This is a genomic window from Donghicola eburneus (genome assembly GCF_900115865.1).
GTDB classification, from domain to species: Bacteria; Pseudomonadota; Alphaproteobacteria; order Rhodobacterales; family Rhodobacteraceae; genus Donghicola; species Donghicola eburneus.
In genome coordinates this window covers 280,288-337,153 of the sequence record NZ_FOXY01000005.1, presented here as the reverse complement: position 1 = coordinate 337,153, position 56,866 = coordinate 280,288, and the positions used below count along the sequence as shown (strand labels likewise).

54 protein-coding genes and 1 tRNA gene (2 of these 55 running past the window's edge) are annotated in these 56,866 nt (G+C 59.4%); 33 read left to right on the top strand and 22 right to left on the bottom strand.

Going from position 1 to position 56,866, the window contains the following annotated elements:
• The 10 genes from BM225_RS11405 to BM225_RS11360 form a co-directional block, all read left to right on the top strand.
• A protein-coding gene (locus BM225_RS11405; RefSeq protein WP_072706516.1) for a hypothetical protein crosses the window boundary here: on the top strand, window positions 1-215 show its 3' end. The gene continues 1,048 nt to the left of window position 1, outside the view; only the last 215 of its 1,263 coding nucleotides appear in the window; its start codon lies off the left edge, out of view; it ends in the stop codon at window positions 213-215.
• 179 nt (window positions 216-394) lie between these two features.
• Window positions 395-1,045, top strand: coding sequence for a YdcF family protein (locus BM225_RS11400; protein ID WP_072706517.1), 651 nt, complete (start codon window positions 395-397; stop codon window positions 1,043-1,045).
• Between the two features lie 82 nt (window positions 1,046-1,127).
• Window positions 1,128-1,988, top strand: coding sequence for a DMT family transporter (locus BM225_RS11395; RefSeq protein ID WP_245780463.1), 861 nt, complete (start codon window positions 1,128-1,130; stop codon window positions 1,986-1,988).
• A gap of 117 nt (window positions 1,989-2,105) precedes the next feature.
• Window positions 2,106-3,284 (top strand): OmpP1/FadL family transporter, encoded by a 1,179-nt coding sequence (locus BM225_RS11390; RefSeq protein ID WP_072706518.1) that lies wholly within the window; start codon window positions 2,106-2,108, stop codon window positions 3,282-3,284.
• Between the two features lie 137 nt (window positions 3,285-3,421).
• Window positions 3,422-4,282, top strand: coding sequence for an ATPase (locus BM225_RS11385; RefSeq protein ID WP_092464396.1), 861 nt, complete (start codon window positions 3,422-3,424; stop codon window positions 4,280-4,282).
• 57 nt (window positions 4,283-4,339) lie between these two features.
• A complete protein-coding gene (metA, locus tag BM225_RS11380; protein WP_072706520.1) occupies window positions 4,340-5,263 on the top strand; it encodes a homoserine O-acetyltransferase MetA in 924 nt (307 codons plus the stop codon).
• Window positions 5,238-6,242, top strand: a complete 1,005-nt coding sequence (locus tag BM225_RS11375) for an alpha/beta fold hydrolase (RefSeq protein ID WP_245780462.1) — start codon at window positions 5,238-5,240, stop codon at window positions 6,240-6,242. Before metA ends, BM225_RS11375 begins: the two co-directional genes overlap by 26 nt.
• A gap of 32 nt (window positions 6,243-6,274) precedes the next feature.
• On the top strand, window positions 6,275-7,141 hold the full coding sequence (gene ppk2 / locus BM225_RS11370) for a polyphosphate kinase 2 (protein ID WP_072706522.1): 867 nt from the start codon (window positions 6,275-6,277) through the stop codon (window positions 7,139-7,141).
• Window positions 7,134-7,748 carry a TetR/AcrR family transcriptional regulator gene (locus BM225_RS11365; protein WP_072706523.1) on the top strand — a complete coding sequence of 205 codons (615 nt, stop codon included), beginning with the start codon at window positions 7,134-7,136 and terminating at the stop codon, window positions 7,746-7,748. Before ppk2 ends, BM225_RS11365 begins: the two co-directional genes overlap by 8 nt.
• Before the next feature lie 418 nt (window positions 7,749-8,166).
• Complete coding sequence (locus BM225_RS11360; RefSeq protein ID WP_072706524.1) at window positions 8,167-8,466, top strand: hypothetical protein; 300 nt, start codon at window positions 8,167-8,169, stop codon at window positions 8,464-8,466.
• Between the two features lie 571 nt (window positions 8,467-9,037).
• Here BM225_RS11360 and rpsI read toward each other — a convergent pair.
• The 3 genes from rpsI to BM225_RS11340 all read right to left on the bottom strand — a co-directional run bounded on the left by rpsI (window position 9,038) and on the right by BM225_RS11340 (window position 10,635).
• The gene (rpsI, locus tag BM225_RS11350; RefSeq protein ID WP_072706526.1) at window positions 9,038-9,523 is read right to left on the bottom strand and encodes a 30S ribosomal protein S9; all 486 of its coding nucleotides are present in this window, start codon (window positions 9,521-9,523) and stop codon (window positions 9,038-9,040) included.
• Complete coding sequence (rplM, locus tag BM225_RS11345) at window positions 9,523-9,987, bottom strand: 50S ribosomal protein L13 (RefSeq protein ID WP_072706527.1); 465 nt, start codon at window positions 9,985-9,987, stop codon at window positions 9,523-9,525. The genes rpsI and rplM overlap by 1 nt, the downstream gene beginning before the upstream one ends.
• A gap of 225 nt (window positions 9,988-10,212) precedes the next feature.
• A complete protein-coding gene (locus tag BM225_RS11340; protein WP_072706528.1) occupies window positions 10,213-10,635 on the bottom strand; it encodes a PaaI family thioesterase in 423 nt (140 codons plus the stop codon).
• A 136-nt stretch (window positions 10,636-10,771) separates the two neighbouring features.
• On the opposite strand from BM225_RS11340, the gene trmFO reads away from it, so the two are divergent.
• Together trmFO and gluQRS are read left to right on the top strand one after the other, a co-directional pair.
• On the top strand, window positions 10,772-12,115 hold the full coding sequence (gene trmFO, locus BM225_RS11335; RefSeq protein WP_072706529.1) for a methylenetetrahydrofolate--tRNA-(uracil(54)-C(5))-methyltransferase (FADH(2)-oxidizing) TrmFO: 1,344 nt from the start codon (window positions 10,772-10,774) through the stop codon (window positions 12,113-12,115).
• Window positions 12,094-12,981 (top strand): tRNA glutamyl-Q(34) synthetase GluQRS, encoded by an 888-nt coding sequence (gene gluQRS, locus BM225_RS11330; protein ID WP_245780461.1) that lies wholly within the window; start codon window positions 12,094-12,096, stop codon window positions 12,979-12,981. The genes trmFO and gluQRS overlap by 22 nt, the downstream gene beginning before the upstream one ends.
• A gap of 55 nt (window positions 12,982-13,036) precedes the next feature.
• Here gluQRS and hisI read toward each other — a convergent pair whose 3' ends face one another.
• On the bottom strand, window positions 13,037-13,405 hold the full coding sequence (gene hisI / locus BM225_RS11325) for a phosphoribosyl-AMP cyclohydrolase (RefSeq protein ID WP_072706531.1): 369 nt from the start codon (window positions 13,403-13,405) through the stop codon (window positions 13,037-13,039).
• 77 nt (window positions 13,406-13,482) lie between these two features.
• On the opposite strand from hisI, the gene BM225_RS11320 reads away from it, so the two are divergent.
• A complete protein-coding gene (locus BM225_RS11320) occupies window positions 13,483-13,935 on the top strand; it encodes an iron-sulfur cluster assembly scaffold protein (RefSeq protein WP_072706532.1) in 453 nt (150 codons plus the stop codon).
• Window positions 13,936-14,220: 285 nt separating this feature from the next.
• Here BM225_RS11320 and BM225_RS22300 read toward each other — a convergent pair whose 3' ends face one another.
• The 5 genes from BM225_RS22300 to sciP all read right to left on the bottom strand — a co-directional run bounded on the left by BM225_RS22300 (window position 14,221) and on the right by sciP (window position 19,845).
• Window positions 14,221-14,343, bottom strand: a complete 123-nt coding sequence (locus BM225_RS22300; protein ID WP_276326945.1) for a hypothetical protein — start codon at window positions 14,341-14,343, stop codon at window positions 14,221-14,223.
• 120 nt (window positions 14,344-14,463) lie between these two features.
• Complete coding sequence (gene recG, locus BM225_RS11315) at window positions 14,464-16,551, bottom strand: ATP-dependent DNA helicase RecG (protein ID WP_072706533.1); 2,088 nt, start codon at window positions 16,549-16,551, stop codon at window positions 14,464-14,466.
• 3 nt (window positions 16,552-16,554) lie between these two features.
• Complete coding sequence (gene ligA / locus BM225_RS11310; RefSeq protein WP_072706534.1) at window positions 16,555-18,681, bottom strand: NAD-dependent DNA ligase LigA; 2,127 nt, start codon at window positions 18,679-18,681, stop codon at window positions 16,555-16,557.
• A 68-nt stretch (window positions 18,682-18,749) separates the two neighbouring features.
• Window positions 18,750-19,469 carry a response regulator transcription factor CtrA gene (gene ctrA, locus BM225_RS11305; RefSeq protein WP_072706535.1) on the bottom strand — a complete coding sequence of 240 codons (720 nt, stop codon included), beginning with the start codon at window positions 19,467-19,469 and terminating at the stop codon, window positions 18,750-18,752.
• Window positions 19,470-19,542: 73 nt separating this feature from the next.
• Complete coding sequence (sciP, locus tag BM225_RS11300; protein ID WP_072706707.1) at window positions 19,543-19,845, bottom strand: CtrA inhibitor SciP; 303 nt, start codon at window positions 19,843-19,845, stop codon at window positions 19,543-19,545.
• Between the two features lie 130 nt (window positions 19,846-19,975).
• Between sciP and mnmA the strand changes: the two genes are divergently transcribed.
• Both mnmA and BM225_RS11290 read left to right on the top strand, forming a co-directional pair.
• Window positions 19,976-21,121 carry a tRNA 2-thiouridine(34) synthase MnmA gene (gene mnmA, locus BM225_RS11295; protein WP_072706536.1) on the top strand — a complete coding sequence of 382 codons (1,146 nt, stop codon included), beginning with the start codon at window positions 19,976-19,978 and terminating at the stop codon, window positions 21,119-21,121.
• 37 nt (window positions 21,122-21,158) lie between these two features.
• Window positions 21,159-21,788 carry a nucleotidyltransferase family protein gene (locus BM225_RS11290; RefSeq protein ID WP_072706537.1) on the top strand — a complete coding sequence of 210 codons (630 nt, stop codon included), beginning with the start codon at window positions 21,159-21,161 and terminating at the stop codon, window positions 21,786-21,788.
• Here the strand turns inward: BM225_RS11290 and BM225_RS11285 are convergent.
• From BM225_RS11285 to BM225_RS11275, 3 genes are all read right to left on the bottom strand, one after another.
• On the bottom strand, window positions 21,740-22,414 hold the full coding sequence (locus tag BM225_RS11285) for a Hint domain-containing protein (RefSeq protein ID WP_177218607.1): 675 nt from the start codon (window positions 22,412-22,414) through the stop codon (window positions 21,740-21,742). The two genes, BM225_RS11290 and BM225_RS11285, sit on opposite strands and share 49 nt — an antisense overlap.
• Window positions 22,415-22,622: 208 nt before the next feature.
• The gene (locus BM225_RS22295) at window positions 22,623-26,138 is read right to left on the bottom strand and encodes a Hint domain-containing protein (RefSeq protein ID WP_143095372.1); all 3,516 of its coding nucleotides are present in this window, start codon (window positions 26,136-26,138) and stop codon (window positions 22,623-22,625) included.
• A 770-nt stretch (window positions 26,139-26,908) separates the two neighbouring features.
• A tRNA-Leu gene (locus BM225_RS11275) sits at window positions 26,909-26,994 on the bottom strand.
• Between the two features lie 152 nt (window positions 26,995-27,146).
• Between BM225_RS11275 and BM225_RS11270 the strand changes: the two genes are divergently transcribed.
• Window positions 27,147-27,725, top strand: a complete 579-nt coding sequence (locus tag BM225_RS11270) for a YqaA family protein (protein ID WP_092464418.1) — start codon at window positions 27,147-27,149, stop codon at window positions 27,723-27,725.
• A complete protein-coding gene (locus BM225_RS11265) occupies window positions 27,722-28,189 on the top strand; it encodes a disulfide bond formation protein B (protein ID WP_072706539.1) in 468 nt (155 codons plus the stop codon). Before BM225_RS11270 ends, BM225_RS11265 begins: the two co-directional genes overlap by 4 nt.
• A 55-nt stretch (window positions 28,190-28,244) precedes the next feature.
• Here BM225_RS11265 and BM225_RS11260 read toward each other — a convergent pair whose 3' ends face one another.
• Entirely contained in the window at window positions 28,245-28,514 is a 270-nt protein-coding gene (locus BM225_RS11260; protein WP_072706540.1) for an usg protein, read from the bottom strand.
• A 195-nt stretch (window positions 28,515-28,709) separates the two neighbouring features.
• On the opposite strand from BM225_RS11260, the gene gyrA reads away from it, so the two are divergent.
• The 3 genes from gyrA to BM225_RS11245 all read left to right on the top strand — a co-directional run bounded on the left by gyrA (window position 28,710) and on the right by BM225_RS11245 (window position 34,739).
• Window positions 28,710-31,475, top strand: coding sequence for a DNA gyrase subunit A (gyrA, locus tag BM225_RS11255; protein WP_177218606.1), 2,766 nt, complete (start codon window positions 28,710-28,712; stop codon window positions 31,473-31,475).
• 111 nt (window positions 31,476-31,586) lie between these two features.
• Window positions 31,587-32,438, top strand: coding sequence for a LysR family transcriptional regulator (locus BM225_RS11250; protein WP_092464392.1), 852 nt, complete (start codon window positions 31,587-31,589; stop codon window positions 32,436-32,438).
• 540 nt (window positions 32,439-32,978) lie between these two features.
• On the top strand, window positions 32,979-34,739 hold the full coding sequence (locus BM225_RS11245; RefSeq protein WP_072706543.1) for a hypothetical protein: 1,761 nt from the start codon (window positions 32,979-32,981) through the stop codon (window positions 34,737-34,739).
• Window positions 34,740-35,002: 263 nt separating this feature from the next.
• On the opposite strand, the gene BM225_RS11240 is transcribed toward BM225_RS11245, so the two are convergent.
• From BM225_RS11240 to BM225_RS11215, 6 genes are all read right to left on the bottom strand, one after another.
• Window positions 35,003-36,460, bottom strand: a complete 1,458-nt coding sequence (locus BM225_RS11240; RefSeq protein ID WP_072706544.1) for a carboxypeptidase M32 — start codon at window positions 36,458-36,460, stop codon at window positions 35,003-35,005.
• The gene (ctaA, locus tag BM225_RS11235; protein WP_072706545.1) at window positions 36,460-37,602 is read right to left on the bottom strand and encodes a heme A synthase; all 1,143 of its coding nucleotides are present in this window, start codon (window positions 37,600-37,602) and stop codon (window positions 36,460-36,462) included. The genes BM225_RS11240 and ctaA overlap by 1 nt, the downstream gene beginning before the upstream one ends.
• Before the next feature lie 214 nt (window positions 37,603-37,816).
• On the bottom strand, window positions 37,817-38,914 hold the full coding sequence (locus BM225_RS11230) for an ABC transporter ATP-binding protein (RefSeq protein WP_092464390.1): 1,098 nt from the start codon (window positions 38,912-38,914) through the stop codon (window positions 37,817-37,819).
• A gap of 4 nt (window positions 38,915-38,918) precedes the next feature.
• A complete protein-coding gene (locus tag BM225_RS11225; protein WP_072706547.1) occupies window positions 38,919-39,809 on the bottom strand; it encodes a carbohydrate ABC transporter permease in 891 nt (296 codons plus the stop codon).
• Window positions 39,802-40,674, bottom strand: coding sequence for a carbohydrate ABC transporter permease (locus BM225_RS11220; protein WP_072706548.1), 873 nt, complete (start codon window positions 40,672-40,674; stop codon window positions 39,802-39,804). The genes BM225_RS11225 and BM225_RS11220 overlap by 8 nt, the downstream gene beginning before the upstream one ends.
• Window positions 40,675-40,740: 66 nt before the next feature.
• Window positions 40,741-41,985 (bottom strand): ABC transporter substrate-binding protein, encoded by a 1,245-nt coding sequence (locus tag BM225_RS11215; protein ID WP_072706549.1) that lies wholly within the window; start codon window positions 41,983-41,985, stop codon window positions 40,741-40,743.
• 244 nt (window positions 41,986-42,229) lie between these two features.
• Between BM225_RS11215 and BM225_RS11210 the strand changes: the two genes are divergently transcribed.
• The 10 genes from BM225_RS11210 to BM225_RS11165 all read left to right on the top strand — a co-directional run bounded on the left by BM225_RS11210 (window position 42,230) and on the right by BM225_RS11165 (window position 51,908).
• A complete protein-coding gene (locus BM225_RS11210; protein WP_072706550.1) occupies window positions 42,230-42,964 on the top strand; it encodes a response regulator transcription factor in 735 nt (244 codons plus the stop codon).
• Window positions 42,961-44,382, top strand: a complete 1,422-nt coding sequence (locus BM225_RS11205) for a sensor histidine kinase (protein WP_092464388.1) — start codon at window positions 42,961-42,963, stop codon at window positions 44,380-44,382. The genes BM225_RS11210 and BM225_RS11205 overlap by 4 nt, the downstream gene beginning before the upstream one ends.
• Before the next feature lie 149 nt (window positions 44,383-44,531).
• Window positions 44,532-45,473, top strand: a complete 942-nt coding sequence (locus tag BM225_RS11200; RefSeq protein ID WP_092464386.1) for a nucleoside hydrolase — start codon at window positions 44,532-44,534, stop codon at window positions 45,471-45,473.
• Window positions 45,470-45,919, top strand: coding sequence for a GNAT family N-acetyltransferase (locus BM225_RS11195; RefSeq protein ID WP_072706553.1), 450 nt, complete (start codon window positions 45,470-45,472; stop codon window positions 45,917-45,919). The genes BM225_RS11200 and BM225_RS11195 overlap by 4 nt, the downstream gene beginning before the upstream one ends.
• A gap of 74 nt (window positions 45,920-45,993) precedes the next feature.
• Complete coding sequence (locus BM225_RS11190) at window positions 45,994-47,421, top strand: protein adenylyltransferase SelO (RefSeq protein WP_092464384.1); 1,428 nt, start codon at window positions 45,994-45,996, stop codon at window positions 47,419-47,421.
• Window positions 47,422-47,544: 123 nt separating this feature from the next.
• Window positions 47,545-48,597, top strand: coding sequence for an AI-2E family transporter (locus tag BM225_RS11185; RefSeq protein WP_072706555.1), 1,053 nt, complete (start codon window positions 47,545-47,547; stop codon window positions 48,595-48,597).
• Between the two features lie 88 nt (window positions 48,598-48,685).
• Window positions 48,686-49,102 carry a Fur family transcriptional regulator gene (locus BM225_RS11180; protein WP_072706556.1) on the top strand — a complete coding sequence of 139 codons (417 nt, stop codon included), beginning with the start codon at window positions 48,686-48,688 and terminating at the stop codon, window positions 49,100-49,102.
• A gap of 83 nt (window positions 49,103-49,185) precedes the next feature.
• Window positions 49,186-50,079, top strand: coding sequence for a DMT family transporter (locus BM225_RS11175; RefSeq protein WP_072706557.1), 894 nt, complete (start codon window positions 49,186-49,188; stop codon window positions 50,077-50,079).
• Window positions 50,080-50,113: 34 nt separating this feature from the next.
• The gene (gene eno, locus BM225_RS11170) at window positions 50,114-51,391 is read left to right on the top strand and encodes a phosphopyruvate hydratase (RefSeq protein ID WP_072706558.1); all 1,278 of its coding nucleotides are present in this window, start codon (window positions 50,114-50,116) and stop codon (window positions 51,389-51,391) included.
• Between the two features lie 85 nt (window positions 51,392-51,476).
• A complete protein-coding gene (locus BM225_RS11165) occupies window positions 51,477-51,908 on the top strand; it encodes a cupin domain-containing protein (protein ID WP_072706559.1) in 432 nt (143 codons plus the stop codon).
• Window positions 51,909-51,971: 63 nt separating this feature from the next.
• Here BM225_RS11165 and BM225_RS11160 read toward each other — a convergent pair whose 3' ends face one another.
• Entirely contained in the window at window positions 51,972-53,090 is a 1,119-nt protein-coding gene (locus tag BM225_RS11160) for an anhydro-N-acetylmuramic acid kinase (protein ID WP_072706560.1), read from the bottom strand.
• A gap of 64 nt (window positions 53,091-53,154) precedes the next feature.
• Here BM225_RS11160 and tyrS point away from each other — a divergent pair, with 64 nt between their 5' ends.
• Both tyrS and BM225_RS11150 read left to right on the top strand, forming a co-directional pair.
• Complete coding sequence (tyrS, locus tag BM225_RS11155) at window positions 53,155-54,405, top strand: tyrosine--tRNA ligase (RefSeq protein ID WP_072706561.1); 1,251 nt, start codon at window positions 53,155-53,157, stop codon at window positions 54,403-54,405.
• Between the two features lie 180 nt (window positions 54,406-54,585).
• The gene (locus BM225_RS11150) at window positions 54,586-55,497 is read left to right on the top strand and encodes a GNAT family N-acetyltransferase (RefSeq protein WP_083595678.1); all 912 of its coding nucleotides are present in this window, start codon (window positions 54,586-54,588) and stop codon (window positions 55,495-55,497) included.
• An 87-nt stretch (window positions 55,498-55,584) separates the two neighbouring features.
• Here BM225_RS11150 and BM225_RS11145 read toward each other — a convergent pair whose 3' ends face one another.
• The gene (locus BM225_RS11145) at window positions 55,585-56,139 is read right to left on the bottom strand and encodes a peptidylprolyl isomerase (RefSeq protein ID WP_072706563.1); all 555 of its coding nucleotides are present in this window, start codon (window positions 56,137-56,139) and stop codon (window positions 55,585-55,587) included.
• Window positions 56,132-56,638: a peptidylprolyl isomerase gene (locus tag BM225_RS11140; RefSeq protein ID WP_072706564.1), complete on the bottom strand. Its 507-nt coding sequence runs from the start codon at window positions 56,636-56,638 to the stop codon at window positions 56,132-56,134. The genes BM225_RS11145 and BM225_RS11140 overlap by 8 nt, the downstream gene beginning before the upstream one ends.
• A 130-nt stretch (window positions 56,639-56,768) precedes the next feature.
• Between BM225_RS11140 and BM225_RS11135 the strand changes: the two genes are divergently transcribed.
• Window positions 56,769-56,866, top strand: the 5' end (the start) of a protein-coding gene (locus BM225_RS11135) for a phosphoglycerate kinase (protein ID WP_092464382.1). It continues 1,078 nt past the right edge of the window; the window shows 98 of its 1,176 coding nt (coding positions 1-98); it begins with the start codon at window positions 56,769-56,771; its stop codon lies off the right edge, out of view.

Below are 56,866 nucleotides of genomic sequence, written 5' to 3'. Positions count from 1 at the left end.
AGCTGCAGGATCGCTTTAATAAGTTCGTGGGCAATTTGGCGCCTGACGTCGGAGCGGGATTCATTTATCCCGATATCGACGCCTTCTCGGACGAAGATTTTGCAGACAACGGCCACTTCAACGACCAGGGCTCGGTGAAATTCAGCAGAATGATCCGCGACGATGTGGTCCAGATGTGTGGCGGAACCCAGACCACGGCGGCCGCAAACCAGTAAGGCGCCGACCATTTATCGCTTTACGCTGGGGCGCTCCCGCTCTTAGATATCCGGAACCCGTCCCGAGCCATTCGGGGCGGGCTTTTTCATGCCGTGATTGGCAAGAATTTGGTCACAATACTGATCCATTCTCCGGTTAGAGATATCCGGATACTGGTCACCTTGATTTTGAACACCCTATGCTGCGACGCCTTTTTAGCCTGTTCACCTATTGCGCTCTGATCGGGCTAGGCGTTGCGCTTGGGTCTGCCCTGCTCAGCCGAGATTGCTTTGCGCTGGATGGTAGCACACGCTACGACACCATCGTTGTGCTCAGCGGCAGCCTTGGCGATCATGGTGTACTGGGACCCGATACGGCAATGCGCACGGACGCGGCCATCGATCTGTTCGAACGGGGACTTGCGCCCCATCTCCACATGACGGGCGGGGTCAGCGACAACCGCGTGCACACAGCTGCCGCGATCCAGATGGCCGCACGGGCAGAGGCTGCAGGCGTCCCCGCCAGCGCCATCACAATCGAGGATAATTCCCGCTCGACCCTTCAGAACGCCCGCAACTCTGCACGATTCATTCAGGACAGCAAAGACGTCCTCCTCGTCAGCGATGGCTATCACCTGTGGCGTGCGGCGCTAAGCTTTGCTTGGGCTGGCGTGCCGGTTGAGGGCGTCTGCAAAAGCAGCACCCTTCGCCCCGACGGTGTCGAGATGAGCGCCCGCCTCGTGGTTCGAGAGGCGTTGGCCTTTTGGTTCAATCTGGGCCGCGCCACAGTCTGGAGTGCGGCCGATCTGATTGGCGCGACACCACAATTGGGCGGAGCGTTCTTGCACTAACCCCAACACACAACACTTTACTTTCGCGCTCCGCGCGCAAAGATGCCGGACACCCTGCCCCAACTTATAGGAGCACTTGCACGTGTCACCGGTTCTGCGCGGTTGCCTCTGGATGAGCGGCGCCATCCTGTCCTTTAGCGCCATGGCGATCGCCGGCCGCGAAGTCAGCACAAATCTTGATACGTTCGAGATCATGCTCTACCGCAGCCTGATCGGCTTCCTAATTGTCTTGGCAGTGGCGAGCCTTGCGGGCACCCGCGGCGACATTAAAACCGACCGCCTGCCCCTGCATCTGGTCCGGAATCTCTGCCATTTCACCGCGCAAAACCTGTGGTTCTTTGCGATCACGGTGGTGCCCTTGGCGCAGGTCTTCGCGATTGAATTCAGTGCGCCGCTTTGGGCCTTGCTGATGTCGGCGATCATCCTGAACGAACGGCTCACCAAGAACCGCGTCATTGCGGGCATCGCGGGCTTTGTCGGTATTCTGGTCATCACCCGCCCCGGAGTGAACGCGATTGGCTGGGCCCAGCTGACCCCTGCGCTGGCCGCCATCGGCTTTGCAGCGTCAGCGGTCACCACCCGCTTGCTGACCCGGACCGAGAGAATCACGTCCATCATGTTCTGGCTCACTGGCATGCAGTTCGTTTTCGGTCTGATTTGTGCGGGGATCGATTTGGATATCGCTGTCCCGACGGCCGCGAACTTGCCGCTGGTCACGGTCATCGCGATTTGCGGCGTGACCGCGCATTTCTGCCTGACCACCGCGCTTTCCCTCGCGCCAGCATCCATTGTGATGCCCATAGATTTCCTTCGGCTACCCCTTATTGCTGCAATAGGAGCATTGATGTATTCCGAAGTCCTTGATGTTTACGTTTCGTTAGGTGCGCTAATCATTATTACCGCAAACTATGCAAACATCCGAATAGAGACGCGGAAGAGCTGACGAAGTTACGTTACGGCCACAGTGGTCACGTTAACGTAAGGGCAAAGATTGACCGCTCGCCAAGGGGACCCGTAGGCTCGGATTACCTTGGGGAGAAGGAAACAGGGATGAGGATCCATGAATAAGACACTAGTAAGTAGTGCAATACTTGCTGTTCTGGGCACCACGGTGGCTGCAGGCGGCATTGAACGCACCAACCAAACCAATTCCGTCCTGTTCAAAAAGGGCAACTATGTCGAGCTGGGTCTTGGCACTGTGCGCCCGAGCGTCAGTGGCGAAGGTGAAACGACCGGTTACGATTACGATGATGTCGCGAATGATTTCTCGCAGAAAGAATTCCGCGCCAAGATAGACATAAACGACCGTTTGTCGTTCGGCATCATTCTGGACCAACCGTTCGGTGCTGATATTGAATACGGCGGCAATTCTGCAACGACCGAACTTGGTGGCACCAAAGCCTTTGCCGAAGTCGAAGCGCAGACCTTTTTGCTGAAGTATCAGGTCAACGAGAATGCAAGCGTCTTTGGCGGGCTGCGCCGTCAGAAAGCCTCCGGCGATATCACGCTGGACGGGACCACTTATGGCGGCACGCTGCAGGTCCTGCCCACTGGCACCCCTGTCGCGGCAGGCGCCTCTGGCTATAACATTGAACTTCAGGACACCGTAGGCACCGGCTACACAGTTGGCGCGGCCTATGAAATTCCTGACATCGCGCTGCGTGTTGCTCTGAGCTTCAACTCGGAAATCACCCACAAGATGGACACCAAGGAAACGCTGCCTGCGAACGTTGTGCTCGCACCGGGCGGCGGGACCGTGGCGACAACGGAAGTCACCCAAAACGGCAGCCAAGACGTAAAGACACCCAAGTCTTGGAACCTCGAGTTCCAGTCTGGCGTAGCAGAAGACACGCTGGTTTTTGGCTCTGTCCGCTGGGTCGAGCACTCGGTGTTTGGCGTTTATGCGGATCTGCTCTCGTCTGAGCTGGTCAGCCTAGAAGATACGTACACCTATACTCTGGGTGTTGGCCGTCGCTTCTCGCCGAACTTCTCGGCACTGGCCGCGATTTCGTACGAGGCAGGCGGAGATGACGAGGTGTCGCCCTTGGCCCCAACCAACGGCTACACGTCGGTGACCCTTGGCGGCGCATACACCTTTGACAATGGCTTCGAGCTGTCGGGCGGCGCAAGCTGGCGTCAGGTCGGCGATGCCAAAGGCTACGCCCGCAACGCGACCCGTGCGACCTTTGACGGGAACACCGTCTTCGGCGCAGGCATCAAGCTGTCCTACACCTTCTGATCTGCCCACCAGATCAGACAGAGCGCCCTGCACACCCCGTGCGGGGCGTTTCTTTTTGCTGGATCGCCACGGTGCATTTGACCGCACCCTAAGGGGGCGATAACACAGCATAAACGCCCTTAGACCGAGCCTTTTTCATGTTATATCCCACCGCCGACAGTTGGCTGACCGCCGCCTCCAAACGCATCACCCTGTTCGGAATGTCCGGTTTGGGAAAAACCTTTCTGGCCAATATGCTGCGTCACGATGCGGGCTGGTTTCACTACTCGATCGATTACCGAATCGGCACGCGGTACATGGGCGAATACATCACCGACGAATACAAACGTCTGGCGATGCAGCATCCGACCCTGCGCGAACTCTTGATGTCGGACTCGATCTTTATCGGCTCGAACATCACCTTTGAAAATCTGGCGCCGCTGTCCACCTACCTGGGCAAACCAGGCAACCCCGATCAAGGCGGCCTGCCCTTTGCCGAATATCGCCGCCGTCAGGACCAGCACCGCACCGCCGAAATCGCGGCCCTGCTGGACACGCCTTATTTCTGCGAGCGGGCCAAGGGGCTCTACGGCTACGACAACTTCATTTGTGACAGCGGTGGCTCTATTTGCGAGGTGGTCGATCCCAACGACCCCGACGATCCGGTGATGAAGGCCCTGTCCGAAGACACCCTGCTGATTTGGATCGAAGGTAGTGACGCCCACACCGCAGAACTCTGCCGCCGCTTCGACCGCGCACCAAAGCCGATGTACTACATGCCCGAGTTCCTGACCGCCAAATGGGGCGAGTACCTCGAAACGAACGGCCAGACGCAGGAGCAGGTGAACCCCGACGCCTTTGTTCGTTGGACCTACGCGCAGGCGCTGGCGCACCGACAGCCGCGCTATGCGGCGATGGCCAAATGGGGTGTCACCATCAAAGCCGAGGAAGTCATGCAGGTCAAAACCCCCGCAGATTTCGACGCTTTGATCGCAAAAGCGATTAAACGGCAGGCTTGAGTCTGCCGTTACTTAAGACTATCTAGGATGCCTATCCAATAAAGCGGAAATCCTCCAATGCCTATCAAGCTGCCCTCCGACCTGCCCGCCTATGATGTCCTATCCAAAGAGGGTGTTATGGTCATGGCAGACGATCAGGCAGCCCGTCAGGACATCCGCCCGATCAAGATCGCGCTGCTGAACCTGATGCCGAAAAAGATCCAGACAGAGAACCAGTTCGCCCGCCTGATCGGTGCGACCCCTCTGCAGATCGAATTTACGCTCATCCGCATGAGCGAGCATCAGACCAAGAACACAGCTGCCGAACATATGGAAAGCTTTTACCGCCCATTCGAGGAGGTGAAGGCCAGCGGCGAGAAGTTTGACGGCCTGATCATCACTGGCGCGCCCATCGAGCATCTGGATTTCAATGACGTGACCTACTGGGAAGAGCTGTGTCAGGTCTTTGACTGGACCCAAGACCACGTGCATTCGACCTTTGGCGTGTGCTGGGGTGGCATGGCGATGATCAACTACTTCCACGGCGTGCCCAAGCACCTCTTGGACGCGAAATGCTTTGGCTGTTTCCGCCACCGCAATCTGGCTCCCGCCTCACCTTATCTGCGCGGGTTCTCGGATGACGTGCTCGTGCCGGTTAGCCGCTGGACCGAAATCCGCCAGACCGATCTGGACCAGCACCCGGACCTGACGACCCTGATCGCCAGCGACGCGTCAGGCCCCTGTCTGGTCGAGGACCCCAAACATCGCGCGCTCTACGTGTTCAATCACTTTGAATACGACGACAACACGCTGAAAGAGGAATACGACCGCGACGTCGAAGCCGGCAAGCCGATCAACGTGCCGGAAAACTACTATCCCGATGACGATCCGTCGAAAAAGCCGCTCAATCGCTGGAGAAGTCACGCGCACCTTCTATATGGGAATTGGATAAACCAGATTTATCAGACGACGCCCTATGAGTTGGAGAAAATTGGCCTTTAAGGTTATTGCCCTTGCTGGATTGACAGCGGCGACTGGCTGCGCGGTGATCGACCGCCGCGCGTCCGAGCGCGAAGCCATGGCCGAGGCGAACACTCCGCCCCTAGGAGAGTTCGTTGAATTGGATGATGGACGCCGCGTCCACGCCTTTGTCGAAGGCTCGGGCCCTGATCTGGTCTTGATCCACGGTGCCAGCGGCAACCTGCGGGACTTTACCTATAGTCTTGTGGATCGCCTGACCGACCGCTACCGCGTGATCGCGTTTGACAGACCCGGCATGGGCTACACCGACCGCGCCGATCCCGCGTATGACACTGCTGCGAACAACGGCGCAGAGCCCGTGCGCGAACAAGCCCGCATGCTGCAACTGGCCGCTGACAAGATTGGCGTGGCGGACCCTGTTGTGCTTGGCCACAGCTTTGGCGGTGCGGTGGCGTTGGCGTGGGGGCTTGAACGGCCACAAGACACGGCAGCGCTGGTCGTTCTGTCCGGTGCATCCAATCCGTGGCCCGGGGGGCTCGGTGCCAGCTATTCCGTCCCGAACAGCAGCCTTGGCGGGCGCCTCGCAGTCCCCTTGGTCTCGGCCCTTCTCAGCGACAAGACGCTGGAAACTATGGTGGATGGCGTCTTTACCCCGCAATCTGCGCCCGCTGGCTATGCGGATTACATCGGCGCCAGCCTTGCCCTACGCCGCGACAGTCTGCGGGCCAATGCCCGTCAGGTCACCAGCCTCAAGCCGCAACTGGCGCAGATGGTCCCGCTCTATTCCGATCTCCCCATGCCGGTCGAGATCCTGCACGGCGAGGCTGACGGCACCGTGCCAGCCACCATCCACGCGATCCCGCTGTCACGCCAAATCCCGAACGCCAACCTCGTGCTTTTGCCCGGTATCGGCCACATGCCCCACCATGTTGCCCAAGATGATGTCGAAGCTGCGATTGACCGCGCCGCCGCCCGCGCCGGATTGCACCCAACGCCCTAACCGCCCATAAAGGTGGAAAAAGAGGTGCCCCTATGAACTTGCCCTTCGACGGTGCGATCACCGAATTCTACGAGTCCGAGGCCGCAGCCGATCTGCGTGCCGCGATCGAGAATGCGGGCAAGAAAGACATCCTAGGCGCCTACCCCTATGACAGCCGGCTCGACAAGAGCACCTACGAGGACACGCTCCACGCCCTGCAGGTCGAACTGGTCAAGCTGCAGCACTGGGTCAAGGACACAGGCGCCCGGATCGCCATCGTCTTCGAAGGGCGCGATGCGGCTGGCAAGGGCGGCACCATCAAGCGTATCCGCGAAAACCTGAACCCGCGCGGCTGCCGCGTGGTCGCTCTGTCAAAACCGTCCGAGACCGAGGCGACCCAGTGGTACTTTCAGCGCTATATTGAACAACTGCCCTCGGGCGGAGAAATCGTTCTGTTCGACCGCAGTTGGTACAACCGCGGCGTGGTGGAAAAGGTCTTTGGCTTTTGCGACGAGGTGCAGCGCGAGCATTTCTTCCGTCAGGTGCTGCCGTTTGAGGAAATGTTGGTCGACGAAGGTGTCCACGTCATCAAGGTCTGGCTGAACGTCGGGCGCGCCGAGCAGCTTCGCCGCTTCCTTGACCGCGAACAGGACCCCCTGAAGCAGTGGAAGCTTAGCTGGATCGACGTCGAAGGTTTGAAACGCTGGGATGCTTATTCCGAGGCGATCCAAGAGACACTGCTGCGCAGCCATGCCAAACTGAGCCCTTGGAATGTGGTGCGCAGCGATGACAAGCGCCGCGCCCGTATCGAAGTGATCCGCCTGCTTCTGTCAGGATTGGAATACGACCGCAAAGACCATGACGTGGTCGCATCCCCTGATCCGAACATTGTCGGTGGACCGGACCTGCTCCATGTCTAAACGCGGATACCATCACGGCAACCTGCGGCAGGCTTTGGTCGATGCCGCGCTCGAATTGGTGCGCGACAAAGGCCCCACGGGGTTTACGCTTTCCGAGGCAGCAAAGCTCGCTGGTGTAACCCCTGCGGCTGTCTACCGCCATTTCCAAGGGCGCGAAGACCTGATCGCAGAGGCCGCACGCCAAGGCTACATCATCTTCTCGGATGTCATGGCCTTTGCTTATAACGACGGCCAACCCAGCGCGCTCGCCGCGTTCGAGGCCACAGGCCGCGCCTATCTTGCCTTTGCCCAAAAATACCCCGGTCACTATGTGGCCATGTTTGAATCTGGCATCTCGGTTAATCGCTCGCCAGAGCTTGCAGACGCAGCATCCAAAGCCAAGCGTATCCTCGAGCAGGCCGCCACCGCCCTGAGCGAACGCATCCCTGCGGATCGCCGTCCGCCAGCCAGCATGTTCTCGGCACATATCTGGGCCATGAGCCACGGCGTCGTCGAATTGTTCGCCCGTGGCACCCCCGGCACACGCTCGCCCTATTCTCCCGAAGATCTGCTCGAGGCGGGAATCGGTATCTATTTGCGTGGCCTTGGACTCATCGGAAACGACTGAGTCCGGCTTTTCCTTGCAAAGAAGGCCAAAAAGATAGCATTTCAGAAAATTTTTTTCGCGAAATCGATCTGATAACGGGACTAACCGGAATTCCGTTTACGATATTTTAACCATTCTTGGCTGTTCTAGAAAAGCTCGGGAACAACCTTAGGATGATTGTGTCATATGCTAGGACAACCCGCGAAAAATGACCTTTTCAGCAGGGTTAAGCAGATTCAAACCGCAACAATTACTCGCCACAGCCGTTTTTGCTGCAGATCCATCAATTAACCTAAGCTTACATATTGTGTCAAAAATGGGCCCAATCTGGGCAAGTGTGGTCGCAATGTGGCGAGAATGTGGCTGGACAGAAGGCAAAAGCTTCTCCTAGATTGAAAACACGCCATTTCTTTCGTGTTTTAAGTCTAAGGGTATTCTGATGCATAGTGGATACAAGCAGCTCGCAGCGATGCGCGAACTTCTTTACCAACTCGAGCAAGACATGGGTTTGGATGATATGTCCCAAAACGAGAAGGACATTCTCTACGCCTTTCACATGCTCGCCGAGTCCAAGGCCGAGTGCGATGTGCATTCGGAATCCATCCGGTCGCACAATACCGTACGCGCCATGAAGCATGCGACTTACCACCGTACGCTCAAGCGCCTTCTGGATCAGGGCTTTATCGAACACGCCCCCCAGCGCAAGACCGGTCTTTACCGTCTGGCCACCGCCCACTAACGGCGCACGGCCAGCCCTGCAGGGCGCATTTGGCCCAGAATGCAGATGCTATCAAGGTGCTCTCGTCTGCCAGAGAGCACCTTTTTTATTGCGATATGAGAGTTGGCGTGGGGACACCCGATTGCCATATTTGCAATGCAATTTGCGCTTACATGTCAGTGCGCGCCGATAATTGCAAAGCCCTCAAGCGCTGCAGAATGTGGTCTCGCTTCCCCATCTTCATAGAAATCTCGGATTGATCTTAGTGGGTCCAACCGCCCCGTGCGCAGGCTGATCCAACGCCGCCTCACAGCCTCGATGTGGCCGAGCAGAGGGCAGCAGGCGCCTGCTGCCTCAACGGACTTGTGAGCGTAGAATAGACGGCTCTCAGCCCGCACAAACACCCCGGAGGCCAGCCAGAAATGCATACAAGAAACGCTTCCTGCGCCTCCTCGCGCTTCTCAGTGGCATTTGCCGCCACCGCGCTCGTCGAGGCCACCAACGATCCGGTATCGAAGCCACCTCAAAACGAAAACAAGCGCATGTTTCCACATGCGCTTGCCAAAATCTTGTGTCGTCCGAAGAGCGAAAATTAGCGCTTCGAGAACTGGAAGCTACGACGCGCCTTACGACGGCCGAACTTCTTACGCTCAACAACGCGGCTGTCGCGGGTCAGGAAGCCAGCGGCTTTCAGAGCGCCACGCAGCGAGGGATCGTACAGCTGCAGAGCTTTGGAGATGCCGTGCTTGACCGCACCAGCTTGGCCCGACAGACCGCCGCCTTTGACGGTGGCGTAAACGTCGAACTGATCTTCAACGCCGGCAACCTCGAAAGGCTGGCGCAGGATCATCTGCAGAACGGGACGAGCGAAGTATACGTTCAGCTCACGACCGTTGACGGTAACCTTACCGGAACCGGGCTTGATCCAAACACGGGCAACAGCGTCTTTACGCTTGCCGGTGGCGTAGGAACGACCCAGCTCGTCACGGACGGGCTCACGGGGTGCGTCGATCTCGATTGCTGCGACGTCACCTGCAACGGCGCCGAGTTCTTCGAGCGAGTTGACTTGATCGGCCATTATTTCGCAGTCCTCGTGTTCTTGGAGTTCAGCACTTTGACGTCAACGACTTCAGGTGCCTGAGCTTCGTGGGGGTGTTCAGTACCCGCGTAAACGCGCAGGTTGGTCATCAGCTGGCGCGACAGACGGTTGCCGGGCAGCATACGCTGAACAGCTTTCTGAACCACACGCTCGGGGTGCGCGCCGTCCAGGATTTCCTGCTTGGTGCGCGACTTGATGCCGCCGGGGTGGCCAGTGTGCCAGTAGAAACGCTCTTCGCGCTTCTTGCCGGTCATCTGGATTTTCTCAGCATTGATGATGATGACGTTGTCACCGCAATCCATGTGAGGCGTGAAGGACGGCTTGTGCTTGCCGCGCAGACGCATTGCGACGATCGACGCAAGACGGCCCAGAACGACGCCTTCAGCGTCGATCAGGATCCATTTCTTCTCGATGTCTGCAGGCTTTGCAGAGAAGGTTTTCATGGTCAGGATATCCTGGGTTTCATTCAATTAAGTTCGAGCCGAGTGCGGCCGCAGCCTCACCCGAATTCGGATTGGCGTCTTATACAGCCCTTCGAACCCCAGTCAAGCGCACTTAAGCGATCAAAACCATGCCAGAACAATGACTTATAAAATAGGTATTAAAATACCCCACATTTTCACGCCATCCTCGGGCTTCTTTTGCGCCAAATACTCAAAATCCAATGTTCAGCCACTTGGCGGGATGGAATAGGTCATGCTCGCCCGCGCCACGGGCCGCGCATCTCCTTCGGAATAGATCAGAACGTCACCCACCGCCAAGACGCGCCCCAGCTTCAAAATGCGGCATTCCGCCACCAGATCGACACCCGCCACCGGTTTGCGCATGAAATCAATCGAACAGTTGGTCGTCACAGCAAGGCCGACCGGCCCGATCACCGCTAGAACCGCCAGATAGATACCCACATCCGCCAGCGCGAACATGGTGGGTCCAGACACCGTGCCACCGGGCCGTAGATGCTCTTCTTTGACGTTCAAGCGCACCTTCAGCGTGCCTGCGCCGACCTCCAGAATGGTGAACATGTCGCCCACCTGCGGAAAGTCTCGCGCCAGAAAGGCCTCCAACTCGGCCACATCCATCTTCAGTTCCATATGCCCCTCCCGTCTTGCGCATCCCACAATGGCGCGCGAAACCCAAACAGCAAGCCCTGCTAGAAGTGACGTTCGGGCATTTTCCGATCCGCCTTTCCCCTTTCCAAACGCGCGCGAAAGCCCTAGATCGCGCGTCATGGACAAGACATTGCATATCATCGGCGGCGGAATGGCCGGCTCCGAGGCCGCCTGGCAGGCCGCGAACATGGGCGTTGACGTGGTCATCCACGAGATGCGCCCCAAGGTCGAAACCTTTGCCCATCAGACCGGCAATCTGGCCGAGATGGTGTGCTCGAACTCCTTCCGTTCAGACGATGACGAACAGAACGCCGTGGGCCTGCTGCATTGGGAAATGCGCGCGGCGAACGGGATCATCATGACCACCGCCGACAAGCACCGCATCCCAGCGGGGGGCGCACTGGCCGTGGACCGCGATCCCTTTGCCGAGACGGTCACGCAAACCCTGCGCGCCCTGCCCAATGTCAGCGTCTCCGAAGAAGAGATCACGGAGCTCCCGACCGAGGGAAATTGGATTATCGCCACCGGGCCCCTGACCAGCACCGCGCTTGGTAAATCTATTCAGGACGCGACTGCGCAGGACCATCTGGCCTTCTTCGATGCTATCGCGCCCATCGTCTATGCGGACAGCATCGATATGTCCCAAGCGTGGATGCAGTCCCGCTATGACAAGGGCGAGACCGAAGAAGAGCGCACCGCCTACCTCAACTGCCCCATGAACAAAGAGCAGTACGAGGCCTTTATCGACGCGCTTCTGGCCGCCGACAAAACCGAATTTCACGATGGCGAAACCGCTGGTTACTTCGACGGCTGCCTGCCGATCGAGGTGATGGCAGAACGTGGCCGCGAAACCTTGCGCCACGGCCCCATGAAGCCCGTCGGCCTGACCAACCCGCACAAGCCCGAAGAAAAAGCCTACGCCGTTGTCCAGCTGCGCCGCGACAATGCCTTGGGCACGCTGTTCAACATCGTCGGCTTTCAGACCAAGATGAAATACGGCGCGCAGACCGAGGTCTTCCGCATGATCCCCGGTTTGGAGAACGCCAGCTTTGCCCGCCTTGGCGGCATCCACCGGAACACCTTTATCAACTCGCCCACGCTGCTGGACAGTCGCCTGCGGATGAAGTCGCGCCCGAATGTGCGCTTCGCAGGACAGATCACCGGCGTCGAAGGCTATGTTGAATCCGCAGCGATGGGTCTGCTGGCCGGCCGTTTCGCCGCCGCCGAGATCCTCGGTCAGGACATCCCCGAAGTCCCGCTGGAAACCGCGATGGGTAGCTTGGTGAACCACATCACCGGCGGCGCGGATGCGAAAACCTTCCAGCCGATGAACGTGAACTTCGGCCTTTTCCAGCCGCTCGAAGACGTGCGCGGTGGCCGCAAGGGCCGTAAAGTCCGGTATAAAGGTTACACCGACCGCGCCAAAGAGATTTGGCAACAATGGCTTACCAGCCAAAGCTAATGCGAACACGATTTGCGCCGTCGCCCACAGGGCCCCTCCATCTGGGGCACGCCTTTTCTGCCCTGACGGCGGCGCATTTCGCCCAATCGCTTGGCGGCGAGTTCCTACTGCGGATCGAAGACATTGACCAAACCCGCGCCCGCCCCGAGTGGGAGGCGCAAATCTACGACGACCTGACATGGCTCGGCCTCACATGGCCCACGCCCGTCATGCGCCAGTCAGATCGCATGCCCGCCTACCGCGCCGCGTTGCAAACCCTGTGGGACATGGACCTGCTCTATCCCTGCACCTGCAAACGCCGAGACATTGAGGCCGCGATGTCAGCCCCCCAAGAGGGCGCTCCCACTCACGGTCCCGACGGCCTGATCTATCCGGGCACCTGCCGCACCAAACCAAAACCGGATCAGATGCCCGATGGCGAAACCCTGCGCCTCGACATGGCCAAGGCCTTCGCGATCATCGGCACCGAAACTCTGACCTTCACCGAAATCGGCCCCGTCCACACGGGCACCCACATCGTTGATCTGAGCAAAGCCCATCAAACCCTCGGCGACATTGTCCTCGCCCGCCGTGACATGGGCACGTCCTATCATCTGTCAGTCGTCATCGACGACTCGGACCAAGGCATCACCCACGTCACTCGGGGCTCCGACCTGTTCGAGGCCACCCAGATCCACGTGATCCTACAGGCCCTCTTGAACAAACCGGTTCCGACCTACCACCACCACGACCTGATCCGCGACGACCAAGGCAAACGCCTTGCCAAACGTGATGACGCCCGCGCCATCGCCCTCTACCGCGCCGAAGGCAAAACACCGAAAGACGTCGCCGACCTCATCGGCACGCCTCTGCTTTCACCTTTGTAAAAATACTCCCGGGGTGAAGGTGCGGCGCCGCCGCACCGGAGGGGGCAGCGCCCCCTTAAACCATCGGCTCCATCAGCTCGACAGTCTCGCCCTCACGCACCGCTGTGTAGAAACAGCTGCGACGATTGGTGTGACACGCCGGCCCTTCCTGATGCACCATTACCAGAATGCAGTCCTGATCGCAGTCATACCGGAGATCGATCAACGTCTGCAGATGCCCGCTGGTCTCGCCCTTGACCCAGAACGCCTGACGGGACCGCGACCAGTAGGTCACTTTGCCGGTATCCAGTGTCTTGGCGACACACTCCGCATTCATCCATGCCATCATTAAAACTTCATGGGTCTCGGCATCCTGCGCGATGGCGGGGATCAACCCCTTGTCGTCGTATTTCAAACTTGCCGGATCAAATGCCGCGGAGGTCATGTGGAAAATCCTTTTGCTTCGGTCGTGCAAGGCCTATCTATGCGGAACTGACCCCAAGAGAAAGCCTCGGAGGACGCATGTCGAACGAGAACGACCTGATGAAGCTCTATTCCCAGCGTATTCTCGCGCTGGCTGCCGAGATTCCCCATACAGGCCGGCTCGACGCGCCTCAGGCCAGCGTCAAGAAGCGCTCGCCCCTTTGCGGATCCACCGTCACCGTGGATGTGGATGTCGAGGACGGGAAAGTCAGCCGCTACGCCGCAGACGTCAAAGCCTGCGCCTTGGGGCAAGCGTCGGCCAGTGTGGTCGGGTCCGCCGCGATTGGACGCACGAGTGCAGAGATCAACAAAGCCCGTGACGAGTTGAAGGCGATGCTGCGCGATGGCGCAGAGGCACCGTCCGCTCCGTTCGAAGGGCTAGAAGCTTTGCTGCCCGCGCGAGAGTACAAGAATCGTCATGCGTCGATCATGCTGACCTTGGACGCGTTGAGCGAAGCGGTGGCCGAGGCCGAAGCGGCGCAGACCGTATAAGTTTTTGATTATTGGTGAACGCGCAAAGGGGGCTGTCTGCCCCCTCTTGGTGCTTTGGCACCAATTCACCCCCGAGAGTATTTTCACAAAGGTGAAAGCATGAGCGCCTTGGGCCTTGTGCGCATAAAAAACCGCCGCACATCCCGGCAAGGATGGCGGCGTAGAAGACGGTTCGTACCGGACTAAGGTTCAACCAGTAGGCGCTGGCAGAACAAGACGGGCAGTCAGGCCGCAAAGTGGGACATGGCGGCAAGTCCGGTCGGCAGAGAACCGCGGGATGGGCAGTCAGAAGAACATCGGCAAGTGAAGCGCGCCGACCAGCATGACCATCAACGAGGCCGCACCGATCATATCGGGAATGAAAGTGTCTGCGTTACGCGCGAGGGTCAGTTTGATCTGGCGGGCCATTTTGCACGCTCCGTTCGCTCAATGTTCCTGTTGCCTCTTTGTTCTCATAGCTTAACGATTCGGTAAAGAACTTTTTGAGAACAAACGTGAACATTTTAGAACACCGCGCGAGAGAAGCGCTTAACCCACTGAAATCAAACGGATCGCCTGATCTTGCTCCATCAGCCAAAGCAGCGTTCTGGCGGCCTTGCCACGCTCAGATGTCAGGTGCGGGTCCGTCGTCAGCAGCGCGCGCGCATCGGTTTGGGCCGTCGCCATCAAGTCCGCTTGTCGCTCCATATCGGCGATCCGAAATCGTGGCAGGCCCGATTGCGCGGTCCCGATCAGGTCACCTGCCCCGCGCATTTGCAGATCCACCTCACTGATGCGAAAACCGTCCTCGGTATCGCGCAACGTGGTCAGGCGGCGCTGGCCGGTCTCGGACAGCGGGGGTTGGTACATGAGCAGGCACGTCGAAGCCGCCGCGCCGCGCCCCACCCGTCCACGCAACTGGTGAAGCTGCGCAAGGCCGAAAATCTCGGCCCGTTCGATAACCATGATCGAGGCATTGGGCACGTTCACCCCAACCTCGATCACCGTGGTCGCGACCAGCACCTTGGTCTCGCCCGACTGGAACCGCGCCATGGCCGTGTCTTTGTGATCGGGGGGCATCTGGCCGTGGACCAGATCGACCACGCCTTCTCCGAGTGCTGCACGTAGGCGTTCGAACCGCTCTTGGGCAGAGGTCAGGTCAGAGACCTCGCTCTCTTCGACAAGCGGGCAAACCCAGTAGGCCTGACGCCCCTGCGAGATCGCGTGGCGCAGATGCTCGGTCACTTCGTCCATGCGCTCGTTCGAGATGAGCGCGGTTTTCACCGGTGTGCGTCCAGGCGGCTTTTCGTCGAGGATCGAGACATCCATATCCCCGAATTGGGTCAGCGCAAGGCTGCGCGGGATCGGTGTCGCGGTCATTACCAGTACATCGACCGCGCGCCCCTTGCGCCCCAGCTCCAGCCGCTGCGCGACGCCAAATCGATGCTGTTCGTCGATCACCGCAAGGCGCAGGTCGTGGAATTCGACATCCTTTTGAAAGACTGCATGAGTGCCGACCAAAATGTGGATATTCCCCTTGGCCAGCGCCTCCAGCTTGGCCTTGCGCTCTTTGCCCTTGTCGCGCCCCGTGAGGAGCTCGATCACCACGCCTGCGCTTTCGGCCAAGGGCTGCAGTCCCTCCATGTGCTGACGCGCGAGGATCTCGGTCGGGGCCATCATCACGCCCTGCCCGCCTGCCTCGACCGCGACCAGCAGTGACATCAGCGCGACCAGAGTTTTGCCTGCGCCCACGTCGCCCTGCAAGAGCCGGTTCATGCGCACGGGCCGTGCCAGATCATCGCTGATTTCGCGAATGGCACGCTCTTGGGCGCCCGTCGGGCGATACGGCAGCTCCGCCAGCACCCGCCGTTGCAGCCGGCCGGTGGCAACCGATGGCAAGCCGGGCTTTTCGCGGCGCGACGCGCGGGCAAGCCCCAAAGTCAGTTGATGCGCAAAGAATTCGTCATAGGCCAGACGCGTCCGCGCTGGCGCCTCGGCTGCCAAATCCCCCCCGTTTTCGGGGGTATGGGCGGCGGTCAAAGCCTCGCGCCATGTGGGCCAGCCTTTTTGCTTCATCAAGGACGAGTCAATCCACTCGGGCAGATCCGGCGCCATGTCCAGCGCGCTGGCCACGCCCTTAATCACCTGCTTGGCCGTCACGCCAGAGGTCAGCGCATAGGTCGGTTCAAAGGGCGGGATTGACGCCTCTTCGTCCATCGGAACCACATGATCGGGGTGCGCGATCTGGGGGATGCCGTCGAAAAATTCAACCTTGCCCGAGATGATCCGCTCTTCGCCCTCTGGCAGAATTTGCTGCAAGTAGCGGTCCCGCGCGTGGAAAAACACCAAGGGAAAACTGACCTGCGCATCCTCGACCATCACACGGTACGGGCGGCCACGGCCCGTTGGCGGGGTATGGCGCAAGACGCGCGCCGCAACGGTGACAACTTCGCCCGTTGTCGCCCCTTGGACCGTCTCGCGCCGCGCACGGCTGATCCCGCTATAGGGCAAGTGAAACAGCAGATCCCGCGGACGGGTGATCCGCAGGTTTTCCATCGCTTCGGCGGTCTTGGGGCCGATCCCGTTCAGGGTTTCCAGCCCCCCAAACAGCGGGAACAGAATTTCGGGACGGCTCATGGATCAAGCCTGCCCGATCATTTCGAGCCAGCCGTCCTCGTCCAAGGTCTCGATCCCTAGCTCAGCGGCCTTTTTCGCCTTGGAGCCCGCACCGGGACCGGCGACCAAAATGTCCGTTTTGGCACTGACCGAGCCAGACACCTTGGCCCCGAGCGCCTCGGCGCGGGCTTTGGCCTCGGCCCGTGTCATCTTTTCGAGGGTCCCTGTAAAGACCACGGTTTTACCTGCGACAGGACTGCCATCGGTGGACGGCGCGGCCACATCTTGGACCTCGAGCTCTGCGATCAAACGATCAATGCTCGCGCGCTCGGCCTCTTGAGCAAAGGCGGTCACGATCGACCGCGCCAAGACGGTGCCCACGCCATCCACGGACAACAGGTCGGCCCATGCCTCGCTGCTTTCATCATGGGCGGCGTCGAGCGCTGTGGTCAGGGCATTCCAACTGCCATAGTGGCGGGCGAGCAACCGGCTGACCTGTTCGCCGACATGGCGGATGCCAAGCCCGAAGAGAACACGATCCAGACCGATTTTCCGTCTTTCATCAATGGCATCAAAGAGTTTCTTCGCGCTCTTGTCGCCCCAACCTTCGCGGTTCTTCAGCTGCTGCATGCCGCTGCCGTACCGCTCGCGCAGCTTGAAAATGTCCGCTGGCTCTTTGATCCACTCATCTTTGTAGAACTGCTCGACCTGCTTGGCGCCCATCCCGTCGATGTCAAAGGCTGCTCGGCTGACCAGATGCTTCAGCTTCTCGACCGCTTGCGCGGGGCAAATCATTCCGCCAGAGCACCGGCGCACACTATCGCCCTCTTCGCGGATCGACTCTGATCCGCACTCAGGGCACACCGTCGGAAAGTCATACTTTTCAGAGCCTTCGGGGCGCTTATTCAGGTCAACATCGGCAATTTTTGGGATCACATCGCCCGCACGATAAACCTGCACCCAATCGCCCACGCGAATGTCACGCCCTTCGCGGATCAGGTTGCCAGCGTTGTCGCGGCCTTCGATGTAGTCCTCGTTATGCAGCGTCGCATTGGACACAACCACACCGCCAACCGTCACAGGGGTCAAACGCGCAACGGGGCTCAGCGCGCCTGTGCGGCCGACCTGAATATCTATCGCCTCGAGCCGTGTCCACGCCAGTTCAGCGGGAAATTTATGGGCGATGGCCCAACGCGGCGTGGTACTGCGGAAGCCCAGACGCTCTTGCAGGGCAAGGGCATTCACCTTGTAGACCACGCCGTCAATGTCGTAGCCCAAGGTTGCCCGCTTCTGTTCGATCATGCGGTAGTGGGCGATCATATCGTCCGGCCCGTTACAGATCGCGGTCAGCGGATTGGTCTGAAACCCAAGATATGCCAGCCGCTCAATCGCTCCCATCTGGGTGTCGGCCAAGGGCGCCGACAGTTCACCCCACGCATAGGCAAAGAACCGCAGCGGGCGCGCCTCGGTAATTTTAGCATCAAGCTGGCGCAGGGAGCCTGCAGCCGCATTGCGCGGATTGGCGAAGACTTTGCCACCGCGTTCTTGGTGGCGGGCGTTGAGAGCCTCGAAGTCCTCGTGCGACATGTAGACTTCGCCGCGAACCTCCAAAACATCGGGCACGTCCGTCAGCGATTGCGGGATGTCTTTGATGGTGCGGGCATTGGCGGTCACATCCTCGCCCTCAGCCCCATCGCCGCGCGTTGCGGCGTAGATCAATTTGCCCTTCTCATAGCGCAAGCTCAGGGACAGGCCGTCAATCTTTGGCTCTGCTGTAAAGGCCAGATCACCCGCAGACATGCCAAGGTAGCGCGCGATGCCATCCACAAAATCCGTGACATCTTCGTCATCGAACGCATTCGACAGTGACATCATCCGCACGCGGTGCTGAATTTTGCCAAAGCCTTCGGCGGGCGCAGCACCGACTTGCTCTGACGGGCTATCTTCGCGCCTCAGTTCGGGGAATCGCGCCTCGATTGCCGCATTACGCGCCTTCAGCGCATCATATTCAGCGTCCGAAATCTCGGGCGCATCTTTTTGGTGATAGGCCGCATTAGCCGCGCCCAACAGACCAGCTAGGCGCTCCAGCTCTGCACGCGCTCCGGTTTCGTCCAATGCCTCGACCGGCGTGTCGTGAAAATCCTGGCTCATGAGGCACCCCAAACGCTATTCCGTGTGCCTGATGGTTTAGGACGGTGCGTGCCGGTCGTCCAGTCGCCTCAGCCGCCGACAGCGATCTGTTTGTTGGTCGCGCCTGCCGCATCCGAAGGATCGCGCATCACGTAGCCGCGCCCCCAAACGGTTTCGATATGAGTTTCACCGCCAGTTGCTTTTGCCAGCTTTTTCCGAAGCTTGCAGATGAAAACGTCGATGATCTTGAGTTCCGGTTCATCCATCCCACCGTAAAGATGGTTCAGAAACATCTCTTTGGTCAGCGTGGTCCCTTTGCGCAGGCTCAGGAGTTCCAGCATCTGATATTCCTTGCCGGTCAGGTGTACAGGATCACCCTCGATATCCACTGTCTTGGCATCAAGGTTCACACAAATGCGGCCTGTGCGGATCATAGACTGAGAATGCCCCTTGGACCGGCGAATGATCGCGTGGATGCGGGCGACCAATTCGTCTCGGTGGAACGGCTTGGTCAGGTAATCGTCAGCGCCAAACCCGAACCCCTTGAGCTTGCTCTCGGTGTCATCTGCTCCCGACAGGATCAGCGCGGGCGTTTCAACCCGCGCCAAACGGACCTGGCGCAACACTTCGTGACCGCTCATGTCCGGTAACGACAGATCCAAGAGGATCAAATCGTAGTCATAAAGCTTAGCCAGCTCGATCCCTTCTTCACCAAAGGCAGTCGAATACACATTCAGGTTAGCATGACCCAGCATCAACTCGATGCTCTTGGTTGTCGCCGGATCATCCTCAATCAGCAAAATACGCATTTATAAGATTCCCAAAACTCTTGAACCATCTTGCGTACAGACTGCCTAAAAAGGGTTAACTGCACGTTACCAATTAACCCAATCTTTCATTATCCTCTCTAGGTTGTCTATAATTTTGTACCTGTGTCGCCTTCAAAGCCCTTGATCCATAAGAGTTAAGTGCGGAATCCCAGCTATCGAGCTCTTCGTCCGAGAGGCCATACCTCTCTAAGGCAGATTTACGACTCAGCAATCCATGACGCACGGCCAGCACCACCGATTCCTTGCGCGAGGCGACCCAGCGCAGGGTATTGGTCGGCGGCAGGTCCGCATGGCTGAGTACTCGACCATCGGGCAGCGCCACAGTGCGCACCCCGTCTACACGTTTTAGAAACATATCAGTCCCCTTTTTGCTTCCCACACAGGGAAAATCGGCCAAGGGACTTAACAGGACCTGAAACCGGCTCTTGAGAGTACTGAGGATTTTCATATATTCCGCAGGTTCCAAACCCGCAGGAGTATGCCCCATGGCGCTGGACAACGGCACCCCGCTCAATTCCCTTGGTTTCGCCAAGCCCCCGTCGGAGACCCGCGTGGTCGTCGCGATGTCCGGAGGCGTGGACAGTTCGGTTGTGGCCGCACAGCTTGCCGAGGAAGGCTATGACGTGGTCGGCGTCACCTTGCAGCTGTACGATCACGGGGCGGCTCTGGCGAAAAAGGGCGCGTGCTGCGCGGGCATCGACATCCACGATGCGCGCCGCGTGGCCGAAAAGATGGGATTCCCCCATTACGTTCTGGATTATGAGAACATTTTTAAGGACGCGGTGATCGACGAGTTCGCCGACAGCTATCTGGCTGGCGCGACCCCCGTGCCCTGCATCCGCTGCAACGAGCGAGTGAAGTTCAAAGACCTGCTGGAAACCGCGCGGGATCTGGACGCCGACTGCATGGCGACCGGCCACTATATCCAGCGCAAGGACGGCGAGAATGGCCCCGAGCTGCATTGCGCCGCCGATGCGAACCGCGATCAGAGCTACTTCCTGTTCTCGACCACGCCCGAACAGCTGTCCTATCTGCGTTTCCCCTTGGGACATTTGCCATCCAAGGACGCGACCCGCGAGCTGGCCGCGAAATATGGCTTAAGCGTGGCGGACAAGCCCGACAGTCAGGACATCTGCTTTGTCCCGAACGGCAACTACGCCAGCGTGATTGAAAAGCTGCGCCCCGGTGCGGCAGAGCCTGGTCAGATCGTCCATGCAGACGGCCGCGTTTTGGGCGAGCACAACGGCGTGATCCACTACACCATCGGTCAGCGCCGCGGCCTTGGGATCGGCGGGCTGTCTGAACCGCTGTATGTGGTCAAACTGGACGTAGACCAGAAGCAAGTCATCGTTGGCCCCAAAGAGCTGCTGGCCACGCGCAAAGTCCCCGTGCGAGAGATCAACTGGCTTGGCGACGGTCCGTTCACCGACATGGCAGAGCGCGAAATCGCGGTCAAAGTCCGCAGCACCCGTCCGCCAGCGCCCGCAATCCTGCGTCCGATCAGCGACACCGAGGCAGAGGTTGAACTCCTGACCGCCGAAGAGGGCATCAGCCCCGGTCAGGCCTGTGTGTTCTACGATCCCGACAGCACCCGCATTCTGGGTGGCGGCTGGATCTGGCGCGGATACTGATCCCTTGCTCCCATCGCGCGGCGCGGTACAGTCAGGCATGACACCCGCGCCCGCTATCCTCATTCTCGCTGCCGGAGCATCCTCGCGCATGCGCGGGGCCGATAAACTGCTAATGGATGTGGCCGGACAGCCATGTCTGCGTGTTCTCACCGAGCGGGCTTTGGCGACGGGATTGCCGGTCTACGTGGCCCTGCCGCCCGACCGCCCCGCACGCACCGAGGCATTGCACGGCCTCAAAGTCACGCAGGTGGTGATCCCCGACGCAGCGGACGGCATGGGACATTCGATAAGGGGCGGCATCAGCGCCCTGCCCGATCACGTGACCGGAGCCTTGATCCTGCCCGCCGATATGCCCGACATACAGACTGCTGATCTGGTCCATTTTACTGAATTGCACCGGACTGCACCGGACCTGATATGGCGCGCAACTGACGCCGAAGACACCATGGGGCACCCCGTCATTTTCCCGAAGGACTTGTTCTCTCAGCTATCAGAACTGGCTGGAGACGACGGCGCCAAATCGGTGGTCAAACGTAACCTGGACCGACTTAAAGCCGTGCCACTTGCAGGACGACGCGCGACATTGGATCTGGACACGCCTGAAGCGTGGGAGGCGTATTATTCCGGCTCTTTGCGCGGATCAAAAACCTCGGCCCCGCAGGACTGACGAGCCGCCTCGAACACCGGACCCCGCACGGGATCACGGCCTGCCAGAGCCGCAAGCAAGTCTTCGCGGACCACATCCGGCAGTGCTCGGACAACGGTCGAGTCAGGACGATAGCTTTCGGTCCAAGCGCCATCCGCGAGCAGGATTTCGTGCCGCTCCATCAGGACATGCACAAACTCGACTTCGCGCTGAGGCGCCACAACGACCCCATCCCGACCAAGGAAACACCGCGCAGGCACCAATAGCTCGACAGACGGCAAATTCCCCCGCACCAACTGCCGCGTGAGCAACAATTGATGGTCGGGAGAGACAAGAAGGTCACTTTGTGGGACGCCATCGCCAAACGTTCCGGCCTTGATCAGTACAGGCTGCAGACGGGCGCCGCCATTGGCATTGCTGAGCTTGTAGCGGCTCCGACCAACCCAGAGCACGGGGCAAAACCCATTGTCTCTTGTCAGCAACTGGTCGCCAGTACGCAATTCCTCGACCGCTCTTGGGCCTTGGCGCGTCGCAATATGTGTTCCCGGCGTAAAGCAAGGCACGCTAAATGGCGTCGCAAAGGAAGGATCGTTCGAGGAATCAGGAGCAACGACGGGACCGCTGGCCCTTTGCCAGCCAGATCGCATCTGCACCACTTTTCCACCCGATTGATCCATTGCCCTCACACACCCTCAACGAACACACACGCGTCCATATTCAAGATTTCTGACATCAAAATAGGGCACAAATGCGCCCTGTTGCAGGCGGTTATGTGAGTATTTCTTACTTAAAAAGTTAAAGGGCGGCACCCCAAGGATACCGCCCCTCTTCAAAAGTATTGTTTTTGATAGCGCTTTAGTGAACCAGCAGCTTCGCTTCGTGCTTCTTCAGCGAACGACGCGCCGCTTCGAAGTTCTCCAGACCCTTCTGGTTCTTCAGCTCGGGGAACAGATCGTAGATTTCGTTCCGCTGCTCCTCGCCGATTCCCTTCAACGAGTAGTCACCGGGCTGGAAGCTTTCAGACCAGCATCCGTTCGATAGGACAACCTCGTGGCGGTCGAACATGAAGTGGATGTAGGTGGTCGAGGGCACGTTCACTTCGTAGATGCCGCCAGTTCCCAGCAGGTGCTTGGCCGCCGCCAGAACTTCGGGCTCTTCGAAGTAAAGCGAGGTCTTCTCGTTCGCGATCAGCATCCGGTGGTTTGGGCTGACCATGATGTCGGTTTCCGGCAGGCCGCTACCCAGCGCGCCAGCCTTGATCATGATCGGGCGCAGATGTGTCGAACGCTGCAGATCCAGAGAGGTCACATTCTTTGCGCCAACCCAGCGGATGCGCTGGATGCCGTTGTCGCGAGTGATCACACGATCGCCAACCTGCAGCTCTTCGACCAGACGCTCGCCCATGGGGGTCGCAATGACGGTGCCGGGGGTGAAGCACGGGATGATCTTTTCGATCTCTTCGAACTTCAGAGTGCCCGTCACATTGCCAAGGCTGTCGAGGAAGTTGACCTCACCGCTGGTGGAGTCGCCGTCCGCGTCAGTGGTGACATTGTTGAACTGCCATTTACCCAGACCGGTCAGGTCCAAGGTATCGAAGTCGTCGCCACCAGTGCCACCGTCAACGGTGTCGCCTGCGCCCACGCCGGTAAAGGTGTCACGGTCATCGCCGCCTTCGGCATAGTCTGCGTGCGCGTCGCCCGGCAGACCAAGGATGATGGTGTCATCGCCCTTGCCACCGATCAGCGAGTCCGCGTCAATCCCACCGTCGATGGTGTCATCACCGTCGCCACCCAGAATGGTGTCCGCATCATCGGAACCAAACACAAGGTCATTGCCCGCGCCCGCATCGACATAGTCGGTGCCGTTATTGGTGACGAGGTCTTCGCCATCGGGGATGTTCAGGTCGTCGGGCAAATCAGGCGCAAAGCCAGCGTACACGGTGTCGTTGCCATCACCCGCCAGAATGGTGTCGGCCCCTTCGCCGCCAACGATCAGGTCGTCGCCAGCGCCAGAGTCTACGTAGTCGTCGTCGATACCCGCCAGAATGGTGTCATTGCCGCTGCCCGAGTAGATCGTGTCGCGGTCGTCACCGGTCCAGACGTAGTTGTTGCCTTCGCCCGCATCGACAAAGTCACGGTCATTCTCGGGGTCGCTGTCCGCGTCGAACAGGCCAGGGTAGCCCAGATCGGGCAGAGCTTCGGTGTCCTGCCAGCCGACCATGATCGAGTCGTTGCCAGCGCCACCCAGAACACTGTCCGAACCGTTGTACGCATCGACGGTGTCGTCGCCGTCACCTGCGTCGATGGTGTCATCGCCCGAGCCACTGTCGATGTAGTCGTTGCCCGAACCACCTTCCATTAGGTCGTTGCCCGAACCACCGCGAACAAGGTCGTCGCCAGCACCACCCAAAACGGTGTCGTCTCCTGCTCCGCCAGACACGCTGTCGTTGCCGTCACCACCATCGACGAAGTCATTGCCGTCTTCGCCGCGCAGGGTGTCATTGCCACCTTCGCCACGGATCGAGTCGTCGCCCGTTCCAGCGCGCACACTGTCGGCACCGTCGCCTGCGTAGATCGAGTCGTTCTCGGACCCGCCGGTGATGCTGTCATCGCCGCCTTCGCCAAAGATCAGGTCAGCACCCGTACCGCCTTCGATGGTGTCGTCGCCGAGACCCGAATAAACCGTGTCATTGCCGTCGCCCGCGTCGATCACGTCTGCGCCGTCAAGGATCACCTTGTCCGCGTCGTCAATCAGATCGTCGCCTGCGCCGCCTTCGATGGTGTCGTTGCCTGCACCGTAGAAGATGGTGTCGTTGCCGTCGCCGCCGATCACAGAGTCGTTGCCGTCGCCTGCGTAGATCAGGTCGTCATCCGCGCCGCCGTCGATGGTGTCGTTACCACCTTCGCCGTACAGGGTGTCGTCGCCCGCTTCGCCGTGGATTTGGTCGTCGCCTGCGCCTTCGGTGACAATCGCCGACCCCACATCCGACGAAGTTTCGTAATGTGCGTTGTCGAAAGATGCACCCGAAGTGCCCAGATCAACGGTGATCTTGACGTCGTTGAAGTCCTTGTCACCCAGATTATACCAGTCTTCGAAACCAATTTTGACAGTGGTTTCATCAACTTGCTGGATGCCCTTGGTGTGGACTTTGCAGTCGCTGTTCAGGTTGATGTTGTCGCCATAACCCGAGGACAGGAACTGGCCGTGCTCGTTGACGATACCCACACCGACAACTGCGCCTTGAGCCGCGTTGTACTCATATGTGCTGCCAACACCGTCACGCGCATCTGCCTCAAGCAGCTTCACGTTCGAGATTTCGCCCGTCTCGGGGTCGATGGTGTAGGCGTAGATCTTGTTCGCGAACTCGGCCGACGCGCTGTCGATCTTGATCGTGACAGGCGACGCTTCTGCAGAGCCCTGCTTGCTATCGCCATAAACGATGTCATTGCCTTCGCCAGCTTTGACAGTGTCATCGCCTGCGCCTGCCAGAACCACGTCGTCGTTCAGGTCGCTGTTCGCGAGGATCGCATCCTCGTTGTCGATCATGTCGCCTTCGGGGTCGCCATCGTAATTGATGTCGATCAGGTCGTCGCCAGCGGTGCCTTCGACATAGCCGTCGCCCTGAGGCGCTGCGTTGTCAAAGATCGCGACATAGTCGATCGCGCCTTTGAAATAGTGCGAGTAGTCGCCGTCGTAGTCGCTGTCTTCACGTGCGCCGACGGTCCAGCTTTCGCCATCGTTGTCACCGATCTCCATATCGAGACCTTTGACATCGTGTGTCAGAGTGGTTTCCGAGCTATCGGTCAGGTTCTGAACAACAAAAGTGCCGCCGGTGTTTTCGTCCCAGGAATACGAGACGTTCAGCGTGTCGCCTTCTTTGAAGAAGCAATCATCGGTTTTCAGAAGCGCTTTTTTGCCATCGTCGATGTGCATGACATACACCCGACCGTCCTTCGTGACGCCAATCTCGAAGTAACCTTCAGGTGTGTTCACCTCACCGCCGTACGCATCCTCGGCTTCGCCGCGCGAGATGATGACGTCCTCAGAGGTGCCAACGTGCTCTTTCTGGGTGAACTGGACCTCAATGGTGCCCTGACCCAGATCGAAGGGGTTATCGTTGCCTTCGATGGTCATGTAATCTTCGTGACCGTCAAGATGCAGCTGTCCGTCCTTGACGTTGGCATGTCCGAACAGTTTGCCGTTCTGGGCAACGCCGTCCTCGAGACCGGTATCTGCGGTGCCGTTCAGGAAATCCCACAGGCCAATCAGGCCCTGCGAGTCATCGGTGTAATTCATGGCGGTAGAGCCGTCATAGTCGGACGAGTGGCTTTTGTACCAGTCCATCCATGAGCTGTACTTATAAAACGTCATCTCTCTTACTCCTGTCCGGCGCAAAGGCCGTGGCGTCAACAAGAGCCCACAGAGGTTCGACAGAACCACAATGCCACTTCTGACTCAAAGGTGTATGAGATCGTTCACAAACCAGACGGTTTATGGTGCCCATAGGTGGACGTCGCAGAACTCTTTACGCCTTCCGCACTTGCCACGCAGGTTGCCCTGCGAGCCCGTGTTACTCAGTCAAAAGCGCCATCCCCCCAGATGGGCACTCCTTTGGGATACATCCCACCTACCCTTAAGACAAAGAGAAAATTCGAAATGGTTAGCGGGTTGACCCCTTTTTTCGGCCTTAAAGCTGCCTTTTTTTCGCCTTATTCACGAAATCGAGCCCCGTTTGTTTCGCAAAATGATCCAATGATGCACCTGCAGAAACCTCGATCAGCAGATTTTAGCTTTTATTTATTGGGTTTTGCATCAATTCACGGAGTATCATCGAAACGTGAACGTTTCCCGTACAGAATGAATTTAGTTTTTTTGTGAAAACTTTATGCACAGGGGGTCACGCCCACTTTCGACCACATTCGTTAGTATGGATATTTTGGCGTTTTGACGGAATTTCGTCCGCTATATCGACATTCGTCGCGCCGCCCGCTCCGAATCACGCGCGGTTTCAAGCAGTTAAATCTCGAAAGTATGGGGTTTCAAAATGCAAGCCGCACTGCGGCACTGCAAATGCAGAACACAGCTGCAAGAGCGCGGGTGATCCCTGCAAACTCTGCGTCATCGATGTCATTGAGAAACTGTGGTGCCTAAGGTGGGACTCGAACCCACACGATGTTGCCATCGGGGGATTTTGAATCCCCTGCGTCTACCATTCCGCCACTCAGGCAGGCACTGTGTGGGACTGACTAGCCCAACCAATCGGCAGGGACAAGACCCAACCCGCATATCAGGTGATGAAAAACGCAGGACACGTCAGCATTATTGACCGCCGCCCCGCAGCATGGAATGTCTGACGCAATTTCAGCAGGAGTAAGACCGATTATACGTCGACTTTATGATTGGACGATGGGGCTCGCCGACCATCCTCGCGCACTTTGGGCGCTGGCGATTGTCTCATTCGTCGAAAGTTCGTTTTTCCCTATTCCCCCAGACGTCATCATGATCCCCATGATCCTTGCCCGCCCCAGCCGCGCTTGGCTGATCGCGGGCGTTGCACTGATCAGCTCGATCCTGGGCGGTCTGTTTGGCTATGCGATTGGGGCCTTCGCATTCGAAACCGTTGGCCAGCCCATTCTTGCGGCCCTCGGCAAAGCCGACGCGATGGAGGCGTTTAACGTCCGCTTCAATGATATGGGCTTCTGGGCCGTGCTGATCGCGGGCATGACCCCCTTCCCTTACAAGGTCATTACGATCATGTCCGGCTGGACCGGCATGCCGCTCGCGACCTTTATGGTCAGCTCTCTCTTGGCGCGCGGCATCCGCTTCTTCCTTGTCGCCGCGCTGCTCAAGCAATTCGGCGCACCAATCCGTGATTTCATCGAGAAGCGGCTCGGCATTATGTTCGCGCTGTTTCTTGCCGTGCTGATCGGCGGCTTCTACGTGGTAAAGCTCCTATGACCCAACGCTCTCTCATCGCTCTGGCTGCTTTCGGTTCGCTGGCCATTTTGCTTGGCGCTTTTGCCTTCCAGTATATCGGAGGCTACCCGCCCTGCGCCATGTGCCTGTGGCAACGCTGGCCCCATGCGGCCGCGATCGCGCTTGGTGTGGTGGGAGTGCTGTTTCCCGCATCGTTCATCGCTTGGCTAGGCGCATTGGCGGCGGCCATCACCAGCGGCCTCGGCGTCTACCATACAGGGGTCGAGCAGAAATGGTGGCAAGGGCCCACAAGCTGCACCGGCTCTGGCGATGCACTGTCTGGTCTGACGGGCAATGACCTGCTCAGCCTGGATGGTCCTACAGGTGTCGTGATGTGCGACGAGATCGTATGGGACCTGTTCGGCATCTCCATGGCTGGCTACAACGCCATCTTCTCAGGGCTGTTCGTGCTGATCTGGATCGCCGCGGCGCGCAGCAAATACTGATGCTCTTTTTATAGAGACAACAGAGGCGGCCCAACCAAGGCCGCCTTTGGCATGTTTAATGGATGCGGAATTCGCCCACGATCTGTTGCCAATCGGTCGGGCTCAGCAACTTACGGTGAGCAAAGCGGACGGTGTGCAGCTTGCCCTCGATCTCCCGTTCCCAGAATTCGATGAACTCGAACATCTTTGGGTAATCGGGGGCCAAGTCATACTCCTGCCAGACAAACGTGTTCAGCACGGACGTGTAATCAGGCATGCGGTAAATCATCTCGGCGGTGGTCAATCCGTAGCCCTTTAACAGCAGTTCAGTTTCACTCTTTTCCATCTGCGGTTCTCCTGTTCTCTCTGCTCTGATTCAAATTACAGGCCAACCAGATTTTTCTGGCAAGAAAAACAGTGTGTTAGCAGCCACCCTCTTGGGCTGCCAGCGCAGGCGTCCACTGGCATTGCGCACCATATGCTGGCTCTGCTATAACCCTTCCAACAACATATAGAATTAATGGCTGGGACAGGCGACACAGTGACCGACACTCCGGAAACCCCTGAAAACGCAGAAGAAAATCCGAAGCCCCGCGCGATCCATCACGGACCCACGATTTCGATCGCGGACGAGATGAAGACATCCTATCTGGATTACGCGATGTCGGTGATCGTCAGCCGCGCCATTCCCGATCTTCGCGATGGCTTAAAACCTGTGCACCGACGCATTCTCTATGCAATGCACGAAACTGGGAACTCGCACGACAAGCCCTATCGCAAGTCCGCGCGTCCCGTCGGCGACGTCATGGGTAAATACCACCCCCACGGCGACAGCGCGATCTATGACGCGCTGGTCCGTATGGCGCAGGACTTCTCGATGTCGCTGCCGCTGCTGGACGGTCAGGGTAACTTTGGCTCGATGGACGGCGATAACGCGGCGGCCATGCGCTATACCGAAGTTCGCATGGACAAGCCCGCGGCTGCGCTGCTGTCCGACATCGACAAAGACACGGTCGATTTCCAAGACAACTATGATGGCAAGGACCGCGAACCCACGGTTCTGCCCGCCCGCTTCCCCAACATGCTGGTCAACGGCGCTGGCGGTATTGCGGTCGGTATGGCGACCAACATTCCGCCCCACAACTTGGGCGAAGTGGTTGATGCGACCCTCGCACTGATCGAGGATCCGGACCTGAGCAGCGAACAGCTGATTCAATATGTGCCCGGCCCCGACTTCCCGACAGGCGGCATCCTGTTGGGCCGCTCGGGTGCGCGCAAAGCCTATCTTGAGGGACGCGGCAGCGTTATCATCCGCTCGAAAACCCACGTCGAGGAAATCCGCAAGGACCGCTACGCCATCGTCTGCACCGAGATTCCATATCAGGTGAACAAAGCCTCGATGATCGAAAAGATCGCCGAAGCCGCCCGCGAGAAGCGGATCGAAGGTATCGCCCACGTTCAGGATGAATCGGACCGCAACGGTGTGCGCGTCGTGGTGGAACTGAAACGTGACGCGACCCCCGAGGTCGTGCTGAACCAGCTGTTCCGCTTTACCCCGATGCAGACTTCGTTCGGGTGCAACATGCTTGCCCTGAACGGCGGCCGACCCGAGCAGCTGACCCTGCGCCGGTTCCTGACCTGCTTTATCGACTTCCGCGAAGATGTCGTGGTGCGCCGCACCGCCTATCTGCTGCGCAAGGCTCGCGACCGCGCCCATATCCTATGTGGCTTGGCCGTGGCTGTCACCAACGTGGACGAGGTGGTCGCGACCATTCGCTCGTCCACTGACGCTGCCGAAGCCCGCGAAAAGCTGATGACTCGCCGCTGGCCCGCGCAATCCATCGCGGAATACATCAAGCTGGTGGACGACCCGACCCACACCATCAACGAAGACGGCACATATAACCTGTCCGAAGCACAGGCCCGCGCCATCCTCGAACTGCGTCTGCAGCGCCTGACCCAACTGGGTGTTCAGGAAGTCACCGACGAGCTGCAAGAGCTGGCCAAGTCGATCCGCGAATACCTGGAAATTCTGGGTTCGCGCGAACGCATCATGGGCATCATCGCCGACGAACTGCACGAAGTGCGTGACCAGTTCGCCGTTCCACGCCGCACCGAGATCGTAGATTGGTCCGGCGACATGGAAGACGAAGACCTGATCGAGCGCGAAGACATGGTCGTGACCGTGACCCAGTCCGGCTACATCAAGCGGACCGCGCTGGCCGACTTCCGTGCGCAAAAGCGCGGTGGCAAAGGTCTGTCGGGCATGGCGACCAAGGATGATGACGTTGTCACCACCCTGTTCGTGGCCAACACCCACACGCAGCTTCTGTTCTTCACGACCGATGGCATGGCCTACAAGCTGAAGTGCTGGCGCCTGCCCCTTGGTGGTCGGACCGCCAAGGGCAAAGCGATCGTCAACATTCTGCCGATCCCGGTCGGTGTCTCGATCGCGGCGATCATGCCGGTGGACCGCCCCGAGGACGATTGGGACGACCTGCAGATCGTGTTCGCAACGTCCAAAGGCTCCGTCCGCCGCAACCGTTTGTCCGACTTCACCAACGTGAAGGCGAACGGCAAGATCGCGATGAAGTTCGAAGGCGAAGATGAAAACACCCGCCTGATCAACGCCCGCATCTGTTCCGAAGAGGACGATGTGATGCTGGTGACGAACTCGGGCCGTGCGATCCGCTTCCCCGTGCCCGAAGTGCGCGTGTTCAACTCGCGCGCCTCGACCGGTGTGCGCGGCGTGAAGCTGTCGGGCGATGATGAGGTCGTGTCGATGTCTGTCATCCGTCACTTCGAAGCCGGCTCTGACGAACGCGCCAGCTATCTGAAGATGCGCCGCCTGATGGCTGGCGTAACCGAAGATGATGCCGCGAGCGAAGAAGAAGGCAACGCAGACAGCCAACTGCCCCAAGAGCGCTACGCGGAAATGTCGGCAGCTGAAAACCTGATCCTGACCATCACGGCCAAGGGTCTGGGCAAGCTGTCCTCGAGCCATGACTACCCGATCCGGGGTCGCGGCGGCCTTGGCGTCACTGCGTGGGAGAAGTCCATGCGCGGCGGTGAAATCGTGGCCTCGTTCCCTGTCGAGGGTGACGATCAAATCATGCTGGCAACGTCCAAAGGCCAGTCGATCCGCGTCCCTGTCGATGGCATCTCTTTCCGCTCGCGCAGCGCTGGCGGGGTCCGTGTGTTCAACACGTCAAACGGGGAACACGTGGTGTCGGTGGCACGGATTGCCGACCAAACCGATGAGGTCGAAGATGACGGCGGCGCAGAGGCCCCGGCGTCGGAGGAATAACGCCGACCTATACGAATAGAACGGAAAAAAAATTTACCGGGCGTGAACCTTTGTTTGCGCCCGACACGTTTAATAAATAGCGTACATGTAAATTTCTACCGTAGAGGGTTTATGCCGAGCTTTAAGAATTGGGACGATCTTCGCTATCTGATCGCCTTTTACCGCACAGGGAACATGGCAGCTGCCGCGCAGCGTCTGGACTCCAACCCCGCCACGGTGTCCCGCCGTATGGCGCGTTTGGGCGAAGCTTTGGGCTATCCGCCCTTTGAGAAGCGTCCTGAAGGTTGGGTTCTGAACCCGCGCCTCGAGAACATCGTCAATCAAGCGATGGAGTTTGACGGCGCGCTCATCTCTGCGATCCGCCGCGAAACCGAAGAAGCCTCTGGCGATCTGGCCGGTGACCTACGGATTTGCGTGCCCTTCATGGTCGGCACGTATATGATCTATCCGCGCTTGTCGGAATTTATGACCACCTACCCCAAGATCCGCATTTCGTTCAATCTGGACTCGATGCAAGAGAACTTGAACGACAACGACATCCTAATCACACCGGCGCGCCCCGAACATGGCCGTCTCATCTCGTCTCAATGTGGTGTTCTGCGGTTCAAGCTGTACAAGCATCGCGACAACACCTCTGACACCAAGGACTGGGCCGGTCTTCCGCTGGAAACGGACAAGTACTCTGCCATGAGTGTGGCCAAAGAGTACTTCGGCTGCGACCCCATGATCCGTGTCGATAACTTCGAGTCGATCCAAAGTGTCTGCGCAGAAACCGGCTTGTCTACCGTGCTGCCCACATTTGTCGGCGACCAAGATCCGACGTTTGTGGCGATCGAAGACGCGCCAGCGATCGACGAAGTGCCCCTGTACCTATGCTACCACGAGACCCGTCGCAGCGACCCCGTCCTCAAGGCAGCGCGCGAATGGCTCAAGGAACGGACAACAGAGTTTCTGCGCAGCTAACGCTGCGTCACAGACCGAAAATCACAAGAATCAAAAACCCGCCGGCTCCGGCGGGTTTTTTTGTTGCGCAGATGGCATCTCTTGCGACGCAAAAGAAATCTACGGCACAGGATGACCGTCGCAATCTGAATGTTGATTCGCAGATTTGGACGTAGTCGCAACCAATACCTTGGTGCTGTACCTACCCTCCCACCATGATCGACCGACCTCCTCGACGGGGTACGCGACCAATCCTTTTGGTCACCATGCGCCCTGTTGGACGTAAAAATTACCACAACCCAAGCGGGAACTATCCGTTAGTACTATACACACTTTAGTACTTGTTTCACCCCCTTGGGATAGGCTCGGTATCTCTCCTGTTGGGATATACTATCATATCTTTCAAGTATTTAAGTGTCTCCACGCAAAGAGCGGTTTGCGAACATTGCAGTAAGCAACGCTCTACCTTCGCGCTAACGTCAAAGCATCGAACAAGATGTCACTATCAACTAACTAAGCGGATGCCCCACCAGTCAGGACCGCATCCGTGGAGACCCCGAGATGACGCTAGGTTTAACAACCAAAGGCTCAATCAGCGAAGACGCTCTCGAGATCACGAGTGATAGTTTTGGTGCCCGCTACGTTAGCTTCCGCAGTTTTGGTCAATTCGACGACGCGCTGTCCCAGACCGACCTAGGTATGGTCGTTTGGCCCGGCGGCACCATGGCAGAGAAGAACCCCGAGCGGTTCGGCTTTGAGCATGACGGCCTCTACAACTCGGCCGCTCTGGGCAACAAGCCTGGCATCGACGAAATGATGGAATACTGCGTGGACAAGGGTCTGGGCCTGACCGTTGTTCTGCCGACCGCGCGCTACAGCGATGATCACGATCTGCTGCGTACGCATCTTGGCGATTTTCTGGACGATCTATACTCAGGTGCCCACGGCGCCCTGCCCGACACTCTGATCTTTGAAGTTGGCAACGAATATTACGCTGTGTTCGACGGCGCGGATGAACTGGAAAAGTCCGCCAACTACGCAGAAATCGTAAACGTCTACAGCGAAGTCGTTCTGGAAAAAGAGGCCGAGTACCCCGAGGTCGCTGGCAAGGTTGACTGGAACGTCCAGCTGGGCCGCTCGGTTGAGTACACCGAAGAGATCCTTGAGAACCTGAACGAGGACTCGATCATCATGGCAGACGCCGTGGTGCACCACCGCTTTGCGATCACCCTGTCCGCCTCGGAAAGCTCTGTTGACGATGTCGCCGCCAGCCTCGACGCATGGGAAGAAGAAGCAAACGCATTGGGCCTTGATCGTCCGTCGCTGTCCCTGTCGGCCTACAACACCGCCTCCCTGTCGCGTGTCGAAGCAGCGCACAGCTTCCTTTCGACTGCCGAAGGCAGCAAGTACGACTTCGACGATCTGGATCTGGACGGCCGCTCTCATCTGGCGTTCGAACAGCACTATCAGGACATGCTGGACTACCGTCCCTACGGTCTGGAACAGGGCGAGCATCTGCTGCAGATGTTCTCGGAGTACCAAGCGCTTGGCACCTCGTCCGCAGGCGTCTACGGCTGGGACCTGACCCATGCGGGCCGCTCCAGCTACGTTGGCACCGATGGCGACACCTATGTCTTTACCGCTGGCTCCATGCAGGACATGATGGCCGAAGCTCTGGAAGACACCAAGGTTCTGGATTGGTATCAGGACAACGACCTGAAGTCTGACAGCGCCGTCACCACCTTTGGTTTTGACAGCGAGGACAAGCTGGTCATGTTCATTGTTGCGCCCTCGAAATTCGAAGGCGACGTGTTCACCGCAGACATCGCACTGGATGGTCTGGGAGAGATCAAGGAAGTCTGGGGCCAGAGCCTGCGCAGCGAAACACCGGACAACTGGAAAGACCTGTTCGACGTGCCCAACCTGCCCGGCGTCAACCAGACCCCCGAAGCAGAGACCTATGCCTTGGGCATCCGCGAGAACTTTGCCCCCGAGGTCAAGAACGGCGCAATCGAGCTGGACTTCACCCAGCCCGCACAGATCATCCGCCTGACCTTTGCCCGCACCGAAGAAGGCGCGGACGCGATCGACGCATGGCACAAGGGCGGCAGCACCGAACTGGATGGCACCGACAGCGACGGCACCGAAGCGACCTTTATCTTCCGCGAGGATCCCCTGCCCAAGATCGAGATCGACGAAGACGACGCGAACGATGACGATCAGAACGATGGTGGCGACGAAGGCAGTGATAGCGACGACGGCCTTGGCTTTGCAGGTCTTCTGACGACTGTCCTGCTGAGTCTGGTGGGCGCAGGCATCTAATTCACCCAAACAGAATTAACGAATGCCCCGAATTCTGCGCCGCGGCGGAGCGATTTCGCTCATTCATTTCTGCAATACGACGGGAAGAAATCGTAAGGTTTTCCATACCCACTTACGCAAATAGCCTGTTTTCATTCGATTTTTGCAACAAAGCAAAACCTGCCGTTGCAATAAATCTTAACAGCATAGCGTATTTGTGGTTTACTTTATTCCAAGACAGCCGCTCATGCATGGGAGGGGGCCGTGATAGGCCCCCTTTCGTGTCAGAGCGCCAGAAACTTATCTTCCAGATAGGAAAGTAAGGGCTCGGGGCTGATGTCACCGCCAATGGCGCGTTCGATCACTTCGCGCGGGGCGTAGAGCGCGCCATGCTGCTGTACCTTCTCCTTCAGCCAAGCCTTCGCGGGCGCGGTATCCCCCTGCCCCAGCGCCGCATCCAGATCCGGCACATCGCGGCGCATCGCTGCATTCAGACAGCCCGCATATACGTTCCCCAGACTGTAGGTCGGGAAATATCCGAACAGCCCCACGGACCAGTGCACATCCTGCAGCACCCCATTCGAGGGCTTGTCCACCGCATAACCAAAGTCCGCTTTGAACCGGTCATTCCAAGCCGCCTCTAGGTCGCTGACCTGTAGATCACCGCTAAACAGCGCCCGCTCCAGATCAAAGCGCAGCATGACATGCAGGTTGTACTGCACCTCGTCCGCTTCCGTCCGGATGTATCCGTTATGCACACGGTTTACGGCACGATAGAATGCCGGCGCATCTGCCACGCCAATCTCCCCGAACCGATCCACCATCCGGCCATAAAGCCAACCGGTAAAGGCCGCCCCACGTCCGATCTGGTTCTCGTAAATCCGGCTCTGACTTTCATGGACACCCATCGACACCCCACGCCCCAAGGGGCTGAGCAGATAGGTCCGGTCAATGTTCTGCTCATAGCAGGCGTGGCCGACCTCGTGGATCGTCGAATACAGGCAGTTGAAAGGGTCGTCTTCGGATGTCCGCGTGGTGATCCGCACATCCAGACCACTGCCCGAACTAAAGGGATGCACCGCCTTGTCGATGCGCCCGTGGTTCAGATCATAGCCAAAGGCGACGGCAACCTCTTGGGCCAACGCCATCTGGATCGCAGGGTCAAACCTGCCGCTCACCTGATCGCTCTGCGGCTTTGCCAGCACCTGATCACGCAGGGCGACCAGCCTCGGACGCATGGCGTCGAACAGTTCGGCGATCTCGGCGCTGGATGTGCCTGGCTCGTAATCCTCGAGCAGCGCGTCATAAGCGATCTCACCGCCCAAGGCCGCAGCTTCTTGTCGGCGCAGATCAACCACCTCGGCAAGGGTGGGAAGAAACGCCGCAACATCCTCACTTGCCCGCGCCTTGGCCCAAATGCCTTGGGCCCGGCTGGTGGTCCGCGCCAGCGCCTCGGCCAGATCACCGGGCACTTTGGTGGTGCGATCATAGCTGCGCTTGACCTCACGAAGCATCGCCTTTTGCACATCATCCGCAGGCTCGGCAGCAGCCAGCCACTCGCCCACGCGGGGATCGCAGCGACGGGCATGGAGCACGGATTCCAGCGCGGCCATTTCCTCGGCCCGCTGATCAGCAGCGCCTTCGGGCATCAGAACCTCTTGGTCCCATCCGGTGCGCCCCGCGACCTCGGCCAATGCCGAGGTCTGACGCTGAAACGCCATCAACGCGTCATATGCAGACATCACAGACCCTCGCGCACACTGGTGGAGACAGGGTAGCGCGACATGAACCGCGCCCGCAGGATCAGCACCCACAGCGCCACAGCGCCCACTTGGTGCAGGATCGCCAAATACCACGGCGAGCTGTGCATCACAGTCACAATCCCCAGCAGCATCTGCAGCACCAGCATCGCGAACACGACGGTAAAGGCCCCGCGGGTCTTGGGATACGCGCTCTTGCGACCCTTCAGGAAGACAACGACGCCAAAGATGAACAGCAGATACCCCGACATGCGGTGAATGAACTGCACCGTGCCATCGTTCTCAAAGAAGTTCCGCCACACAGGCTCTAGGCTCAGCATATCCGGCGGGGTCCACGATCCGGCCATCATCGGCCAATCAGGGTAGTTCCGGCCCGCGTCGATGCCAGCCACCAAAGCCCCCAGCAAAATCTGCAGGAAAGCAAAGTGCAGCAGACCGGTCGACATCCCGAACAGCTTCTTCTCGCCGCCGCGGCGCGCCTGCAGCAGATCGCGCGGCTCGCGCCCCAGCTCGAACACATACCACGCGATGAAGCCAAGGATCACGAAGGCCAAACCGAGGTGCGTCGCCAGACGATAGCTCGCCACATCCAGCATCTCGCCGGTCAGACCGCTGGCCACCATCCACCAGCCGATGGCGCCCTGCACACCGCCCAAAGCGCCGACGAACAGCAAGCGCCCCGTCCAACCGGGCGGAATGCTGCGGGTTACAGCAAAGCCGAGGAAGCCCAAAGCCCAGACCAGACCGATGGTCCGCCCCAGCTGCCGGTGCCCCCATTCCCACCAGTAGATCGCTTTGAATTCGGACAGGGTCATGCCCTTGTTCTGCAACTGGTATTCAGGGATTTCCTTGTACTTGGCGAATTCGGACTCCCATGTGGCCGCATCCAAGGGCGGCAAGGCACCGGTGACGGGCTTCCATTCGGTGATCGACAGCCCGCTATCGGTCAGACGGGTCAAGCCGCCCACCGCGATCATCGCCATCACCATGACAAACAAAAGCATCAGCCAGATCCGGACGGCGCCCCGCGCCCCGCGGCGGGTCCGGTCAATGGACCCGACGGCGCTGGTCTGCACCACCTCTTTGCTGTCTACCTCTTCGAAAATACTGCGCTTTCCGCTCATGGACCTACTTCTCCAAGTTTCGAGCGGACATTAGGGCGCAAGCCCCCCATCTTCAAGCAAACCGCCCGCTCGCAATCACGAGACGCGCCAGAAAACCGCACCTGAAAGGTACATTTTCCAAAACGACAAAGGGGGCGGCACAGGCCACCCCCTCTTTCTTGGTCAAAATACCCACGGCTGGACCGCACCAAGGGCGCGCAAGCCGCAGAATGGATCACACCAGACGCGCACCGCTGGCAGGATCAAAGTACGTTGCCTTGCCCAGATCGAACGCGAATTGCGCACGGGCGCCGGGGCGCACTTCGGTTTCGGCCTGCAGACGCGCAGTGACTTCCTTGCCGCCCAAACGCGAGACCACATAGGTGTCGGCACCGGCGGGCTCGACCACGTCCACATGCACGTCGGCCAGTTCCAGATTGTCACCCTGACGGCTGCCCGGATCGGTGATGTCCTCGGGGCGCAGACCGATGATAACATCTTTGGGCAGGTCCACGCCGCGGCGATCGGTCAGCACCAAAGGCGCTTCGCCATCACGGGCGATCTCGATGCGGCGCGCGTTGCCGTCGGTCGAAACCTTAGCGGGGATCAGGTTCATCGCAGGGCTACCCATGAAGTCTGCCACGAACAGGTTCGCAGGCTGGCGATAGATTTCCGCCGGCGTTCCGATCTGCTGGATGATGCCGTCTTTCATGACCACGATCTTGGTCGCAAGGGTCATCGCCTCGATCTGGTCGTGGGTCACATAGACCATCGACGCATGAAGATCCTGATGCAGACGCTTGATTTCAGTACGCATTTCCACACGCAGCTTTGCGTCCAGGTTCGACAGGGGTTCGTCAAACAGGAACAGCGCGGGGTCACGCACCAGCGCACGACCCATCGCCACACGCTGACGCTGGCCGCCCGAAAGCTGGCTGGGCTTGCGGTTCAGCAGCTTTTCGATTTGCAGCTGTTTTGCCACTTCGGCCAGCTTCTGGTCCTGCACCGATTTGTCGACGCCGCGGACTTTCATGCCAAAGGTGATGTTCTTGGCGACCGACATGGTCGGGTACAGAGCGTAGCTCTGGAACACCATCGCGATGTTGCGGTCCTTGGGGCTGACATTGGTCATGTCCTGTCCGGCAATGTTCAGCTGACCGCCAGTGATCGGTTCCAGACCGGCGATACAGTTCAACAGCGTGGACTTACCGCAGCCCGAGGGGCCGACCAGCACCAGAAAGTCACCCTTTTCGATGGACACGTTGATGTCCTTGAGGATCTCGGTCTGGCCGTAGGATTTATACAGGTTGTTGATGTCGAGAATAGGAGCCATGGGGTTATCCTTTCACCGAACCGGCGGTGAGGCCGCGGATGAAGTACTTGCCGGCGACGACATAGACGAGCAGCGTGGGCAGAGCGGCGATGATCGCAGCAGCCATATCCACGTTGTATTCCTTAACGCCGGTGGTGGAGTTGACGATGTTGTTGAGAGCCACGGTGATGGGCTGGGTGCCCGCCTGGCTGAACGACACACCAAAGAGGAAGTCGTTCCAGATCTGGGTGAACTGCCAGATGACCGAAACCACGATGATGGGCAGCGACAACGGCAGGAAGATCGACCAGAAAATCCGGAAGAAACCCGCGCCGTCGATCTTGGCCGCTTTGACCAGTTCGGCGGGGATGGTCACATAGTAGTTGCGGAAGAACAGCGTGGTGAAGCCAAGGCCGTAGACCACGTGCACCAGGATCAGACCGGGGATCGAGCCTGCAAGGCCGAGGATACCCAGCATTTTCGCCATGGGCAGCAGGACCACCTGAAACGGAATGAAGCATCCGAACAGCAGCAGAGCAAAGATGATGTTCGCGCCGCGGAAGCGCCACTGCGCCACCACATAGCCGTTCATCGCACCGATCACGGTCGAAATCAGAACCGCCGGAATGGCCAGCAGGATCGAGTTCCACATATAGGGCTTCAGGCCCTCGCACTGGATGCCGGTACAGGCGCCGGACCATGCTTTGGCCCATGCGTCAAAGGTCACTTCGCGCGGCAGGGCAATCAGGCTGCCCGAGCGGATTTCATCTAGGCTTTTCAGCGATGTGGTGACCATCACGAAAAGCGGGACAAGGTAGTACAGGGCAAAGAGTCCCAGCAGGACATACAGGCCCCAGCGCAGGGCGATCTTGCCCCACGGGCGGGATGCGCCTTGGGTTGCAGACAGATCAGTCATTGCGGGTTCTCAGTTCGGAATAGAGGTAGGGAACAACGATGGTGAACACGACGAGCATCATGATCATGGCAGAGCTTGCCGCCTGCCCCAGATCCCCGCGCGAGAACGCCATGGCGTACATATAAGTCGCCGGCAGGTCGGTCGCGTAACCGGGGCCGCCGTTGGTCATGGCAATCACGAGGTCAAAGCTCTTGATCGCGAGGTGCGACAGAACAATGAACGCGGACAGGAAGATCGGCGCCATCGAAGGAATGATGATCGCGGTATAGATACGGGTGGTCGGGATGCCGTCCACTTGGGCCGCTTTGATGATCTCGGTATCGACCGAGCGCAGGCCCGCAAGGAACAGCGCCATCACGAAACCGGACGCCTGCCAGACAGCGGCGATCACAATGGTGTAGATGGCATAATCAGGGTTCACCAGCCAGTCGAAGGTAAAGTTCTCAAAGCCCCAGCCCTGAACAACTTTTTCCAGACCCAAACCGGGGTTCAGGATCCATTTCCACGCGGTGCCGGTCACGATCATCGACAGCGCCATGGGGTACAGATAGATGGTGCGCAACACGCCTTCGGTGCGGATTTTCTGGTCCAGCAAAATCGCCAGAAGCAGACCCAGCACCATCGAGATCACGATAAACAGCGCGCCGAAGATATACAGGTTGTTCATCGCGACATCCCAACGGGGCGCGGCAAACAGACGGTCATATTGCTGGAAGCCTTCGATGTCGTACTTCGGCATCAGGCGGGATTTGGTCAGCGAGATCCATCCTGTCCAGGCAATGAAGCCATAAACAAAGAGCAGAATGGCAATAAAAGTCGGGGCCAGTACCAGCTTGGGTACATGGCGTTCAAGCCAGAGGGTCATTTTGGATTGCTCCTGACGAAAAGGCCCTCCGCGCTTTGGCGCGCGCGAAGGGCCGCAGTTCAGGGGTTACTGGACAGCCGCGACTGCGTTGACCAGCATTTCGACTGCGTCATCGGACGACATGTCAGAGTTGAAGTGGGCGGTCACAACGTCGGTGATCGCACCCGATTGCGCGCCGCGCAGAGCCATGCCGTGCGCGTAGCTGGGAAGCAGCGAGCCGCTTTCGCTCGATGCAGCCATTTCTTCGCTCGAGGTGTGGGCGCACATGTCGAACTCGTCCAGCGAGACGTCGGTACGCACAGGGATCGAGCCCTTGTTCAGGTTAAAGACTTTCTGGAACGACGGACCAACGATCAGTTTCGCCAACAGCGCCTGACCTTCTTCTTTGTCGGCACCATCCACGTCGAACATCGCAAAGCTGTCTACGTTGTAGAGGTAGCCTTCACCGGGGGTCGATGCGCAGAGGAAGTCCTTGCCGGGGGTTTTGCCCGCTGCCAGGAATTCGCCCTTGGCCCAGTCACCCATGATCTGGAACGCTGCTTCGCCGTTCATGACCATCGCGGTTGCCAGGTTCCAATCGCGACCCGAGAAGTTCTGGTCCACATAGCCGCGCATTTTGCGCATCTGGTCAAACGACGCCTTCATGGTGTCCGAACCCAGTGCTTCGGGGTCCAGCTCGACCAGCGCCTTGTGGAAGAACTCGGGGCCACCCAGACCCAGAACAACGGTTTCAAAGACAGTGGCGTCCTGCCATGCCTGACCGCCGTGTGCCAGCGGGGTGATGCCAGCGGCCTGAAGCTTGTCTGCGGCGGCGTTGAACTCTTCCCAAGTGGTGGGCATTTCGATGCCGTTGTCGGCCAGCACCTGAGCGTTTGCCCAGATCCAGTCAACGCGGTGGACGTTTACGGGCGCGGCGCACCAAGTGCCTTCGCACTTCATGTGTTCTGCGATCGCTGCGGGCAGCACGTCAGCCCAACCGTTTTCCTCTGCAACGGCCGAGATGTCCGACAGAACGCCCTCTTCGTACCATTCCTGAATCGCGGGGCCCTTGAGCTGAACCGCTGCGGGCGCGTTGCCCGACAGAACACGAGCACGCAGAGCGGTCATCGCCGCGTCGCCGCCACCGCCTGCAACGGGCATGTCGGTCCAGGTGCCGCCGTTATCCTTGAATTCCTGCTGCAGAACGGCAACCGACTTGGCTTCGCCGCCCGAGGTCCACCAGTGCAGAACTTCTGCCTGAGGCTCCGCGACAGATGTGGTTGCGAGTGCGCAAAGAGCCGCGGTCGCGGCTGCAAAAACTGTAAACTTCATGATTTCCTCCCATCGGCGCCCCAGATCATTGTGGGGCGTGAAGTGCACAAATTGTTGCGCCCCTATGCATCAGACGCAAGGCCGCCACACGGTAGCTGCATGACATTTCGAGAGCCTTTGTTACCGTTTGTTACCCAACAGACCGCCATTTTGTTACAAAGCGTTACGCTCGACCGTCAGGTTCCACTAGACAGGGCCCTATTCGCCCGCCATCTTCGCGAGCCAAGCAGGGAGAGGCCCTTAAATGACGATACCCCGTTTGCTCGTTGTCGATGATGACACCGAACTCCGAGAGATGTTGACCAAGTATTTTCAGGGACAGGGCTTTGCCGTGTGCCCCGCCGCGACGGGTGCCGAAATCAGCGCAGCGATGGAGCGCTACCGGATCGACCTGATCCTCTTGGACGTCATGTTGGGGGATGAAAGCGGACTGGAGCTGTGCGCCCAACTGCGGACAGAACAAGATGTCCCCATCATCATGGTGTCTGCGCTGTCCTCGGACAATCAGCGGATGCAGGGCTATGCAGCAGGCGCCGATGATTACGTGGCCAAGCCGTTCAACCCGGATCTCCTGGCTGCCCGCGTCAAAGCGGTCCTGCGGCGCGGAAACCGTGCGGCATCGCTGACCTATCGCCGGTCCGCAGGCACTTATCGGTTCGAGGGCTGGTCCCTCGACGCCCGCACCGGCGAGGTCCGCGCGCCCGGTGGCTATCTGGTATCCCTGTCCCGCCGCGAGGGCGCGCTGCTCAAGGCCCTGCTCGCCAACCCGATGATCCCATTGAAACGCGAGGAAATCGCCGAAGCCTTGGACCCCGACCGCGATCCCCAACGCGTGATGGACGCCGCCGAGGGCCGCGCAATCGATGTTCTGGTGGGCCGTCTACGCGGCAAACTGGAAGCCAACCCCAAAGACCCCAAGCTGATCCGCACGGAACGCGGCGTCGGCTACGTGCTGGCCTGCGAGGTCACGCAGGAATGAAGCTGCTGCCGTCCCTGCAGGCCAAGACCGTCAGCTGGATTTTGACGGGTACTCTGGCAGGGCTGATCACGGGCGCTCTGTGGAACGGCAGCCAGCAGGCGTGGGAACGCTATCTCGACCGCGCAGACTACACCGGTCAGCAACTCTATGGCGCGCTGAACGATGGCGCGCCCCTGCCCGCTGGCGTTTACCTGACCGAAGTCACAGCCCCGCCGCGCGGTGTGGGCCGTGTGACCGAAGCCTCAATCCTGCAAAGTCTGTGGGACGAGGATTTCGGCGGCGCGCGCTTGTTGATCCAAGTCCATGATCCTGACCTGAGCTATACGCTCACCGATCTGCCGCCATTTTCCCTGCCGCCCCAACAGCTTGGTGCCATGACCCGTAAAATGGCGCGCCTGTGCGGGGACCCGACCCTCTATGCCCGCGCCGAAGGCGGCAGTTGGGTACGGGTGAACGCCCCAGACATCTGGTCCTGCGCGGCGGCGCCCAATGACCTGCGCCTGCCCCTTGGCCTTGGGTTTTTGCTTTTGATCGTGACATTGCTAAGCCGCAGCACCGAAGTCACAGGCCGTCTGGGCCGGTTGGCGCGCATCTTTGCCAACAATGGCGCAGGCGGGACCGCCATGCTGCCCACCGAAGGCCCGTCAGAGCTGAACGAAATCGCAGGCGCGCTGAACGCTTCTATCGCCCAAGAGCGCGAGGCGCTGGAAAAACGGGCCGAGGTTCTCTCTGCCATCAGCCACGATCTGGGCACGCCTGCCGCGCGTCTGAAATTGCGCACTGCCTTGATCGGGGACGCGACCTTGCGTCAGAAGATGGAGGGCGACATCGACCAGATGATCGCTATGGTCGAAGGCGTTTTGTCGTTCACTCGCACAGAGTTAGACGCCGAAGCGGCACAACAGATTTCCTTGACCGCACTGGTGGAGTCCATCGTGGACGACTACGAAGATTTGGGCCGCCGTGTGACTTTGGCCCCGGTGGACTCAGAGGTGCCAGAGGTGCGCCATTCCGTCTTCGGGGTCGCGCCCCGCGACACCGGCCTGCCCGAACCCCGCACCAGCCTGCGCGAGGCACAGCGCGTGCTGGTCGTCGCCCGTCCGCTGGCATTGCAACGGGCCATCACCAATCTGGTCGAAAACGCCCTGAACTACGGGCGCCGCGCTACGGTTCGGATCGAAAGCCACGCGGACGAGGTTTCGGTCTTGGTCGAGGATGCGGGTGGATCAGGGCTTTCCGCGCTGGAGATAGGCGAATTGATCGCCCCTTTCCGCCGCGGCGCGAATGCGGGGCGCGCTGCGGGCAATGGCCTTGGGCTGAGCATCGTGCAGACCGTGGCGCGCCAGCACAACGGATCGCTGACCTTTGAAGAAGGTGCCGAGGGGCTGGTCGCGCGACTGACCTTGCGCCGCGAATAGAGCGCCAGCGCCTTTGGACGGGCGAAGGGACGCTCCGCGGGGGGTATTTTCACCAAGATGAAAGCGGAAGCGCGCTGCAGCTTCCAGCGGGGCTTGCAAGCAGCGGTCGCTCCTGCCACTGAATTCCCTGTAAGAACAAAGGAAGTGTTATGTCTGTGCGCAAAATCATCATTGATACCGATCCCGGACAGGATGATGCCGTGGCGATCCTGCTGGCGCTGGCCAGCCCCGAAGAGATCGAGGTTTTGGGGATCACGGCTGTGGCGGGCAATGTGCCGCTGCACTTGACCGAAAAGAATGCGCGCATTGTGTGTGAGTTGGCGGGCCGGACAGATGTGCCGGTCTATGCAGGCTGCGATGCCCCGCTGGAGCGCCCACTGGTCACCGCTGAACATGTGCACGGAAAAACCGGTTTGGACGGCCCCGACCTGCCCGATCCGACCATAACGCTGGCGGAGGGGCATGGGGTGGATTTCATCATCGACACCCTGCGCGCAGAGCCTGCGGGCACCGTGACCTTGTGCCCCTTGGGACCGCTGACGAACATAGCGCAGGCATTCAACAAGGCGCCAGACATCATTGAAAAGGTGCAGGAAATCGTCCTGATGGGCGGCGCCTATTTCGAGGTGGGGAACATCACTCCGGCCGCCGAGTTCAACATCTACGTGGACCCAGAAGCGGCCAAGATTGTTTTTGGTGCGGGCTGCCCGATCACCGTCATGCCGCTGGATGTGACCCACAAAGCGCTGGTCACCAAAGACCGCAACGACGCCTTCCGCGCGCTCGGCACCAAGGTGGGCGTGGCCGTCGCGCAGATGACCGATTTCTTTGAACGGTTCGACAAAGAGAAATACGGATCCTCCGGCGCACCGCTCCATGATCCTTGCGTCACGGCCTATTTGATCCGGCCCGACCTGTTTACGGGACGCCATATCAATGTCGAGATCGAAACCGGCAGCGAACTGACCCTCGGGATGACCGTTGCCGATTGGTGGCGCGTGACAGACCGCGCGCCGAATGCCATATTCATGGGCGACATCGATGCGCAGGGCTTTTTCGACCTGCTCACAGAAAGGTTGGCCCGTCTATGAGTGCGCAGCTCACGCTTGCTGTTTCCGAGGATTATCCCCGTCTCGCCCCCTTGATGGAGGCGCTCGACATCGAAATCGGGGTTGCCCACGATGCCGTGGCCCGCGAGGCGGCCATCATGCCCTTGCTCGAAGGGTCGCCGCTCGGGGCGGTCTATATCATCGGGCCGACCCGCGCGCCCATCGGGTTTCTGGTGATGACCCTGACGTGGTCGCTGGATTACGGGGGCATCATGGCCTCGGTCCGTGAAATCTATGTGCGCCCTGGCGTACGTGGCCGCGGGATCGCGCCAGAGGCGCTGACGGCGCTGGTTGCCCCCCTCCGTGCGGGCGGTGTGCGTGCCTTGGGGATCGAGATTGATCCCAGCAATAGCACCGGCCAGAGCGTTTATGCCCGCGCGCTGTTCCAGCCGCGCCCCAGCGTGTCGATGATGGTACGAAAGCTGTAGAGCCCTTTTGCAGGGCTGCTCTGGCAAAATCGGTGTCCGGTGCATAGGTTCTGTCCTAGCGAAAGGACACCGTCATGAGCTTGCACATTCCATTCGATAACAGCTACGCCCGTCTGCCGGACCGCTTCTTTGCCCGCCAAGGGGCCGCGCCCGCGACCGCGCCAGAGCTTTTGGCGTTCAACGCGGGGCTCGCGCGGGAGTTGGGGATCGGCTTTGACGAAGACCCCGATGCGCTGGCCGCTGCGTTTTCAGGTGTCGCGCTGCCGGACGGGGCCGAGCCGCTGGCGCAGGCCTATGCAGGACACCAGTTCGGCGGATTTTCCCCGCAGCTCGGGGATGGTCGCGCGCTGCTCCTCGGCGAGGTTTTGGCCCCGAATGGCACCCGCTATGACATCCAACTCAAAGGGTCGGGCCGCACGCCTTTTAGTCGCAACGGCGATGGCAAGGCATGGCTGGGTCCGGTTCTGCGCGAATACGTGGTGTCCGAGGCAATGCACGCTTTGGGCGTGCCCACAACGCGGGCCTTGGCGGCTGTGGCGACCGGCGACAGCGTGATGCGGCAGGCCATGCTGCCCGGCGCGGTGCTAACGCGCGTGGCACGCAGCCATTTGCGGATCGGGACGTTCCAGTATTTCGCCGTGCGCAATGACATCGACGCCCTGCGCACCCTGACCGATTACGCGATCCAGCGCCATTATCCGCAGGCCAAAGGACCGACAGGTCTGCTTCAATCGGTGATCGACGCGCAGGTCAAGTTGATCCCCCAATGGATGGCCTTGGGCTTTATTCATGGGGTCATGAACACGGACAACAGCACCATCTCGGGCGAGACGATCGATTACGGTCCCTGCGCGTTCATGGACGACTACCACCCGCACAAGGTCTTTTCCTCGATCGACCAACAGGGGCGCTACGCCTTCTCGAACCAGATGCACATCGTGATCTGGAACCTTGCGCAATTGGCCAGTGCACTGGTCGCGCTTGCACCAGAGGCCGAGCAGGACGCGGTGGTCGAGGATTACACCCAGCGCATTCACGCCATGCCAGAAGCGCTAGATGCTGAATGGCTGCGCCTGCTGGGCCGCAAAGTCGGCATCGCGGACGCCCGTCCCGAGGACAAAGCCATGATCGACAAGCTTCTCGATCTGATGGCCCATGATGGCGCGGACTTTACCAACACCTTCCGCGCTTTGGCCGAGGGGACCGCACGAGACCAATTCACCAACCGAGAGGCGTTCGACGAGTGGCATGCGGAGTGGCAGAAGCGGACCGCCTCCGAAGAGGACCCGCAGTCGCTGATGGCCTCGGTCAATCCGGTCTACATCCCGCGCAACCACCGGATCGAACAGATGATCGAGGCTGCGGTCGAGGGCGATTTGGCGCCCTTCAAGCGGTTGATGAAAGTGCTGGCGACGCCCTTTACCCCGCAAGACGGGGCCGAGGATCTGACCCATCCGCCGACGGACGACGAAGTGGTGCATCGCACATTCTGCGGGACCTAAGGCGGCCGCATCCCGAAATACTTCCCCCCAGACGCGGGTTTTCCATTGCGTTCTGGGGGGCGGGTCATACATCCATGAGGACAGGGCCAATCACGGCGCGCGCGTTCTGCAAGAGAGTATGATATGGGACAGGCCGACCGGCCCTTTGTGACATTGGTCTATAGTGTGGCTCTGGCTTTGATGGCGGGGTACCTTTTGGTCATCGGCAAACAGATTTTGGTTCCCATCCTGTTTGCGATCATCCTCTGCTATATCCTGCTCGAAAGCGCGCGCGGCATCGGACGTGTGCCCGGTCTGACCCGCAGTCCCACATGGCTGCGGCATATCTTTACCCTCCTCGCCTTTGCGATGGTCCTGACCCTGCTGACGTCGATCACGACAGAAAACGCGCAGGCGCTGGCCCAACGGGTGCCGGAATACGAGATGCGCCTGAATGTCTTTATCAACGACGTGTCAGAGCGCCTGAACTTGCAAGAGCAGCCCTCTTGGACGGCGCTGCGGAACATGATGGGCACGGACATCAATCTAGGCCAGATCACCAGCCGGATGCTTGGCGTGCTGGCCAGCTTTGGTACCAACATGTTCCTTGTTCTGCTGCTGGCGGCCTTTCTGATGCTGGAAAGCGCGGGCCTGAGTGCCAAGGTCACACGCGCCTTTGAAACCCGCGAACAGTCCGACGCGATCATCAACATCTTTCACCAGATCAACGCGCAGATCGGCCAGTACTTGGCGGCCAAGACGGCGATCAACCTATGTTTGGGCTTCATCTCTTGGGTGATCATGGCGCTGATCGGCGTGGACTTTGCGATGTTCTGGGCCGTTGTGATCGGGCTGCTGAACTATATTCCTTACGTGGGCAGTCTGATGGGCGTGCTGTTCCCGACGCTGCTGAGCGTCGTGCAATTTGGCGATATGGCGACCACCGTGACCACCGCGATCACCCTAACGCTGGCACAAATGCTGATGGGCAATATCGTCGAGCCGCGCCTCTTGGGACGTCTTGTGAACCTGAGCCCGTTTGTCGTTCTGGTCTCGCTGGTTGTCTGGGGGAGCCTATGGGGCATTCCGGGCGCGTTTCTGGCTGTGCCCATGACCTCGATCGTGACGCTGATCCTCGCGGGCTTTCCAGCCACGCGCTGGATTTCGGTGCTTCTATCCTCCGAAGGCAAGATCTGACCTTTTCCTTGGCGACTTTCCTATGGCACTCTGCGGCCTACGGCGCTATTCGGCCCGCCCGAAAGAGCAGTAACCAACTGGGATCTCTATGACGACTGACAGCATCATCGCGCGCTGCGAAGCCAAGGGCCTTCGGATGACTGGCCAGCGCCGCCTGATCGCAGAGGTTCTACAGAGCGCCATCGACCACCCCGACGTCGAAGAGCTGTACGCCATGGCGAACGAGCGCGATCCCAAGATTTCTCTCGCGACCGTCTACCGCACGGTCAAACTGTTCGAAGAGTCCGGCATTCTGGAGCGCGTGGATTTTGGCGACGGCCGCGCCCGCTACGAAGACGCCGAGCGCGAGCACCATGATCATCTGATCGACATGACCACAGGACAGGTAATAGAGTTCGTCGATCCCGAAATCGAAGAGCTGCAGGAACGCATCGCCAAGCGCTTGGGCTATCGGCTCAAGGGGCACAAGCTCGAGCTCTATGGTGTTCCAATTAAGAAATCCTGATATATCGAACACGTCTCGTGTTATTTCTTGCGTTTGCGCTAACATTTTCGTAGATCTTCCCCCGAATGAGGGGGAGAGCCGCTTTGGATAATCTGCGCGGTATTGTGTTGCTTGTGTTCGCGATGGCCTGCTTCGCGATCGAGGATCTGTTTATCAAAACGGCCTCTGACACACAGTCGACCGGTCAAATCCTGTTTCTGATCGGGATCGGTGGCGCGCTGTTCTTTGGCATCTATGCCCGCGTGGTCGGGCAAAAGCTTATCCAACCCGCAGCCCTGCACCGCACCGTCATCTACCGCAACATTGGCGAAATCATCGGCACGCTGTGCTTTGTGACTGCGATCTCGGTCAGCGCGCTTAGCACGTCGACTGCGATTTTTCAGGCGACCCCGCTGGCGACGACCCTTGGGGCTGCACTGTTTCTCAAGGAACCTGTCGGCTGGCGCCGCTGGTCGGCGATCATCGTCGGCTTTATGGGCGTGATGCTGATCATCCGTCCGGGCTCTGCCGCTTTCGAGCCTGCCTCCCTGCTAGCGCTCGGCGCTGTTCTAGGACTGGCTGCCCGCGATCTGTCGACCCGCGTTTTGCCCAAAGAGGTCTCGACCCTTGCCATCTCGTGCTACGCGTTTTTGGCGATCGGTATTGCAGGCCCGATACTGATGCTGGTTCTTGGGACGCCCATCGCCCCCATGGACGCCACCCAATGGAAACTGATCGGCGCGGCGCTCGTTTTCAGCCTGATGGGCTACTACGCCCTGACCGCCGCCATGCGACTCGGCGAGATGGGGGTGATCATGCCCTTCCGCTATACACGCCTGATTTTCGCAATGATCATCGGCCTGACCTTCTTTGACGAACGACCTGATGCGCTAACATACCTAGGCGCTGCCATTATTATCGCATCCGGCATTTATACCCTTTTCCGTGAGCGCAAACAGAGGCTTACACGTCTTTCCACAGCGTCCAGCACCCGCTAGAACGCAACCAACCAAATCCACCGAGGGACTTTTTATGAGCACCATCATCGATATCCACGCGCGCGAGATCCTCGACAGCCGTGGCAACCCCACCGTCGAAGTCGACGTCATCCTCGAAGACGGCACCATGGGCCGCGCGGCTGTTCCCTCGGGCGCATCGACCGGCGCCTACGAGGCTGTCGAAAAGCGTGACGGCGACAAGTCGCGTTACATGGGCAAGGGCGTTCTGGAAGCTGTTGCTGCTGTAAACGGCGAGATCGCAGAAAACATCGTTGGTTTCGACGCGACCGAGCAAGAAGCCATCGACGCTGCGATGATCGAACTCGACGGCACCGACAACAAGGGCCGTCTGGGCGCAAACGCCATCCTCGGCGTGTCGCTCGCTGTTGCCAAGGCCGCTGCCGAATACACCGGCCAGCCCCTGTTCCGCTATGTCGGCGGCACCTCGGCGCGCACCCTGCCCGTTCCCATGATGAACATCATCAACGGCGGCGAGCACGCGGACAACCCGATCGACATTCAGGAATTCATGATCATGCCCGTGTCGGCCGCGAACATCCGCGAAGCCGTCCGCATGGGCTCCGAGGTCTTCCACACCCTGAAAAAAGAGCTGTCGGCTGCTGGCATGTCCACCGGTCTGGGTGACGAAGGCGGCTTTGCCCCCGAACTGGGCTCGACCCGCGATGCATTGGATTTCGTTCTGAAGTCGATCGAAAAAGCAGGCTACAAACCCGGCGAGGACATCTATCTGGCCCTCGACTGTGCCGCGACCGAATACTTCGAAAACGGCAAATACGAGATGAAGGGTGAAGGCAAATCGCTGACCCCCGCCGAGAACGTCGAGTATCTGGCACAGCTCTGCGCAGACTACCCGATCATCTCGATCGAAGACGGCTGTGACGAAGATGACTGGGAAGGTTGGGCCATGCTGACCGAGAAGCTCGGTGACAAAGTCCAGCTGGTTGGCGACGACCTTTTCGTGACCAACCCCTCGCGTCTGGCAGACGGCATCGCCAAGGGCGTTGCGAACTCCATGCTCGTCAAAGTGAACCAGATCGGCTCGCTGTCCGAAACCCTGAAGGCTGTCGATATGGCCCACCGCGCGCGCTACACCAACGTGATGTCGCACCGCTCGGGCGAGACTGAAGACGCGACCATCGCGGACCTCGCGGTTGCCACCAACTGCGGCCAGATCAAAACCGGCTCGCTGGCGCGTTCGGACCGGCTCGCGAAATACAACCAGCTGATCCGCATCGAGGAAATGCTGGGTGAGACTGCCGTTTACGCGGGCACCTCGATCCTGAAAAAGTAATCACCCGATCCGGTGATCAAATGGCCCCGCTTGCACACCGCAGGCGGGGCTTTTCTTTTGGCCCCGCACCCCTAAACTTGCCCCCATGACCACAGCTGACCAACTCATTGAGCGCCTCGCCCTCCAGCCCCATCCCGAGGGCGGCTACTACCGCCAGACATGGATCGCAGACAGCGCAGACGGCACCCGCCCCGCAGGCACCTGCATCTATTTCCTGCTCAAAGCGGGCGAATCCAGCCACTGGCACCGCGTCGATGCCGCCGAAATCTGGCACTACTACGCAGGCGCGCGCCTGATCCTGAGCCTCTCGGAATCGGACGAAGGCCCCGCCAAGGATCACATCCTCGGCCCCGACGTTCTCAATGGCGAACAGCCTCAACTGATCGTCCCGCCCCACCACTGGCAGGCCGCCAAAACCACAGGCGACTACACATTGGTTGGCTGCACGGTCAGCCCCGCCTTCCAATTCGGAGGCTTCACCCTCGCCGCCCCAGGCTTCGACATTCCACGCGGCTAACTTTCATCTTTGCTAAAATACTCCGGGGGTGACGGCGCCCCGCGCCGGAGGGGGCAGCGCCCCCTATTCCCCGATCGCCAATGCCCCTGCCGCCGGACGGCTCACAACGCCGCCGCCCACTGCCGCAGGCACACCAGTTGTCCACCGACACGACGTCGGCAAGCCCTTCAATACCCGCACGGCCAAATGCCCAAAAGCCTGCGCCTCGAGCATATCCCCGTCCAAACCAACGTCCTCGACTGGCAAAACCTTCGCATCAATCGCGCCGCGCAAGCCATTCATGATAAACGCATTCTTTCGACCGCCGCCAGTCACGAGCAGCTTGGACGGCACCATTGGACAATGCTCCAGCCCCGCCGCCACACAGCGCACCGCCAGCATCGACAGGGTCGCCACGGCATCAGCATCGGACAGACCATCCACCCGCCCGATCACATCGGCAAAGTCATCGCGATCCAAAGATTTCGGTGGAATGCGGTGGAAGAACGCGCGCTCCAACACGTCAGCAATCAGCGCCTCATCCACGACGCCCGTGGCCGCCAGAGCACCATCTGCGTCATAGGCTTGTCCCAGCCGCGCAAACATCACGTCATTCACCGGCGCATTCGCAGGCCCCGTGTCAAACGCCAACAACGCGCCCTCTTCCTCGGGCCGGTCAAACCGCGGGTCGACATAGGTGATATTCCCCACACCGCCCAAATTCAGAAAAGCAACTGGCTCCTCAGCCCCGATATACTTGGCGCAGGCAAAATGGAAAAACGGCGCCAAGGGCGCCCCTTCGCCCCCCAAACGCACATCGGCCGACCGGAAATCCCACACGACCGGATATCCCAGCAGTTCGGCCAGAACCGCGCCGTCTCCGCATTGGTGCGTGCCGCGCCCTGATGGATCATGGGCCAAGGTCTGCCCGTGAAATCCCCCCAGATCAACCGGACCAAAAGGGGCCATCACCTGCGCATGTACTGTCTCGACAATCTCGGCAGCCTCTTCGAAGTCCCCGTCCTGCCACTGGCCCAAAGCCTTGCGCAACGTGTCCCTCTGCCAGTCCGTATAGGGCCGGTAGGCCGACGGCCCGAACCCGTGAATCCGCTCGCCATCACTCAGTACAATTGCCGCATCCACCCCATCCAGCGATGTTCCAGACATCGTTCCTAGGGCTCGCAGCACACCAGATTGCTTCATGCGCTTTTCCTCTGCTCGCAACCGCTCTATAGAGTGCCTCGCAACCGTAAAAGGGACAAGTGCAATGACCTACCATCCAAAGTCTGAATTCCTGCGCATCATGATCGAGCGCGGCTATCTGGCGGATTGCACCGACTATCAGAGCCTCGATGACGCGCTGATGGCGGGCACTGTCCCTGCGTATATCGGATACGACGCCACCGCCGCGTCGCTGCACGTCGGGCATCTGCTCAATATCATGATGCTGCGCTGGCTGCAGAAAACCGGCCACAAACCCATCACCTTGATGGGCGGCGGCACCACCAAAGTGGGCGATCCGTCCTTCCGCAGCGATGAACGTCCCCTGCTTGGCCCCGATCAAATCCAGTCGAACATCGACGGGATGCAGCAGGTCTTTGCCCGCTACCTTAGCTACAGCGACGCGCCCAACGGCGCGATCATGCTGAACAACGCCGAGTGGCTGGACAACCTGAACTACCTCGAGTTCCTGCGCGACATCGGCCGCCATTTCAGCGTGAACCGCATGCTGTCGTTCGAATCGGTGAAATCCCGTCTGGACCGCGAACAGTCGCTCAGCTTCCTCGAATTCAACTACATGATCCTGCAGGCCTATGACTTCCTCGAGCTGAACCGCCGCTATGGCTGTCTCTTGCAAATGGGCGGCTCGGACCAGTGGGGCAACATCGTCAACGGCATCGACCTGACCCGTCGCGTGCTGGATCACGAAATCTACGGCCTGACCTCGCCCCTGCTGACCACCAGCGACGGCAAGAAGATGGGCAAAAGCCAAGGCGGCGCCATGTGGCTGAACGCCGACATGCTGTCGCCCTATGACTTCTGGCAGTTCTGGCGCAACACCACGGACGCGGACACTGGCCGCTTCCTGAAGCTCTATACCGAGCTGCCCGTGGACGAGTGCGAGCGTCTGGGGGCCCTGCAAGGGTCGGAAATCAACGAAGCCAAGATCATTCTGGCGAACGAAGTCACCAGCCTGCTCCACGGGGTCGAAGCGGCCAAAGCCGCCGAAGCCACCGCCAAAGAGGTCTTTGAAAAGGGTATCGCTGGCGGTGACCTGCCCCGTCTGACCCTGTCGGCCGATGAGCTTGGCGATGGCATCTCTGTCGTGCAAATCTTTGTCCGTTCCGGCCTTGCGGCCACTGGCAAAGAGGCCAAGCGCCTGATCGCCGACAACGGCGCCAAGATCGACGACGAGGCCGTCACCGACGCGGGCAAGCTGATCACTGCCGCCGATCTGTCGAGCCCGCTAAAACTCAGCGCAGGCAAGAAGCGTCACGCCATCGTCGAACTGGGCTAAACCAACCAATCGATCAGGCTAAGCCCCAAGTAGACGGGCACAGCCAGCACACAAAACAGCCAGAGCGCCCCGATCAGTGTTGGTCGGGGCGCTCTTGCGTGAACGCCCTTTACGGTTTTTTCAGGTGTCTTAAAATTTTTCATACGGCCATTAACCAATCGTTAAGTTTAGATATGGTTAATGATGTCCATGAACCCTGCATGGACCGAACAGTCAGCCATCCCCCCGGCCTTTCACACGGTTCCCCTGCAGCAAAGCGCGGCATACCACAGAACTTGCGCGGCACTGGGTCATAAAACACTTTGCCTGACCCTCGGGGATGTCTCCGCACCTCTGGGTCAGGCACATGTTCTCTTCCGGCAGGTTCCGGTGATCGGCACGGTCGCATCCATCATCGGCGGTCCGATCTGGTCGGAACACCTATCGAGCATACAAAAGCAAACCGCCCTGACAGGATTAACAGAGCGCATCAAGGCACGCGCCATCCTGATAACGCCAAACAGCGCCGACGACCCCATCGCACGGCGCGCCATCCCGATTATGACGCCGGCAACCTCGGCCATCTGGGATTTGCGAACGGACCTCCGCGCAGGGCTCTGCCAGAAGTGGCGCAACCGTCTGGTCAAAGCAGAAGCATCAGGTCTGTCGATCCGCAAAGAGCCTCTTCCAACCGCGCCCGATCACTGGCTGCTGAAAACCAACGCGGAACAAGCCAAGCTGAAACGCTTCCGCCCCTATCCCCCCACCTTTATCGCCACGTGGGCGTGCATGCAGGGCAAGGGCTTCACCCTGACTGCCCTCCACAAAGGCGACCCGATGGCCGCTCTCTTGATCCTGATCCACGGCGACAGCGCCACCTACCAGATTGCGTGGACCACAGCTGAGGGACGCAAGGTGCACGCGCAAAACCTTCTGCTGTTCTTTGCCGCGCTGACCCTGCGCGACCAAGGGATCACGCGTCTCGACCTTGGCATTCTGGACACCGATCTCGCCGCAGGTCTGGCCCGCTTCAAACTCGGCACAGGGGCACAGGCCCACACCCAAGGCCCCACAACTCTCATTGGCCCTTTCACGCGCCTGTTTGCCAAATAGAAAAGGGGCAGACGCTCAACAGCGCCTGCCCCTCTTTCTTGGTAAAAATACCCAATCCGCCGCGATAGCGGCGCACAGCGTCAGCTCTTATTCGGTGACTTCAACCTTGGTCATCACGTCAGGTTCGCCGACAACAGCGCCATTGCGACCCGCGCCGCGCTTGATCGCATCAACCACGTCCATGCCCTCGGTCACTTCGCCCACGATGGTGTAACCACCATTCAGATGGGGCGCAGGCGCGAACATGATAAAGAACTGCGAGTTCGCCGAATTCGGGTCCTGAGACCGCGCCATGCCGACAACACCGCGCTCGAACGACTTGTCCGAAAACTCGGCCTGCAAGTCCTCGCGATCCGACCCGCCCATACCGGCGCGGCGGATGTCAAAGCCTTCGCCCATTTTGCCGAACTGCACGTCACCCGTCTGCGCCATAAAGCCGTCGATCACGCGGTGGAACACCACGCCATCATAAGCCCCTTCGGCTGCCAGAGCGGTGATCTGCTCGACGTGCTGCGGGGCGACATCTTCGAACAGGTCCACGTGGACGGTGCCAGTGGCCTCGCCCGAGATGGTGATATCCAGACCGGTTGCCAGTGCGGGGCCTGCAACCAGTGCAAAACCCAGAGCCAACAGATTACGCATCCGCGGCCACCTTGACGCTGATCATGCGGTCAGGGTTCGCAGGGGGCTCGCCGCGCGCAATCTTGTCCACGAACTCCATGCCGGAAATCACACGGCCATAAACGGTGTACTGACCGTTCAGGAAGTGGTTGTCCTTGAAGTTAATAAAGAACTGCGAGTTGGCCGAGTTCGGGTTCATCGAACGCGCCGCACCCAGGGTGCCGCGGTCGTGGGGCAGCTTGCTGAATTCTGCGGGCAGATCGGGCTTGTCCGACCCACCGGTGCCTGCGCGGCCAGGGTTGTAGTCCTTTTCCATGTTCGCGTGCTGCACGTCGCCGGTCTGCGCCATGAAGCCGTCGATCACACGGTGGAACGCGACGTTGTCGTACGCGCCTTCGCGGGCCAGTTCTTTCATGCGTTCTGCATGCTTGGGCGCGACGTCGGCCAGCAGTTCGATGGTCACGGTACCGTCCTTCAGTTCGATCAGGATGGTGTTTTCAGGATCTTTGATCTCGGCCATAACTGGTCCTCTCATTGGTATTTGCGCACAGACTTAAGCCTTGGACGCAGGATTGCCAAGCTAAGCCGTTGACCTGAGCGTCCCGACACGCGAAGAAACGCGCAGGTTATATTTAGGAGGAGCCACGATTATGGCCTGGAAAACCCTCGACCAGATGGACCTGAACGGCAAACGCGTTCTGACCCGTGTAGACATCAACGTTCCGATGAAAGACGGGGTCGTCACAGA

Excerpts from the sequence above, each read along its gene's own strand:
- BM225_RS11215 (WP_072706549.1), bottom strand. The coding sequence starts at position 41,985 with ATGAAGTTTACAGTTTTTGCAGCCGCGACCGCGGCTCTTTGCGCACTC.
- BM225_RS11250 (WP_092464392.1), top strand. The coding sequence starts at position 31,587 with ATGCCGAGCTTTAAGAATTGGGACGATCTTCGCTATCTGATCGCCTTT.
- BM225_RS11220 (WP_072706548.1), bottom strand. The coding sequence starts at position 40,674 with ATGACCCTCTGGCTTGAACGCCATGTACCCAAGCTGGTACTGGCCCCG.
- BM225_RS11150 (WP_083595678.1), top strand. The coding sequence starts at position 54,586 with ATGATGTCCATGAACCCTGCATGGACCGAACAGTCAGCCATCCCCCCG.
- BM225_RS11240 (WP_072706544.1), bottom strand. The coding sequence starts at position 36,460 with ATGTCTGCATATGACGCGTTGATGGCGTTTCAGCGTCAGACCTCGGCA.
- BM225_RS11320 (WP_072706532.1), top strand. The coding sequence starts at position 13,483 with ATGTCGAACGAGAACGACCTGATGAAGCTCTATTCCCAGCGTATTCTC.
- BM225_RS11160 (WP_072706560.1), bottom strand. The coding sequence starts at position 53,090 with ATGAAGCAATCTGGTGTGCTGCGAGCCCTAGGAACGATGTCTGGAACA.
- sciP (WP_072706707.1), bottom strand. The coding sequence starts at position 19,845 with ATGTTTCTAAAACGTGTAGACGGGGTGCGCACTGTGGCGCTGCCCGAT.
- BM225_RS11210 (WP_072706550.1), top strand. The coding sequence starts at position 42,230 with ATGACGATACCCCGTTTGCTCGTTGTCGATGATGACACCGAACTCCGA.
- mnmA (WP_072706536.1), top strand. The coding sequence starts at position 19,976 with ATGGCGCTGGACAACGGCACCCCGCTCAATTCCCTTGGTTTCGCCAAG.
- BM225_RS11385 (WP_092464396.1), top strand. The coding sequence starts at position 3,422 with ATGTTATATCCCACCGCCGACAGTTGGCTGACCGCCGCCTCCAAACGC.
- BM225_RS11205 (WP_092464388.1), top strand. The coding sequence starts at position 42,961 with ATGAAGCTGCTGCCGTCCCTGCAGGCCAAGACCGTCAGCTGGATTTTG.
- BM225_RS11375 (WP_245780462.1), top strand. The coding sequence starts at position 5,238 with ATGAGTTGGAGAAAATTGGCCTTTAAGGTTATTGCCCTTGCTGGATTG.
- rplM (WP_072706527.1), bottom strand. The coding sequence starts at position 9,987 with ATGAAAACCTTCTCTGCAAAGCCTGCAGACATCGAGAAGAAATGGATC.
- ligA (WP_072706534.1), bottom strand. The coding sequence starts at position 18,681 with ATGAGCCAGGATTTTCACGACACGCCGGTCGAGGCATTGGACGAAACC.
- metA (WP_072706520.1), top strand. The coding sequence starts at position 4,340 with ATGCCTATCAAGCTGCCCTCCGACCTGCCCGCCTATGATGTCCTATCC.
- BM225_RS11140 (WP_072706564.1), bottom strand. The coding sequence starts at position 56,638 with ATGGCCGAGATCAAAGATCCTGAAAACACCATCCTGATCGAACTGAAG.
- BM225_RS11185 (WP_072706555.1), top strand. The coding sequence starts at position 47,545 with ATGGGACAGGCCGACCGGCCCTTTGTGACATTGGTCTATAGTGTGGCT.
- BM225_RS11230 (WP_092464390.1), bottom strand. The coding sequence starts at position 38,914 with ATGGCTCCTATTCTCGACATCAACAACCTGTATAAATCCTACGGCCAG.
- ctrA (WP_072706535.1), bottom strand. The coding sequence starts at position 19,469 with ATGCGTATTTTGCTGATTGAGGATGATCCGGCGACAACCAAGAGCATC.
- BM225_RS11145 (WP_072706563.1), bottom strand. The coding sequence starts at position 56,139 with ATGCGTAATCTGTTGGCTCTGGGTTTTGCACTGGTTGCAGGCCCCGCA.
- ppk2 (WP_072706522.1), top strand. The coding sequence starts at position 6,275 with ATGAACTTGCCCTTCGACGGTGCGATCACCGAATTCTACGAGTCCGAG.
- recG (WP_072706533.1), bottom strand. The coding sequence starts at position 16,551 with ATGAGCCGTCCCGAAATTCTGTTCCCGCTGTTTGGGGGGCTGGAAACC.
- BM225_RS11260 (WP_072706540.1), bottom strand. The coding sequence starts at position 28,514 with ATGGAAAAGAGTGAAACTGAACTGCTGTTAAAGGGCTACGGATTGACC.
- trmFO (WP_072706529.1), top strand. The coding sequence starts at position 10,772 with ATGGACAAGACATTGCATATCATCGGCGGCGGAATGGCCGGCTCCGAG.
- BM225_RS11265 (WP_072706539.1), top strand. The coding sequence starts at position 27,722 with ATGACCCAACGCTCTCTCATCGCTCTGGCTGCTTTCGGTTCGCTGGCC.
- BM225_RS11285 (WP_177218607.1), bottom strand. The coding sequence starts at position 22,414 with ATGCGATCTGGCTGGCAAAGGGCCAGCGGTCCCGTCGTTGCTCCTGAT.
- hisI (WP_072706531.1), bottom strand. The coding sequence starts at position 13,405 with ATGACCTCCGCGGCATTTGATCCGGCAAGTTTGAAATACGACGACAAG.
- rpsI (WP_072706526.1), bottom strand. The coding sequence starts at position 9,523 with ATGGCCGATCAAGTCAACTCGCTCGAAGAACTCGGCGCCGTTGCAGGT.
- BM225_RS11365 (WP_072706523.1), top strand. The coding sequence starts at position 7,134 with ATGTCTAAACGCGGATACCATCACGGCAACCTGCGGCAGGCTTTGGTC.
- BM225_RS11195 (WP_072706553.1), top strand. The coding sequence starts at position 45,470 with ATGAGTGCGCAGCTCACGCTTGCTGTTTCCGAGGATTATCCCCGTCTC.
- tyrS (WP_072706561.1), top strand. The coding sequence starts at position 53,155 with ATGACCTACCATCCAAAGTCTGAATTCCTGCGCATCATGATCGAGCGC.
- BM225_RS11400 (WP_072706517.1), top strand. The coding sequence starts at position 395 with ATGCTGCGACGCCTTTTTAGCCTGTTCACCTATTGCGCTCTGATCGGG.
- BM225_RS11290 (WP_072706537.1), top strand. The coding sequence starts at position 21,159 with ATGACACCCGCGCCCGCTATCCTCATTCTCGCTGCCGGAGCATCCTCG.
- BM225_RS11360 (WP_072706524.1), top strand. The coding sequence starts at position 8,167 with ATGCATAGTGGATACAAGCAGCTCGCAGCGATGCGCGAACTTCTTTAC.
- BM225_RS11390 (WP_072706518.1), top strand. The coding sequence starts at position 2,106 with ATGAATAAGACACTAGTAAGTAGTGCAATACTTGCTGTTCTGGGCACC.
- BM225_RS22300 (WP_276326945.1), bottom strand. The coding sequence starts at position 14,343 with ATGGCCCGCCAGATCAAACTGACCCTCGCGCGTAACGCAGACACTTTC.
- BM225_RS11180 (WP_072706556.1), top strand. The coding sequence starts at position 48,686 with ATGACGACTGACAGCATCATCGCGCGCTGCGAAGCCAAGGGCCTTCGG.
- BM225_RS11225 (WP_072706547.1), bottom strand. The coding sequence starts at position 39,809 with ATGACTGATCTGTCTGCAACCCAAGGCGCATCCCGCCCGTGGGGCAAG.
- BM225_RS22295 (WP_143095372.1), bottom strand. The coding sequence starts at position 26,138 with ATGACGTTTTATAAGTACAGCTCATGGATGGACTGGTACAAAAGCCAC.
- BM225_RS11245 (WP_072706543.1), top strand. The coding sequence starts at position 32,979 with ATGACGCTAGGTTTAACAACCAAAGGCTCAATCAGCGAAGACGCTCTC.
- BM225_RS11190 (WP_092464384.1), top strand. The coding sequence starts at position 45,994 with ATGAGCTTGCACATTCCATTCGATAACAGCTACGCCCGTCTGCCGGAC.
- gluQRS (WP_245780461.1), top strand. The coding sequence starts at position 12,094 with ATGGCTTACCAGCCAAAGCTAATGCGAACACGATTTGCGCCGTCGCCC.
- ctaA (WP_072706545.1), bottom strand. The coding sequence starts at position 37,602 with ATGAGCGGAAAGCGCAGTATTTTCGAAGAGGTAGACAGCAAAGAGGTG.
- BM225_RS11340 (WP_072706528.1), bottom strand. The coding sequence starts at position 10,635 with ATGGAACTGAAGATGGATGTGGCCGAGTTGGAGGCCTTTCTGGCGCGA.
- BM225_RS11165 (WP_072706559.1), top strand. The coding sequence starts at position 51,477 with ATGACCACAGCTGACCAACTCATTGAGCGCCTCGCCCTCCAGCCCCAT.
- eno (WP_072706558.1), top strand. The coding sequence starts at position 50,114 with ATGAGCACCATCATCGATATCCACGCGCGCGAGATCCTCGACAGCCGT.
- BM225_RS11200 (WP_092464386.1), top strand. The coding sequence starts at position 44,532 with ATGTCTGTGCGCAAAATCATCATTGATACCGATCCCGGACAGGATGAT.